A 57,671-nucleotide genomic window follows, 5' to 3' on the forward strand; every position below is an offset into this window, starting at 1 on the left:
TGAGCGGAATTTTCCGCGATGTCTATCTATACGCCACCCCTGTGGCACATATTGCGGACTTTAAAGTGCTGACGGATTTGGATAATACATTTAAAAATGCCGAACTGCGCATTCAAGCGAAAGTTACGAACTATGATGCCCTTGGCACAGGAACGCACCGCGTAGAAGCTGTTTTATATGACAGTGAACAAAAGCCGTTATGGTCATCTCCTCTATCCGCGGCAGTTGAACTAAGCGGCAGCCTGAAACAGGATGTGGAGTTGTCTGTTAAAGTGGAGAATCCGGAACTTTGGAGCGCAGAAAAGCCTAACCTCTATACGCTGGTTTTGAGCTTGAAGGACGAGAAGGGAACCCTGCTGGAGACGGAGAGCTGCAAAGTAGGTTTCCGTAAGTTCGAAATTCACGATGGCTTGATGAAAATCAACGGTGAGCGCATCGTATTCAAAGGCGTCAACCGCCATGAATTTGATACAGATCGCGGCCGCAGTGTCGATAACGACAGTATGATCGCTGATATTTTGCTGATGAAACGATTTAATATCAACGCTGTCCGCACATCCCATTATCCGAACAATGCACGATGGTATGAGCTGTGTGATGAGTTTGGTTTATATGTCATTGATGAAACGAATCTTGAAACGCACGGATCGTGGAGTTATGCCCAAGAGGAAGAGGGAGACACGGTTCCAGGCAGCAAGCCTGAATGGACGGCGGCTGTCCTGGATCGCGCGAATTCCATGATGCAGCGAGATAAAAATCATCCTTCGATTGTGATTTGGTCGCTCGGGAATGAGTCATGGGGCGGGGATAATTTTATTAAAATGCATGACTTCCTGCGTGAAGCCGATCCTTCCAGAATCGTTCACTACGAAGGAATTTTCCACTGCCGGGACTCTGAGGCGGCCTCAGATATCGAAAGTCAAATGTACTCCAAGATTGACAAAATTGAAGAGTACGCGAATAACAAGCCGAAGAAACCGTTTATTTTATGTGAATACAGCCATGCGATGGGGAATTCCTGCGGTAATTTATTTAAATATTGGGAGCTGTTTGAGAAGTATCCGGTTCTCCAAGGCGGCTTCATATGGGATTGGATCGATCAATCCATCCGTACAACAACGCCTGACGGTGTGACTTATCAAGCTTATGGCGGCGATTTCGGGGATACGCCGAATGACGGCAATTTCTGCGGCAATGGTTTAATTTTTGCTGATCGCACACCTTCGCCGAAAATCTATGAAGTTAAAAAGTGCTATCAAAATGTGAAAATTACACCGGTTGATTTGGCAAAAGGCCAAGTAGCTGTGACGAATCAATTCTTGTTCACGGATCTTAATGAGTTCAATTGGACGTGGACGATCGAGCGTAATGGCGTTGCTGTTGGTGAAGCGAAGAGCGGTCAATTTACTGTGACGCCTGGAGAAACGGCCACAATTGAACTCGAATTGGATGCGTACGAAGCAGCCAGTCCGAGTGACGAGTACGTGCTTACGATCAGCCTTCAATTGGAAGCTGATACCTTATGGGCGCCAAAAGGGCATGAGGTCGCGTGGGAGCAATTCCTGCTGCCTGTCCGTCAAGCGTGGGCGCATGTTGATTTCGTTGCGCACGCAGAATCAGCTGCAGCCGTATCTGAACTTGATGCTGTGCAAATTGCCGCAACGAACGATTCGATTATGCTGAAAGGAAGCAATTTCTCGCTTCAATTCCAAGCGGCAACTGGCAATATCACTTCCTATCTCTACGAAGGAACTGAGTTGTTCCTGACAGGACCAGCGCCTAATTTCTGGCGCGCCTACACGGATAACGACCGTGGCAACAAGCATCACATTCGTTGCGCGCCATGGCAAGAAGCAGGCAGCGGAAGAACGCTGCAATCCTTGCAAGCGAAATCTGGCAGGGATGGCCGCGCCGAAGTTCATGTTTATTATGAGCTTGCTACAACGCCGGCTTCAACAGTGAAATTGGTGTACACGGCATCGCCGAATGGGGAGGTCGAGGTGCGCATGGAGCTAGTTCCCGGCGCCAACCTGCCAGAGATTCCGGAGATCGGCATGATGTTCGAGTTGGACTATGCCTTCCAGCAATTAAGCTGGTACGGCCGCGGGCCACACGAAAATCACTGGGATCGCGCGACAGGAGCGAAGCTGGCCCTGCACAGCGGAACCGTCCAGGAGCAATTCGTTCCGTACCTACGTCCGCAAGAATGTGGAAACAAAACGGATGTGCGTTGGGCGACATTAACGGATAACACAAGCCGCGGACTCCGTATTACGGGACTGCCGACTGTGGAATTGAATGCTCTGCCGTATTCGCCTTCGGAATTGGAAGCTCATGACCATCCTTATAAGCTGCCGGTCAGCGAGAAGGTAGTGCTGCGCGTGAATTACAAGCAGATGGGCGTTGGCGGAGATGATAGCTGGGGGGCAAGAACGCATCCGGAGTTTACGTTGTTCGCCAATCGCACGTATGCGTACTCGTTCAGCTTTCAAGGAGTCTAACAGGGCTGCTATTGTGTAAGGAGTTAACAGCAATTAAATAGAGGGTGCACCTCGCCATTTCGATGGCTATGAGGGCACCCTCTTTTTGTAGTTAATGTGATACCGCGCCTTGTTCCTGGGTCGGATCAAGTTTCTCTTTGCTCATGGCAATCGCGCAAATGAAGGCGATCACTGCTGGAACAATTGTCCATGCGAATGTGAGAACGATAGAAGACGATAGAGCACTGGTGATTTTTTCTAAAATAGGACCTGGAATGTCCAAACGTTTAGCCGGATCGAGCAAGGTATGTGGGTCGCTGGTAGCCATACCTGCAGGCATTGCGCCTTGCCCCGCAAAGGCATCCGTCAGCTTTCTAGTGAATGCGTGGCTTTGGATTATTCCAAACACGGTGATTCCCAGCGTCATTCCTAAGGAACGTAGGAAATTTAGTGTGGAAGAGGCCGATCCGCGCTGCCTGGCATCAAAGAGATGAATCGCGGCATTGCTCAATACCGAGAAGGAAGCCCCGATACCTAAACCAACGATAATCATATAGATCGTTACGAGCCAGCGTGGCGACTCAGGAGATAACGTCGTCAGCAGAGCAACACCAACTGCCAAAATAAGAGTGGTAGGAATCATAATGCTGCGGTAGCTCACTTTTGTCATTAAGAAACCGCCGCCAGTTGCAGTGACGACAGAACCTAACATCATGGGCAGTAAAACTAGGCCGGAGTTCGTCGCTGTTCCGCCAAGCACACCTTGAACGAAGATGGGGATATAAACAGAAGCCGTAATAAAAGCGGCACCGCTAAAAATGGCTACGGCATTGCTGGAAGCATACAACCGGCTTTTGAACATGGCAAAAGAGATAATCGGCTCGGCAGCGCGGCGTTCTACGAAAATGAAGATGATCGTTAACACGGCGAACAGTGCCAATAATCCGAGGATAAACGATGAATTCCAAGCATATGTTTTGCCGCCTAATTCAAGCGCGAACATAAGGGAGACGATGGCTCCGACAAGCGTCAGTGCGCCCCACCAATCGATCTTTTGCTTCGAATGCTCAACGGATTCACGGTAAAAGAAAGCGATAAAAATAAACGCGATCAAACCGAGCGGCAGGTTAATGTAGAAAACCCATTTCCAATTCACGTAATCCGTAATATAGGCGCCTAGCAAAGGGCCGAAAATACTGGACATACCGAACACGGCGCCGAACAATCCGCCTAGTTTACCGCGGCTTTCAATCGGAACGGCATCGAACATGATGGTAAAAGCAATAGGTACCAGCGCACCGCCGCCAATCCCTTGAATCGCACGATAAATGCTGAGTTCAATAATGGAATTAGCCGTTCCACATAAGATGGAACCTAGCATAAATACGATAATCCCGAAGATGAAAAACTTCTTTCGTCCATACATATCGGACAATTTTCCGAATATCGGCATGCCGGCCATCTCGGCGACCATATAGGCGGAAGTGACCCACACGAATTTGTCCAAGCCGCCTAATTCCCCTACGATGGTACCCATTGCTGTAGCTACAATGGTGTTATCCATGGATGCCATCAGAATACCAAGCAGAAGCCCGGCGATTACAATGCCTATTCCTTTATTTTTCGTTTGTGTTGACATGAAGGTGGTATTCCCCGCTTTCTTCATTAAATGATGGTAACGTGCGTGAGATTTGCTTTAAAGCCTTTTAAAACGGCATATGTGCCTTTATCCATTTTAGCCCCGTCAAAAATTGTTTTTTTGACATCGGTTTTAAACGAACAGCTTTGAAAAACGGCGTTGCGGAAAGAGGTTTCTTTTAACCCTGTATAATGAAAAATAGTTCCGGTAAAAGTTAGGTTATCCAAACATACGCCCGCTAACTCCGAAGAGCTGAAGTCGGTGTGGTTAAATTGGCAATTCCGGAAAGTAGCTCCCTTGAGGTTGGACTTTTGAATCTTGGCATGGGTCAAATTAGAGCCGTCAAAGTTGCAATTGTCCAAGTTGCTGCATTTAAAAGAAGCATTCGTTAAATCCGAATGGCTAAAATCAGAGCCCTGCAGGTTGCTGTAATTAAACTTCCCGTCGTGAACCTGAACAGCTCTTAAATCCGACTTTTGCAAATTTTGTTTCGAAAAATCAATGCCAACGATTTGCTGCAGCTTCGTCGTACTGGCATGGATGCTTCCGATGAGCTCGGAAATTTCGCCAATAGAGGCGATTGTCCGTTCAAAAGCGGCTTTTTCATCAAGGCCATCCTTTTGCAAGTCGCTGAATCTTTCCTGCAAGTCATGAAAAAGCTCTTCTTTTAACTCCCGAATTGGCTTTAAATCCTCGTAATTGGAGAAAACTTCGTCCAAATAAGCAGAAAGCTTGGTATTCATGGATGATTCCACCTTTCTTATATGAATAAATCGAGAATGCTTTTTGCATGTTCCCAATTCCGCTTGTTCGTATCAAATGTCTCTTGCCCTTTGTCGGTGATCCGGTAATACTTCCTTCTGCCGCCTTGCGTTTCGTCTCCCCAATAAGAAGTAATGTTCTCTTCCTGTTCCAGGCGTTTGAGGCTGGCGTACATGGTAGCTTCCTTGAGTTCGTATTCTCCGCCTGTGGTTACCTGCACAAGCTTGGAGATTTCATAGCCATACTTATCACCTGACATTAAAAGCTTAAGAATGATGCTGTCGGTATGCCCGCGAATAAGCTCAGACGTTATTTTTATGTCAAAGATGATCCTCACCTCCTGTTTTACATTATATTCAAGAGTACTATATCTGTCAATGTAGTCCTGCGGAGGATACACATCTTCCATTGACCGCACAGAACGGGGATGATAAGTTAGAAGAAGTATTGGGAAAAATTACGCAGTATCCGGTTGGCATTGTGTGTTTATTTAGAAAGGTGGTTTTTTTGCGTGGCATTGAATCCAGCACAAACCGTAGTAGGACTTGTAGGTACAGGTGTTATGGGTAAAAGCATGGCAGGTCATTTTATGAAGGCAGGGTATCAAGTTCATCTGTACAATCGGACAAGATCCAAAGCACAGGAACTCGTGGATCAAGGTGCACATTGGCAGGATTCCCCTGGACAATTGGCTCAGCAGTGTGATGTCATTATTACGATGGTAGGTTTCCCTAGTGATGTGGAAGAAATTTATTTAGGCGAAAATGGTATCCTGCAGAACGCCAAGCCAGGAAGTTATGTCATCGATATGACAACGTCCTCGCCCAAGCTTGCCAAACAAATTGAAAATGAAGCGCGTTCCCGCGGGTTATTCTCACTCGATGCACCTGTTTCAGGCGGAGATGTTGGAGCGAAAGAAGCGAGATTATCAATCATGGTTGGCGGATCGCGCGATGCGTTTGATGCGGTTTTGCCGTTATTTGAGAAGATTGGCACGAATATCGTCTATCAAGGGGAAGCGGGAGCAGGCCAGCATACCAAAATGTGCAACCAAATCGCCATTGCCAGCAATATGATGGGCGTGGTCGAGGCGCTTGTATATGCAGAAAAATCAGGCTTAGATCCTGCTACGGTGCTTAAAAGTATTGAATCCGGCGCAGCGGGCAGCTGGTCATTAAGCAATTTGGCGCCGCGGATGATCGCCGGCAATTTTGCACCTGGCTTTTATGTCAAACATTTTATTAAAGATATGAAAATTGCTCTTCAATCGGCTGAAGAAATGAATGCGAAGCTGCCTGGGCTTGCTCTAGCCAAATCGCTGTATGAGCAGCTTGCTGCCAGTGGGGAAGAAGACAGTGGGACACATGCGTTGTATAAGCTAATAAGCAAGCTTTGATCGAAAAAGCTCGGGGGAGAGGGACGACCGTGAAAATTGTCATTGCACCTGATTCTTTTAAGGGCAGTTTAAGCGCGAAAGAGGCTGCTCTAGCTATAGCGAAAGGCATTCAAAAGGCTGCACCGTCATCGGATACGGTGCTTGTTCCGATGGCTGACGGCGGCGAGGGAACCGTGGACAGCCTCATTAGCTCGACACAGGGAACCAAAATCAACGTTTCAGTAAACGGGCCTTTGTTGGATAATGTGATAGCTGAATACGGCGTTCTTGGAGACAATGAAACCTGTGTCATCGAGATGGCTACGGCTTCAGGGCTCTATTTGATCTCAGAGGAACAGCGAAATCCTTGGCTGACGACGACCTACGGAACAGGGCAGCTTATCAAACATGCCTTGGATCATGGGTATCGTAAGTTTATTTTGGCGCTTGGCGGCAGCGCGACCAATGACGGAGGGAGCGGCATGCTTCAAGCGCTTGGGTTGGCGCTCTTGGATGCGGAAGGACAAGCTGTTCCGCATGGTGCGCTCGGTCTTTCGAAGATTCGCAGCATAGATGCTGCGAATTGGGATGCCAGAATAGCGGAGTCGAGTTTTACGATTGCCTCTGATGTGGTTAATCCGTTCATCGGCCCGCAAGGAGCGTCCTATGTGTTTGGCCCTCAGAAGGGGGCGACCCCTGAGATGTTGCCAGAGCTCGATAAGGCGCTCCGCCATTGGGCGGATATCATCGAGGCGCACACGGGCATAGCCGTACACGATCTGCCTAGCGCAGGGGCAGCGGGCGGGCTTGGCGGCGCGTTCCAAGCTTTTTTCCCATCAACCGTTCAGCGCGGCGTTGAGATTGTCATGGACAAAAGCGACCTGAGCCAGCACTTGCAGGAGGCATCTCTCGTGTTTACGGGTGAAGGCCGAACAGACGCGCAGACGGCTTCCGGCAAAGCTCCCATGGGGATTGCTCAAGCGGCGCAGAAACTTGGCGTTCCTGTTTTTGTATTGAGCGGTTCCATCGGACCCGGCGTGGAGTCCCTCTATGACCATGGCATCACGAGCATCCATAGTATCGTCAATGGACCTATGTCGCTGCAAGAAGCGATGGAGAGGACCGAGGAGCTGCTGACGCAAAAAGCGGAGCAGGTCATGCGGACTTATCTGGCTGCTCGGACTATGTAAGCTTGTACTTTTTGAAAAAGTCTGTCTTTCTTCCCGCGGTTGCGCCGGAGGATAGGCAGGCTTTTTTTGTGAGCAAGTATTGTACCCTACCGTCAACCTGTGCGTCATTTAGCTAACTTCACTCACCTGTCAATAACAAATATGAAAATGCCTAGCGAGAATTCTGCTAAGGCCTCACTTGGGGGAACTGGAGTCCCTTATTCCGAGGAAAACGAGCTGTTTCCTCGTTGAGCGGAACTGTGAGGTCTTATTTTGCCGCCACGGCACGTTTATCGCGGGAAAGAGACAATATAGCGCCCTGTACTTCCCATAACAATTGGAAAATGCCTCTTTACAGGGGAATAGAGTCCTGTAGTTCCCGCCCCCTGACAATGCCCGTCAGGTCTAAGCTAGCTACTTTCCCAATCCCACACTATTCCATCAACCTATTCACAACACAGCCAACTTCCACCTCACCCGCCAATAACAAATTTAAATGAACATAGCGAGAATTCTGCTATGGCCCCACTTGAGGGAACTAGAGTCCCTTATTCCGAGGAAAACGAGCTTTTTCCTCGTTGAGCGGAACTGTGGGGGCTTATTTTGCCGCCACGGCACGTTTATCGCGGGAAAGAGACAATATAGCGCCCTGTAGTTCCCATAACAATTGGAAAATGCCTCTTTTCAAGGGAATAGTGTCCTACAGTTCCCCTAAAGCAAGGCCGAAGAACAATCTCTCGTTTCTCGGATGCACACTCCCTCTTCGACCGACTATCACTCACATCTCGAGCTCCTATCGCTCTAGGAAGCGCTCGTTGACTCGCTTTTCGAGCACCCATCGCTCTAGCAACCCCCCCCCGCTCATTCGAGCTCTCACACAGGTCCATTTCCTCCATTTCAGGAATATAACTGTTTCTTGAACAAAAATAACGGTTTTTTATTTGGTAAATAAAAAATACACAATGTATCATTTGAGAGGTAGTGAGAAACATGGACGAAGCAACATGAAGTTACTTAGTTAAGATGAAAGGAGGCTGCGGATAACCAATAAGAGCCACTTTGAGCAGTGTATGTAGGGGAAAAATTGGAGCCGCTTTCAAGGAGTTCTGGCGGAAATGTGCAAGTTTATGAATGTTTGTTCCAATATAATCTTTAATTATTGCGTGTATTGACTTTCGCTCATCGGCCAGTCAAGGAACTGATTCTTAAGCCTCAACTCTCTCTCATCTTTCGACAAATGTCGATAGAAAGAAACAATTTGTATCGCATACATATCATTTTCTGACAAAATACGCGACATATCTCCGATTAGGAAGGTGACGAAAAGCATGGCGAACAAGAAACTCAGCCTAGCAAAGAAAGCGCTTACTATAACAGCCGGCTGCATGGTGATGTTCAGCAGTATGGTCGGAACAGCAGCTGCCAATGAACAATCAGGCAATCAGGGAACGACGTCGGGCGTTCAATTGGAATATTTGGATCGTGGCTTGACAGCGGTTGTCAAAGGCAATGGCGTGTTTCTCAGTTGGAGGCTGCTTGGCAATGAGGTTACGGGCTACTCCAGCACGGGATTAACGGGGACAAACTTTAATTTGTATAAAGACGGCGTGAAGATTGCTACGATCGACGACAGTACGAACTATTTTGACAGCACAGGAACGGTTTCATCGAAATACTACGTAGCTGCGGTCGCTAACGGAAATGAAGTGGATAAAAGCGCATCCGTTACGCCATGGGGCAGCGGTTTCTATGATTTGCCTTTGAAAAAGCCGGCGGATGGCGTTACACCAAAAGGTGAAGCATACACCTACAAAGCGAATGACATGAGCGTTGGCGACGTTGACGGAGACGGTCAATATGAATATTTCGTCAAATGGGATCCGTCCAATTCCAAAGACGTCTCTCAAAAAGGTTATACAGGTAACGTGTATGTAGATTGCTATAAGTTTGACGGGACGTTGTTGTACCGGATTGATCTTGGGGTCAATATTCGAGCGGGTGCGCACTATACGCAATTCATGGTTTATGATTTCGATGGCGATGGAAAATCAGAGATGATGTTCAAAACAGCGCCGGGTACAAAGGTCAGTAAATACGATGCTCAAGGTAATGTGACATCCTCGAAGTACATCACGATGCCGGGTGAAGATCTTGCCAAAGGCTACGCGAATACGGACGATTATCGGTTGAGCGCCGAAGGTTACTACGATCATGTGGTGAACATGTTCATGAATTGGGATAAGCACCCAGAGGTGCTAAACGGTTCTTGGCCTAAAACGTTGGAAGAATGCTTCGGCATCGCCAAGAAATATTCCTATCCGCTGTCTGAAGGGGATGCCAAGCTTTTAGCGGATTATTTTATAGACGTGTATGCGCCAAGTCGAAGCACAAATAACAAATTGCGGGAATTTGAAGGCTTTGTTGTAGACGGTCCTGAGTATTTATCGGTGTTTGAAGGCGCGACAGGCAAGGAACTGGAAACCATCCACTACAAGCCAGGTCGTGAAGATGACGGACTCATGTGGGGGGATTACGCGCTTGCAAGAATTGAACCGGCCAATCGTGTGGACCGATTCTTAGCAGGGGTATCGTATCTGGATGGCCAAAATCCTTATGCAATCATTGCCAGAGGGTACTATACGAGAAGTACGATCGTGTCGTACCGCTGGAATGGTAAACATTTGGAAGAGTATTGGTTCGTAGACAGCGGATGGGTGAAAATGACGAATCCGTTCAATGACACCCCTCACGGCAGAGAGGGATCTAATCCTGCTTATGCAACACTAACGACGCAGGGGGCTCACTCCTTGACAAGCGCTGATGTGGACGGCGACGGCAAGCAAGAAATTGTATACGGCTCCTCAACGATTGACCATGATGGCAAATTGTTGTACAGCTCCGGCGATACGATTCCTTCAGGTCCGAATGCTGGAAACTATGCGTTGCTAGGCCATGGAGATGCTCTGCACGTTACAGACATTAACCCGGATCGTCCTGGTTTGGAGATCTTCATGGTTCATGAAGGCGCGACAAGCGTACCTTACGGCTACTCCTTCCGTGACGCGAAAACAGGTGAGACGATCTATGGCGCCTACACCGGGAAAGACACAGGCCGTGGCATGATCGGCGATGTCGATGCATCCAAAAGAGGTATCGAAACGTGGGCTACTGCTCTGCGCATGGCCGATGGCACCACATTAGGAACATCCATGCCAGGCACAAACATGAGCATCAAATGGGCGGGCAACATGACGACGCAAATCGTGAATGGTGCGGAAGGCTCAACGCCAACGATTGATGTTTGGGGCGGGGCTAGAGCGCTGACGGCTACAGGTACGACGACCAATAACTCCACGAAAGGGAATCCATCGCTTGTTGCCGATATTTTTGGCGACTGGAGAGAGGAATTGCTCGTTCGTAAGTCGGATAGTTCCGCTATTCGGATTTATATGAGTACGGATGTAACGAATCACAAAATTTACACGTTAATGCATGATCCGCAATATCGGGCTGAGATCGCTAGACAGAACACAGCGTACAATCAACCGGCATATACGAGCTTCTATTTTGCTTCTGACACGGATTGGTCCAAGGTGCCGATTCCAAACTTGAAGCCTTTTGCAACAGGGGCATCCTTAAATGGTCCTGACGCCGTCGCTCCCGGGCAATCGTTCAATGTTACATATGGATTGGAGCACGTAAACTCGGAGGTAGTTGCTGAGGATATCACCATTGATGTGGATACGAACAAATTGGATTTGAATAATACGCCTCCTGTTTCGTTGGACGAAAACACATTCAAGATAGTTGATTACAAACAAACACCAGGCAAGCTTCGCATTCTCGGCGTTCACTTCGGCGACAAACAAGCGCGTCCGAACGGCCCGCTATTCACCATCGGAGTGACGGCCAAAGCTTCCGTGCAATCCGGAGTAGGAACGGCAGCCGTCTCAGCGTTAACTGTTGCAAACGGTGCGGGCATCGAGCAGCAGCTGCAGGGCAGTTCGTACGCCGTGCAAATTGGCTCTGGAGACAAAACGCAGTTGAATGCTCTCATTGCTGAAGCACAAGGTGTAATTAGCAGCGCAGTTGAAGGCAGCCATGTTGGTGAGTATCCTTCCGGCTCCAAAGCGATTCTGCAAGCAGCTATTGATAAAGCGATTCTGGCTGCGAATGATCCGACGATCTCTCAAGAGCTTATTAATCAAGCGATTGCTGAGCTTTCCGCCAAACTTCAAACTTTCCGTCAATCTGTGGTTACAAAAGTGGTTGGTGACTATACGAATGATGGCAAAGCAAGTATCGGCGATTTGGCGCTTATGGTTAAGGCGTATGGTAAATCGGTCGACAGTCCAGATTGGAACGATTGGAAACAATTTGACCTCAACAACGATAAGATGATTGATATCGAAGATCTTTCAGCACTTGCTCAGTTGATCATTAACGAAGATTTTTAAGCGGGATTTTCCTTAATTAGCGGGTGGGAAGGCAGGGAATGCTGCTGCTTTCCTCCCCGCACCCATTCACATCACGGAGAGGACGGAGGCTACGTTGAAAAAGAAAGGGCTTTTATTCGCATTATGTTTATTTCTGTGCATCTCATTCAATCCCATACAAGCCATGGCGGCTGAGTCGCCAAGTTACTCCTTATCCCTAACCAGCAATCAAACCCAAGTCGGGAGTCAGGTGCGAGTCGTTGTCAAAGGCACCCAGGTGACAGACCTTTTTGGCTACGAAATTCGATTATCCTATGACACGACCCATTTACGTTTTATAAAAGGAACGAGCCCGATGAACGGATTTTCCGTTCCGGCTATCGTAAAAGAAGGGCAAGTTATTTTTGCCCATACCAAAGTTGGAAAATTACCGGGGGATTCAGGGGATGTGGAGCTTGCCTCCTTTACGTTTGAGAATTTGTCAGAAGGACCAGCGGAGATCAAACTTATACAGGTCAAAGAAGTGACGAGCGCGATGCAAGCAGCAACGGTAACTTCCGATTCCAAGCTTGCGATGGATATTACGCCTAAGCAGGGAGTGGCTATTACTTTTAGTGATATGGCCAATCATTGGGCACAAAAAGCCGTCGAGCGGGCGGCATCACTCGGTATTGTAAACGGTTACGACGATGGAACATTCCAACCGGACGGTAAAGTAACGCGAGCAGAGTTCACGGCTATGCTGGTACGTGCGATCTCGCTTACTAGCAAGGATGCACAAAATATGCAATTCTCCGATATCAACGATATTCCGCAATGGGCTAAAGCTTATATTTTTGAAGCGGCATCCGCAGGTGTAGTAACGGGTTACGAAGATCATTCCTTTGGTGCGGATCGGCTCATTTCGCGCGCGGAGATGGCGGTTATGGTCGCACGGGCAATCGGTCTGGAGTCAAACTCCGATGAGGCGGATTCCTTTGCTGATGAGGATCAGATTCCGGCTTGGGCGCTGCAGGAAATCAAAGCTTCACGTAAAGCCGGATTGATTCAAGGCAGAGACAACAACTATTTTGTTCCAGATGATCAAGCAACACGAGCTGAAGCGGCTGTGTTAATTCTCGCAGCTTACGATAACTTCCAATCAGCAAATGAAAGGTAGATGAACGCGAAAATGAAAATGAGAAAACTTCCGCTCTTTTTAAGCGCAACGATGGCGTTCGCCATATTTTCAGGCTCAGCAGTACTTCCTAAGACAGTTTCTGCTGCTCAGCAAGCCTACCTCTTTGATTTCGGAACAGCGACAAGTCCTGTAGCTCCCGGTTATACACGAGTTTCTGAATCTACGTTGTATAGCAGTGCTATCGGATTTGGTCTCAGCAAAACCATAGCGAGTAGAGATCGTGGAGCTGGTTTCAGCGATATTTTAAGAGATTTTGTCATTGATAAAAGCTTCTCATTTAAAGTGGATATGGAAAATGGGGATTATTTCGTCAAAGTTACCGCAGGTGATGGAACGGCAAGCAATAAGACGGCCGTAACGATTGAGGGGATCAATCGGGGTTCCACGAATACGGCCAGCGGTAGCTTTCAGGATGTCACGGCTGTTGTCACTGTTGCGGACGGACAGATGAACGTGGACATTGGCGGCAATGACGGCCGTGTCAACGTCATCGAAATTACGCCGGCTGTTGTCATGAGCGGTGTCAAGGTTGACAGAGTGAACGTATCTCCATCTCCAAGCGTACAGCTTAGTTGGAATGCTGCACAAGGTGTGAGCGAATACAGCATTTACAGGAAAGGTGAAGGACAAGCCGATTATACCAAGATTGGAACAACGAGCGCAGCAGCGTATTCAGACAGCTCGGTTGAACTTGGTTTAACTTATACGTATGCGGTAACAAACACAGTCGGCGGTTATGAATCACCGAAAAGTGACCCGCTGTCGGTAACCGTTGCAGATGGAACGGGCCAAAAACCAGCGGTCCCCGGCCATTTTCAAATCACAAATGCCACAGAAAGCTCCGTTAGTTTAGACTGGGATACCGTTTCTGGAGCTGTTTACTACTATGTATACAGATCGGCAAGCGAGACGGGAGTTTACAGTAAAATTGCCGGAACATCGGATTCATCCTATGTTGATCAATCCGTGACAACGAATATTCCTTACTTTTACAAAATTGCAGCCGTAAATTCGGCGGGGTTATCCGATCTCGCAGCCTCTGTTGTATCTCCGATCAAAAAAGTGTTCCAACGTCAAATGGAACGTCTGGAACGAGGCACCACGGCGATTAAAGTGAGCAATGGCGTGTATGTCGGCTGGAGATTGCTGGGCACAGAGCCAAGCAGCATTTCATTTAATTTGTATCGGGACGGCCAGAAGATCAACAGCTCCCCGATCACATCAAGCACGAACTTCCTTGATACGGAAGGTACGCTGCAGTCAACATATACGGTTCGTGCCATCGTGAGCGGAATTGAGCAAACAGCTTCGGGCAGCGCATCTGTTATGGAAACGAATCATTTGGATATTCCTTTGAATAAACCAACAGGGGGCACTACTCCAGATGGGGTCGCCTATACATATAGCGCGAACGATGTTAGTGTCGGTGATTTGGATGGCGATGGGCAATACGAATATGTGGTGAAATGGGATCCTTCCAATTCCAAGGACAATTCGCAGTCCGGTTACACTGGCAATGTCTATGTAGATGCTTATGAACTTGACGGCACCCAATTATGGCGTATTGATTTGGGGAAAAATATCCGGGCTGGAGCTCATTACACACAGTTTATGGTGTATGATCTGGACGGGGACGGCAAGGCGGAAGTCGCCATGAAAACGGCGGACGGAACCATCGACGGAGCTGGAACCGTGCTAGGGAACGGGGCGGCGGATTATCGCAATTCATCGGGTTACATTTTAACCGGTCCTGAATATTTGAGCATTTTTGAAGGTACCACAGGTAAAACGCTTAATACGACTTCTTACGAACCTCCAAGAGGAACGGTGGGGAACTGGGGAGATACGTACGGTAACCGTGTCGATCGTTTTCTGGCAGCAATTGCTTATCTGGATGGCGAGCACCCAAGTCTGATTATGGCACGTGGTTACTACACGAGAACAGTTCTTGTCGCGTACAACTGGAAAGACGGACAGTTAACGAAAGTGTGGACCTTTGATTCAAACACGCCCGGAAATGGCAGCTATGCAGGTCAAGGAAATCACAACTTAAGCGTTGCGGACGTTGACGGGGACGGCAAAGATGAAATTGTGTATGGGGCAATGGCGGTTGACGACGATGGTACAGGACTTTATACAACAGGCTTGGGACATGGAGATGCCATGCATTTAAGCGACTTGGACCCGGATCGCCCTGGTTATGAGGTTTTTCAGGTGCATGAGGAAAAGCCGAGCCGTGCAGGCTTGGAATTCCGCGATGCGAAAACAGGCGAGCTCATCTGGGGCAAACCTACAACCTATGATGTAGGCCGTGGTGTATCCGCCGATATCGATCCTCGGTACAAAGGCGCTGAATCTTGGGCCATTGATGCGGGAGGCTGGAACAGTACTTCCGGGGGCTTGTATGATGTGAAGGGCAATGAGATTTCCACGCATATTCCGCCTGCGAACTTCGCGATTTGGTGGGATGGAGATCTCCAGCGTGAGCTGCTCGACCATACCTACAACGATACGACACTGACCGGTGTAGGTAATATTTTGAAATGGGATTATGAGAATTCGCAAGTGAAGACGCTGCTTTCAGCAGAAGGGACGTTCTCCAACAATGGAACAAAAGGGAACCCCGGCCTGCAAGCCGATCTATTCGGTGACTGGCGTGAAGAAGCGATGTGGCGGCTTGAGGACAGCAGTGCGCTGCGCATCTATATGACAACCGATGTAACAGATTACCGCTTTTATACGCTTATGCATGATCCTGTCTATCGTTTAGGTGTGGCTCGTGAAAATACCGGCTACAACCAGCCGCCTCATGTGAGTTATTACCTCGGTGGAGGGATGACACAGCCGCCAATGCCGAATATTACGGTGCCAGCTGGTGAGCCGCAAGAGCCGGGCATTATGTTAGGCGGGGGAAGCACATTAAAACCTGGGGAGACGCTCACGCTGACATACGGTCTAAGCGGTATTACGGAGCCCATCATCGCCCAAAACGTGAGCTTTACCTATAATCCGGATTACTTCGAATATGTATCAACCAAAGAATTGCAAGATGGTGTGAGTGTTGTAGGCAATGTGTACAGTACACCTGGCAAGGTGCGAGTTATCTTAGTTAGTTTGGGAACTGACTACGGCGTGACGGGCAATAGTGAACTGATCTCGCTACAGCTCAGGGCCAAGTCGGTTGGCAGTACGGTTGTCACCAATGTTTACAGCTCGGCTGAGGTGGCGAATGCAGCAGGGGTGGAAACCACTTTCCAAGGCGTAGAGAAACCGATTACGATTCGTTATGCCGACTTGTCCGCGTTGAATACACTTATTAGCACGGCTGAGACGACATACGCACAGGCGGTAGAAGGAATTGGTCAAGGGGAATATCCAGCAGGATCGAAAGCTGATCTTCTGGCTGCCATTACGAAGGCCAAAGCCGTTCAAGCGAATCCGAATGTTACACAGGCTGAAATTACGCAAGCTGTTGCTGAACTGAACGCCGCACTGACAGCGTTCCAAGCTTCCGTGCACACAAGTCATGGATACGATGTGAATAACTCCGGTCAAGTGAGCATCGGCGACTTAGCCTTTATTGCCGCTCATTATGGATTAAGAGATACCGATCCTAACTGGAATAGCAAAGCAGACGTCCATGTGGACGGTATCATTGATATTCTGGATTTAAGTGAAGTGGCCAGCTACATTTTAAAATAGCTATAAGAAAGGCCTGGTGGGGATCTATGATCTTCCTGCCAGGCTTTTTTACCGTATCAGAGCGGGTCTAGGATGATAGGTATCCGAATAAGATAATAAGAGATAATTCGAAGAGGTGATGAAGGTGGGAACTCGTCTATTATCGGAGCAGTTGGTGAAAAAGCGTTTTCCGCATTTGAGATATGTACGAATTCATACGCCGGAAAAGCATAAAGCGACGATCTATGCCTGGAATGAAGATTTGAAGTTGTCGGAAAAGGATGCTGAGAGCCTGCAACGTTATGCAAGCGCTTACTTGTATCCTTATGTTAGCTATCAAGTGAAAGCTTATAACTTGGTGCAAACGGATAAAGTCCCGCTGCCGCAGGACATTCCGGAAGCTGTTGTTCAAACGGCAAAACGCAGGAATTTAAACCAACATGGCATTATTGAGGCCATTAATCGGCTATTTCCGTGCGGTCATTTATCGTTTGTCCACTATGATGCCGCGGAGAGCTTGATTTATTTTGATTTTCATGCCGACCGACATCTTCAGAATCGTGAGAAGGAAGCTATGTACAAGTATTTAAATGAAATTATTCCATTGGGATCTTATTGCGAAGTGACTTTTTATTAATAGCTTCATTGTCAATCTTCTTTAATGCGAAATTCGCTTTCTTCCCGCAGATATGAGATTTCACCGATCTGTACTTCGAATGGCGTGTATTTTCTAATTTTGCCAACAGCGAGAAAAACCGGAATATCATCCGCCGTGCATTGGATCACGGCGACATTCGCTTGTGAGAGTGCCGCCGCAAATAATTGCATGTCCGTTATCAGTGTTTTGTTCAATTCGTTGTTCACCCCTGGCGCGTCCTTATCTCGTGATCCGTTCCTCCGGCTGCAAGACAGGAACCTGGACGTTTACGGTATCCGGATATTTAATGCCAGCCCCCGTGTTAAGCGCAATAACGCACTCATCTTCGGCGATCCAGCCGGATTGTTTCAGCTTTCTTGCGGCTGCGAACGTAGCTGCTCCCTCTGGGCACACGAATGCTCCCTCAAGCTCAGCGATTCGCTGTTGTTCTTTCAGCAGCTCCTCGTCATGAATGGAAATCGCGCATCCGCCGGTCGCATAGATGGCGTCCAAGACTAAGAAATCGCCAAGCGCTTTTGGAACATTAATGCCGAAGGCGACTGTCTTGGATTCCTGCCAAAATTCCGAAGCTTTCGCTTGATTTTCCCAAGCTTTGACGATAGGCGCACAGCCCTCTGCTTGTACAGAGACAAGCCGCGGCAATTTCCCTTGCACCCAACCCAAATCTTGCAGTTCCTGGAGCGCTTTATATATCCCGATCAATCCAACGCCTCCGCCAGTCGGGTACAAAATAACATCAGGAAGCTTCCAGTCCAGCTGCTCGGCGATTTCAAGTCCCATCGTCTTTTTGCCTTCGATGCGGTACGGTTCTTTGAGCGTAGAAGCATCGTAGAGGCTGTAGGATTTGACGAGATCGGCGACAATCCGCCCGGCATCGCTGATGAGACCGTTGACCAGATACAGATTGGACCCGGAAATCGCACATTCATTACGAGTAATGAGCGGAGCATCGACGGGCATGATGATCGTTGATTTCATTTTCGCTCTTGCAGCATATAAAGCCCACGCTGCGCCTGCATTGCCATTGGTCGGCATGGCAAGTTCCTTCACGCCCAGCTCCTTCGCTTTGGAGATGCCGACAGCTGCGCCTCTGGCTTTGAAAGAGCCGGTAGGCAGCAGGCCTTCGTCTTTCATGAGCAGACCGGGGATCTGCATATCAGCGCCGATACTGCGCATCGGAAGCAGCGGGGTAAAGCCTTCGCCAAGTGTAACGACATGCTCCGGCTGCATGACGGGCAGCAGTTCGCGATAACGCCAAAGGCTTGGTTCGCGGTCACGAAGCATGGCAGGAGTCAAGTGCTTGGCAATGCCTTCCATGTCATATGCGACTAAAAGCGGTGAGCCGCAGCTGCACAGCTGATGTTTGTCCTGGGCCGTATAACGCGTGTCACATTTCGGGCAAAAAAGATGAGATACATAACTATGCTTCATGGCTCAAGTCTCCTAAACGTTCAAATGTGGAAGTTGTCAGTTGTCTGAACCAACCTATGGACAATTACTTAGCCATCGTAATAGAAATGAAAGCAGCGTGTCAACGTAACATGAAAAGTTGTTTACCGTATCATCCCGTAGTCACGAATCCTGGTGTCTACTTCCACGCGGATATCCGCATGTGGATAGAGAGTTTCCCAATTCAGCTTCTTCCATTCGTCGTAACTCATACTGTTTCGGACATAAGTGCCAATTCCCAAGTTGTCCGCTCCTATGCGCTGTACTTGGCTAAGAATTGCTTGCATTTGTTCACGGATGGCTTTGGACAAATCTTGATTTAAGGCTTTTTGCTCATCAGCCTTTTTAAAGGTCGAAGCCCCTGTATACTCCAAAATAATACCGCTTAATCGAATTTGCATAACAATTTTTGGAGGAGCGCCTCCAGCTTGTTTCATAATAGACACTTTTCGTTTGGAAACAATGGAGCTAATCATCGCTCTTTCTTTTTGGCCAGACAATTGATCCATAAAACTGATATTGAATTCGGCATTATTAAGGTTATGATGCAGAATAGCGAACATCACCGTGTTCTCTTGACTGATCTTTCCAATGTAACGATCTTTTTTGAACAAGGCGATTCCATCTATTTCCACATTATCATTTTTTATCATGACCAGAGGTGCTGTGGGATCAATTCCATCGTCAAAATAATCGCGTGCGAAGCTGTAGAGTGTGACTTCAGGGACATCATGAATTTTGGCCTCTTGGGTTAGAAGCTGGTCAATGTGACTTCCGACTAAACTGATTTGAGCGTAGGAATGGGCTAACATGTCGACAGCGCTACCGTTTACAACGACGATTTTTAACCGCTCCCCAACCGTATAATCACGGCGGTAGGAGTCTAAAGCTTTCCATATGCCTTGTTTAGCTAGATCCTTCCCGAAAAGCATACTTCTCAATTGACCTGAAACAATGACTTTATCAATTTTGCGGGAGAAGTTACTCCTTCCTTCTTTGGGTGTAGAAGCTTTTGTCTGCAAGATATCTAATTGTGCGGAGTTCGCTTTTCCTGCTCGTGGGACCGATATAGCAATTGATAATTGCGTAGTGGATGGTTTTCCATTTTCATCATAATCAGGATCTAAAGCAACGGCATCGGACATGCCTAATTTCTCAATCCGTTGCTGCTGGGCACAACCTGTGAGACTGAATAGTATGACTAGAATAAACAAACTACGCATAATTTTGTCCTCTTCGATTGTTAATAAGAAGGATAGTAAGTAATGCAATGGGAAGAATGACAGCAACCGCTGCTTCTGCAACTCCAAATCTGAATATCCACGGCTCTGTTTCTTCGAGCGTTGTTGGTATGGCAAAGAAGGTAGCTGCTGCGAAAATAACTAAGACAACGTAGGGGATTGAACGGAATTTCGTTGCTGGAAAAAGCCGTCTGAGCGTTTCAGCGGACGCCCAGGCGAACATGGCATTCGAAACAATAACTCGTAAGAGGGAGAGATTGAATACGAGATCGTCCACTCGTTTCACAAAGGGAAGCTCCACGTAGGATAGCAAATTCAACACAGGAAACTTCATATGTTGAAGCTGATGCAAGCTGAAAAAGCCAAAGGAAATAAAGCTAACTAAAATATAGCTAGCGGTTGTAATGAGATTAGCGATTTGAAAGCTACGCATTAAGTGTGATTTTTCATCTACATAGGGAAATAGAAGAAGACAAAGTTCATAACCTAGAAATGCTGAATAAATTTGGAACCATCCCTTTAGAGTATGATCAACTTCCTTAAACCAAAAAGGAGTCATTCGTGATAAATCAAAGTCTTTGCGAGCATAGAACAAAAGTAGGAAATTGCAAGTTAACAAAAAGTAAGCGATAACAGCCGTATTGGAGATAGAAAAAATTCCTTTGGATAAAAGTAAAAATACAAGCAGCTCAAGCAGCAGATATAAGTAAATCGGGGGGAGTGAACGGAAGGATAAAGAAGTAATAATGAGAATGAATTCTTTAGCAATCAGACTGCCCAGAATAGCCCATAATGCAGCCATTAGACAAAAAAATGGAAGGATAATGAAGTTAGGTAATGCAGACTTCGTGATATCGAAGATGGATTTCCCTTGTCCGAACCGATAGACCAAGGAGATCAAGATAAGATTGCAAGAAGCGACGGCTGAACAGATGAGCAGAGCAGCCCACCCGTTTGTCCCCATATTTTCTGCTAACAGACGGGGGAGACTGAATACGACGACACCGGTCTGGATGAAGTTGGCTAGAATGGTGGTCTGAAAAAAAGGGAGCTTTGCCCGCATGAGTAACTCCTTCATTTACCTGATTTATTGGGGGTGAATTTTTTTAATTTAGCCAAAATTTGCACGGGAGCTCGAATAATCTGATCTAACCAACGACTGGGTTGCGATGGTGCTATAGGTGACAAATAAGATAGATCAAACATATGTAAACTGGAAAGTTGAACGATCAAGAATCCGAGGCCGAAAACTAGACCGAAATTTCCCAATATACCAGCCAACAGAATGATACCAAATCGCATTATCCGAATGGAAGCGCTCATGATATAGCTAGGGATGGCGAAGGAGGCTATGGCCGAAATCGCTACAGAGATAATGAGGATATTGCTTGTTACACCAGCTTGAACAGCTGCTTGACCGATGACGATTCCCCCAACAGTCCCAATCGTAGATCCGATTTTGGTGGGTAAGCGTGCCCCTGCTTCACGAAGAAGCTCAATGGTCATCTCCATGAAAATGGCTTCTACCAGCGGTGAAAAAGGCACTCGATTACGGGATTCCATTAAGTTCAGCAACAGCGATGGCGGAATCATCTCATAATGATAAGTGACAAGCGAGACATAGGATGCGGTGAAGCTAAGCGTAATGAACAAGGCAATAAGTCGTAATATACGAACGGCAGAGGCGACGGGCCACGGTTGATAATAATCGTCAGGTGACATGAAAAATTCAACAAAGGAAGTTGGGGTACTGAAGGCTGCTTGACTCCCCTCAAGCAGCCCAACAATTTTGCCGCTGATCAGTTTATTCGCGATGAGATCAGGCCGCACGCTGGTTAAGATTTGCGGTGCCAAGGAGTACTTGCTAGGGCTTAAATATTGAACAAGGATATTTGTTTCATTGATGATAGGAATATCGAGCTTTTCTATCATCTCGCTTAACTGCTGCACGTGAGACGAATCTGCAAGGCCGTCCAAATAAAGGAGATTTAACGATGTGCCTGTTTTGCTGCCAATTGTGAAGGCAAGCACTTTGAGTGACGGATCCTTGATGCGTCTGCGAATTAAAGACAGATTTGTGCGAAGTGATTCGGTGAAAGAGTCCATTGGACCACTAATGACACTTTCCGTCTCTGAGCTTTGTATCGTTCGTGATTCAGGCGCGTATGCTTCATACAAATAAGCACTATGATTATAAAAAATAGCGATACAACCGTTCAGAATATCATGAACGATTTCGTTCACTTGAAGTTTCTGCTTGAAGGAAGAATTGCTAAGGATCGCAGCCATCGTGACTTCAGGTTGATTGAGCAGATTCAAGACATCATTTCTTAGAGCTTCTGAACGGACAAGATAACTGAAATAAACCAAATCGACCTGATGAAGCGGGAAGTGTTGATTCGTCAAGTCAGAACAATCACAGAGTGTTTGCAAGGTTTGCTCTAGCAGGCTGATCTCCGTTATCTCTTCGCTGCTCATCCGTGTAGATCTCCTTTAGTCATTTCACAATATTTCCATACGTTAGTATGTATCTTCCGCCAATTAGTTATTCGATATTATGGGGGACATCGTCCCTAGGCGTGCGTCATATGTTATCATGTATAAGGGCATGACCCGATGATGGATTTGCAAAGGAGTTTGATCCCGCATGATACGACAATCCCCCTACATACTTTTAGTGCTCGCCACTTGCATATGGGGAGGCAACTTTGTGGCCGGTAAAGCGCTCGTCGAGCATATCCCGCCCATAACGTTAGCAGCATTGCGCTGGGGCATTGCTTTTCTGCTGCTTCTACCTTTCTATGGCAAGCAAACTTGGCGACTTAGGACTGAATTTCTACGGAATTGGAAAATGCTCTTGTTCTTGTCTGCAACGGGCGTTGCTGGATTTAACACATTGACTTATGTCGCGGTTCAATATACAGGTTCCATTAACGCTTCACTCATGAACTCTGCGACACCGATACTTGTGGTAATTCTGACATGGTTGGTAATGCGAGAAAAACTAGCTTGGACAGCGTTGCCTGGCATTCTTATTTCAATGGCCGGGGTGAGTTGGATCATTAGTCGAGGGAGCTTGTCAGCGCTGCTTCATCTGTCTTTTAATAAAGGCGACTTGCTGATGCTAACGGCTGTTCTATGTTGGGCTCTTTATTCTGTAGGCATGAAAAAAGTAGCGGGACGATTTCCCTCCAGCCCCTTGCTGCTGGCGCAGGTCGTCGTCGCTTTGCTCTTGCTAATTCCGCTTTCAATAACGGAATTGGCGGTGAAATCCCCGCAGATTGCTTGGAATTCAGCGCTTATCTCAGGACTCATTTATATCGGATTATTCGCTTCAATCATAGCTTTCCTAAGCTGGAATCGAGCCATCGAAATCCTGGGGCCCCAGCGCTGCGCGGGTTTTCTGAACTTTATCCCGATGTTCAGCGCGATCTTTGCAACGGCTTTTACCGGCGAATCACTGAAAATGTATCATTTCTTGGGGGCGATACTAATCGTGGCCGGGGTCTATATCACGAATTATGCCATGAAAAAGCGGCAAACAAATGCTGCATAAAAAAGAGCTCGCCGATGTTGATGTCGACAAGCTCTTTTTTCATTAATGCATACGCCCTCTCTTGATGGAGGGAACTCTTTGCTTACTCATCTAATTCCTCCAGATGCCCATGGTTCCGGCGAATGATTTCAGCGGCACCTGAATAATCGGCATACGCGACTTTGGCTGTGAGCACATAATGAAGTGCAGTGGTGTCACGGTCGCTCGCATAATCGGAAGAGTTGGCAGCTGCAGTCGGCAGCGTACCAACCATCGCATAACTGTTGTTCATGTTGGCTTCACTTACCAAACCACCACCATCCAAGATGGGAAGCAGCAATCGTCCGCTGCCGTTATATCCGCCCTCCAGTGATCCAACCTCGAGCATTTCCGGATTGTATTTCATCAGCAATACTTTTGCATCCTCCGCTTGATTTTCCGTGTGAAAATACGCTTGAATGATTCGGCTCATGATTCATCCTTCCTTTCAATTGGATTAGGTGTGCTTATGTTAGGCTTACCCCAATTATTCTGAAAGCTGACCTTTATACCAAAATAAATTAAACTTACATTTTTAATCGGGATGATCGGGATTGAAATAAACATCCGTCCTGCATTATAAGGGGGATTTAGAGAGCGGATTAGTAAAAATGATTGGACATTCTTCGTTCTTTAGTTCAAAATAGAATTAAGTGCAGGGGAGGTCAACCAACATGCCAACAAACAACTTTCGTAAATTAATAAGCATCTTCTGGACATTTCTGCGGATCAGCCCACTTACATTTGGCGGCGGTTATGCTATGCTGCCTGCTATTCACCGGGAAGTAGTTGAGACGAACGGGTGGATGTCAGATGATGAGATGACAGAACTTCTTGCCATTTCCGGAGCAGCTCCGGGCGGCGTAGGCGTGAATGTTTCGGCCTTAGTCGGTTATCATTTGGCAGGAATTCGAGGAGCCGTAGCAGCCGTCATCGGCATTACGCTTCCTACGTTTATCATTGTAATGCTCCTTAGTATGGTTTACGCAATTCTCCAGAGTTATCCGAAAATGCAAGCTATCATGGAAGGGATTCATGCTGCAATTGTCGGACTGATCGCAGCAGCTGCCTACAAAATGGCGAAGTCATCGATTATCGATAAAATGACACTTTTTACAGCCATAGCAACCGTACTCGTCCTGCTTTTCATCCCGATATCACCGATCTTAGTGATTGGCTCCGGTTTTGTGGTCGGAATTGCTGTCGTTTTCTTGAAACAAAAATGGGGAATGAAAGATCCATTCGCAAGCAAAGAAACGAAATCGCAAGCGCCAATGACCAACCGGGCCGCAGATTATTTCATTGCTGACGGGATATGAGGGAAGGTGAAAAAGCGTGTTATTCAGTTTATTTCTTACTTTTTTTAAGATTGGATTTATCTCCTTCGGCGGCGGATATGCAATGATGCCGGTCATCCAGCACGAGGTGAGCAAGAACAATTGGCTTTCAGATGAAGCTTTTAACCAAGTGGTGTCTTTGGCGGGGTCAGGCCCAGGACCGATTGCGACGAATTGTGCCACACTAATTGGCTTTCAGACGGCTGGCGTGATGGGGGCTATTGCGGCAACGCTAGGCATGGTGCTTCCGTCTCTTTTATTAATTATTTTATTAGCAGCTTTCTTGTATAAATGGCATCATAATAAGTGGTTTAAATCTTCTTTCTATGGCTTGAAACCTGTCGTCACCGGTTTAATTATTTTTGCGGCGATACACTTCGGCATGGCAGGCTGGGGGGAAGCGAAACTGCCGGTTACCTGGCAGCAGATCGCTACGATTTTAATTTCCATCGGTGCTTTCATGGGGATTGTCAAATATAAGCTGCATCCATTTATTATCATTGTAGGCGCGGGCATTATGGGCATCGTCTTTTTCCAATAGCTGTATAGAAAAGCTCTCTTTTATTCCTCCGGGAAGTAGAAAGGGGGCTTTTTTATATGTTAAAAAATGAACGGAGCGTGTCCAAAAATGATAAGAAATTATTTTATGTGCTATAAAACAATGTTATTTTCCTTTTTTATGCTATATAATATACAATATATAATAAATAGAACACACTATATAGGTGGTTTTGAATTGTTTAGGAGGGAAACATCATCGAGCTGACATCCCGCCAGTTGGAAATTATTGATCTTGTGGGCAAGCATGCCCCGATTACGGGTGAACGCATCGCTGAGCTTTTGGGCATTAGCCGCCCGACGATTCGTTCGGACTTGGCTGTTTTGGTGATGCTTGGGCATATTGATGCCAAACCGAAAGTCGGCTATTTTCTTGGAAAAGCTGCGCTTGAAGTGAATTCGCCATTTAAGCATATTGAAGCGATGAAGGTCAAAGAAGTTATGGGCATTCCCGTTGTGCTCAGGGAAACCGTTACGGTCAGCGATGCTGTCGTGACACTTTTTCTCGAAAACGTAGGAAGTTTAATGATTGTAAATCAACAGGGGGCTTTAGTAGGTATCGTCTCACGAAAGGATCTGCTGAAGGTGACATTAGGGCAGTCCGCCGCTAACACAATGCCTGTTTCGCTCGTTATGACCAGACATCCGAACATTGTTACGGTGCACCCGGAAGATAGCGTATTAGAAGCTGCTAGGAAAATGATTCATCATCAAGTCGACGGATTGCCCGTCGTTAAGCCGGCAACGCCTGATCAGGAATATGAAGAAGTAATTGGCCGAATTACGAAAACGACGATGACCAAACTGCTGCTTGAAGTAGCGCTGGGGATTTAAATCAGGAGGAGTGCAAGTGGGAGAAAAGATGCATACGATTTTCGTTTGTTCGGATTCTGTGGGGGAAACGGCGAATACCGTCGTACAAGCAACAATCCGCCAATTTAATGCAAGCCAAGTGCAGGTCAAACGCTTCGGATCCATCCGAACCGAAGACGAAGTGCGCTCCTTAGTGGAAGAAGCATCGAAAGTAAACGGTTTTATCGCCTACACCCTTGTTCTTCCCGAACTTAGGGAGATGATGCGGCAGGAAGCGATTCGACTTAGCGTCAATGCGATTGACATTATGGGACCTATGATGCAGGCATTCATTGATACGTTCAAAGATTCGCCGAAGCGCAAAGTAGGCTTGCTCTACCAGATGGATGAGCAGTATTACCAGCGGGTTGAAGCGGTTGAGTTCACGGTAAATAGTGACGATGGCAAAGATCCCAGCGCGATGAGACACGCCCATATTGTCCTGCTCGGGCCTTCCCGCACCTCCAAAACACCGCTTAGCATTTATTTGGCGCATAAAGGAAATAAGGTGGCCAATTACCCGCTTGTTCCCGAGGTAAAGCCACCCGCCATTATATATGAATTAGATCCTAAGAAATTAATTGGTTTAACGATGAATCCTGATCATCTGGTACGCATTCGAACAGAACGCTTGAAAGCAGTAGGGCTTCCCTTTGGCGCCAAATATGCGACCGGGGAGCGGGTCAAAGAAGAGTTGGCTTTTGCGATGAAATTGTATCGAGATCTCGGCTGCCGCATCATCGATGTGAGTGAGAAGGCGATCGAAGAGACAGCAGGACTTATTTTAGCCGACAGAACGTAAACGCACAAAACAATTCCAAAGTAGAAAGGGTGAATGGATGTATGCAAAGAGATTTGTCACTGGAAATTGTTCGGGTTACAGAATATGCTGCTTTGGCGTCCGCTCGGTGGACTGGAAAAGGGAATAAACATAGCGCTGACGAAGCGGCAACATCTGCCATGCGTTCTATTTTTAGCTCCATTCCATTTCGGGGAACTGTTGTCATCGGAGAAGGTGAGATGGACGAAGCGCCCATGCTCTATATTGGCGAGCCAGTGGGCAGCGGTGTTGGTCCTGAATATGATGTGGCTGTAGATCCGCTGGAAGGTACGGATATCGTAGCTAGCGGCAGAAACAATGCGCTTTCCGTTGTAGCCATTGCGGAGAAAGGGAATCTGCTGCATGCTCCAGATATGTATATGGAAAAGCTCGCCGTCGGTCCCCGACTGGCCGGTCATCTCCGGTTAGAGGATCCACTCGATGTGACCGTATGCAAAGCTGCGGAGCTGCTGCAAAAGGATGTAACGGAGCTAACCGTCTCGATTTTGGATCGCAAACGGCATGCCGACAAAATTTTAATTCTGCGCACGCTAGGCGTTAAAATTCATTTGCTCAGTGATGGCGATGTGGCGGGAGCGATGGCGACCGCATTTCCCGAAACGGGCATCGACCTGCACGTGGGTTCGGGAGGCGCGCCGGAAGGCGTACTTGCCGCGGCCGCGCTGCGTTGTATGGGCGGCGAGTTCCAGGGTCGGCTTCTTCCGGAGGATGATGCGGAGATCGCTCGCTGCTTGGCTATGGGGATCACGGATCCCTCCAAAGTGTTGAGCATGCGTGATCTCGTCGGAGAATCCGATATTTACTTTGCCGCGACAGGCGTTACCACCGGGGATTTCTTAAGCGGTGTGAAGTATCAATTCGGCGGCCGCGCCGAGACTCACTCGGTCGTTATGAGAGCTGAAACGCAAACCGTGCGTTTCATTCATTGCGTCCATCAGACGCAGGTGTATCTTGGGAGCGCCTAAGGCGTAAGGAAGACCATGTATGTCAACTTGGGTTGAGATGCATGGTCTTTTGTTATTCTTGCCATTAGTATTCATGGGCCAAGTCCACAGTCGCATATACTTTAGCTGAGAATGATGCGAAAAGAGGGATAACCATGAGCATGAACAATATTGATTTCCTTGCCGTCGTCCGGAGCTGCATACCTCAAGAAGCTGAGATCGTGCAGCTGCAGCAGCAGGGGAATCCCGCGGCAATCTTGTATGCGGACGTTGATGGTGACGGCACTCCCGAAATCACGGCTATGTATAGATTCTTAGACAACCAGTACCTGTTCTCGATCAAAGACTATTCCGGAAACTGGTTTCCTATTGCATCTGCAGCTACGGGAGGAGTCAGGGAAGTGACGGATTTTGCGGCAGCGCCTGTTTCACGTAGACAGGGCTGGGATATCCTTATCGGCTGGCGGCAGGAGGGCACAAGCTCAGGTTCAGGCTCTGAGCTTGACATTATTCAATGGACGTCAAGCGGCTTTCAGCGGATGATTCCGCCGGGAACGACTTATGATCATTTGGAGATTGAGGATATGCCGACCCGAGACGGGAAAGACGGCTTATGCGAGCTCGCGCTTTGGGTGAAAGAGCAGAATCAAGCGTACCAAGTGCAGACGTACCGCTGGGATCCATACCGGCTTGTTCCGACGCAGGACGTTCATCCCTATTATTTCCAACGAGTCAGCCGCTACTATGAGGACTTAGTGCGCAATCATCCGGATGAGCCGGCTTACCGGAGCCTTCTGGAGGATGCGAAGAAGAAGGTTGGCGGCGAAGGTGGCGCGTAAGCAGGAAGATGGTGGAAATGTCTGGATCGGGAGTAGTAGGCGATAGGAAACGGCGTATTTCTGTGATGGGCTGCCTCAAAAGTAGAGATATCTACTGGGGCAGCTCTATTTGCGTTTTGTAGCGCAGGCGGAGCTAAAAGGAAGTAATAACACCGCCCCACCAATAATTTAACTAGTTAAAGTGCCCCGAATCCCACCAGTAGTACCTCTCCCGTCGCCTCTCTCTATGCAGCTACTGATCTGTTACGGACCCAGCAGCCCCGAATTCCACCAATAGTACCTCGCCCGCAACCTCTCCCCATGCAACTACTGATCTGTAACGGACCCAGCAGCCGTTATTTGGCCAAATCTGGATGAATTTGAGGGCTAACGGACTGAGGCGTCGTTATTTATGGATTTTGTCGCTGTTTTAGGCAAGTTCACGCCTAATAACGACTCTGGAGTCCGTTAGCTGCAAAATCTCTCTCAAAAGCAGCAAATAGCGTCAACTCAGTCCGTTAGCCGACAACAGGAGGCAAGCGGGACTGAGTAGAAAAGTAAATAGCCAACTAGTTAAAGTGCCACGAATCGCACCAATAGTACCTCGCCCGGCACCTCCCCCTATGCAACTATTGATCTGTAACGACCCAGCATCCCCGAATCCCACCAATAGCACCTCTCCCGCCACCTCTCCCCATGCAACTACTGCACTGTTACGGACCCAGCAGCCGTTATTTGGCCAAATCTGGCTAAATTTACGGGCTAACGGACTGAGGTGCCGTTATTTATGGATTTTGACACTGTTTTAGGCAAGTTCACGCCCAATAACGACTCTGGAGTCCGTTAGCTGCAAAATCTCTCTCAAAAGCAGCAAATAGCGTCAACTCAGTCCGTTAGCCGACAAACAATTCATGCTCGCAGGAGGCAAGCGGGGCTGAGTAGAAAGTAAAATAGCTAACTAGTTAAAGTACCACGAATCCCACCAGTAGTACCTCGCCCGCCACCTCCCCCTATGCAACTACTGATCTGTTACGGACCCAGCAGCCGTTATTTGGCCAAATTCGGCTGGATTTGAGGAATAACGGACTGAGGTGCCGTTATTTCACCCTCAAAATGACGGCTTCAATCCTGATTTGGAAGGGGGAATCCACTCCATGAATGCCCATTCAACGGCATGAAAAAGATAAGCCATTTCTTCGCGCAAATATGCGATGTCGCAATTTCTTATCTTTTTTGTCCTAATGTTAGACTAAAAATCCTATTATTCCTATGCTACATTTATGTAGGATGTCTTAATATTACATGTAGCGATGAGGTAATGAGATGAGCAAAACATTGAAAATCGGCATTATTGGCGGCGGCGGTATTGCTGGCGCGCATGTAAGAGCCTACCGGGAGCTGGCTGATGTAGAGATTGTAGCGGTTGCAGATGCTGTACCTGGCAAAGCGGCGCAATTTATTGATTTCTGGCAGCTTACATCGGCGCAAGCCTTTGACGATTACCGACAGTTGCTGGAGTTAGATCTTGATGGAGTAAGTATTTGCACGCCAAATGTGGCTCACCACCGAACAACGGTAGATGCCTTGCTGGCAGGCAAAAACGTCATGCTGGAAAAGCCGATGTCCGTTACGTTGGATGAAGCGGTAGAAATGGCGCAAACGGCGAAAAAGACAGGCTTCATGCTCAATGTTGGTTTCCAACCGAGGTATGATCCGAACATGAAAACCATTCAAGATGTGGTTCAGTCCGGTCAACTGGGCAAAGTGTACTACGTAGAGACTGGCGGCGGACGTCGTAGAGGGATGCCTGGCGGCACATTTATCTCCAAGGAAATCGCAGGTGCCGGTGCAATGGCCGATATCGGCTGCTACTCGCTTGATATGGCGCTTAATGCGATGGGATATCCGAAACCGCTTACCGTATCCGCTTACAGTTCTAACTATTTTGGTACAAACCCTTTGTATCATAAAGAAGCAGCGCGCTTCGATGTAGAAGACTTCGGTGTTGCGATGATCCGATTTGAAGGGGATCTCGTGCTGAATTTCAAAATCTCATGGGCGATGCACATGGACACATTAGGGCCGACTCTGTTCCTGGGAACCGATGGCGGACTTAAAGTGACGCCTGCCGGAAAAGGCCCATGGAGCGGTGTGTTTGATGGATCTGTTGGATCTATCACGTACTTCCATGATGTTCTTGGACACCATACCGAAAGTCAAATCCCGATCATCGATCATAATAAAAATTTGTTTAACGAAAAAGTTCGCGATTTTGTTGAAGCGGTTCGCGACGGCAAGCCTGCACCAATTCCTGGTGAGCAAATCGTCCGCAATCAAGCGATTATTGATGGTATTATTCGCTCCTCGCTTCTGAAACGTGAAGTCACCATTGAACTTCCTAATTAATTCACAATAAAATTCAACTTACTTTGGAGGTAATCTTATGTCACGTATTTTCCGTATTGGTATCATTGGTTGTGGTGGAATTGCAAACGGTAAGCATTTGCCAAGCTTGAGCAAGCTGAAAAATATTGAAATTGTCGCATTCTGTGATATCGTTAGCGAGCGCGCAGAGAAGGCGGCTGACAAATACGGCGCAGAGGGCGCTACCGTTTATGAAGATTACAAAGAATTACTAGCAGATGCTACGATTGATATCGTGCATGTTCTTACTCCGAATGACTCGCATGCGGAAATTGCTATTGCAGCAATGGAAGCTGGCAAGCATGTCATGTGTGAGAAACCGATGGCGAAAACGGCAGCAGATGCGAAACGTATGGCTGAGACAGCTAAACGTACAGGCAAAAAGCTGACAATTGGCTACAACAACCGTTTCCGTCCGGACAGCCAGCATTTGAAACGCGTTTGTGAGCAAGGCGAGCTTGGGGAAATTTACTTCGCTAAAGCGCATGCGATTCGTCGTCGTGCAGTTCCGACATGGGGCGTATTCCTCGATGAAGAAAAACAAGGCGGAGGCCCGTTGATCGATATCGGAACGCACGCTTTGGACTTGACGCTTTGGATGATGGACAACTACAAACCGAAAGTTGTGCTTGGAACGTCCTACCACGAACTGTCTCAAAAAGAAAATGCCGCTAACGCATGGGGCCCGTGGGATCCAAGCAAGTTTACAGTGGAAGATTCCGCATTCGGGATGATCGTGATGGAAAACGGAGCGACTATTATGCTGGAATCCAGCTGGGCTCTGAACACGCTGGAAGTTGATGAGGCGAAGTGCTCGCTGAGCGGAACAGAAGGCGGCGCAGACATGAAAGGCGGACTTCGTATCAATGGCGAAAAACACAGCCGTTTGTATACAACGGAAGTTGATCTGAAAGCCGGCGGAGTTGCTTTTTATGATGGAGCCAAAGAAAGTGATGCGGATCTGGAAATGCGCACTTGGATCAAAGCGATTGAAACGGATGCAGAGCCTGTCGTGACTCCTGAGCAAGCCTATGTTGTATCGCAAATTTTGGAAGCTATTTATGAATCGGCACGCACAGGTAAAGCTGTATACTTGAATAACTAAAAAGTAGAAGAGAGGGGCTCATGCCTCTCTCTTTTTTTGCCATCATTTGAAAAAATGCTGCCAAAAAGAGTATGCTAGAACTACTCTGGTGTCTAAGAAAGGATGGATGTAAGGATGGATTTGGGCTTGAAGGGGAAAGTTGCCTTAATTACAGGCGGAAGCAAAGGAATTGGTTTGGCGACTGCGATCACGATGTCCCGCGAAGGGGCGAAGGTTGCTATTTGTGCTAGAAATGAGGAGCAGCTGCAAGAAGCTGCCAAACATATTGCCGGCTTGACGGAAAGCCGTGTACTAACGATTCAAGCGGATGTTATGTCAGAAGAAGATTGCAAGCGCGCTGTCGAGCTAACGGTTGAAGCATTTGGAGGCATTGATATTTTGGTTAATAATGCCGGGACTTCTGCGGCGAAACCTTTTGAACAGGTGGGAACGGAGGTTTGGCGGCAGGATTTGGAACTGAAGTTGTTCGGAGCGATTCATTGCTCCCGTTATGCGATTCCCTATATGAAGCAAGCTGGTGGCGGCTCCATTGTGAATCTGACGACGTCTGCGGCCAAGACTCCGCCGGCTTCCTCCCTGCCTACAAGTGTCAGCCGCGCAGCCGGACTGGCTTTGACTAACGCGATGAGCAAGGATCTTGCCGGAGACGGCATTCGCGTGAACACGGTTTGTATCGGAAAGATTCGCAGTGATCAGCTGGAAAAAGCTTGGAAGCGCGAGGCGCCTGAGCTCACTTGGGATGAGTATGCACGTGATGCAAGACACGCTATCCCGCTAGGCCGCATCGGACAAGCAGAGGAAGCAGCGAACGTGATTGCTTTCTTATCCTCGCAAGCAGCTTCGTACGTTACGGGGACTTCGGTCAATATTGATGGCGGCAAAGGCGAAGCTTTGTAAACTTGCATCGGTTCTGATTATGGAGGATACATTGGAATGAAGCTTAGTGTGTTAGATCTTGTTCCTGTCATAGCCCCGGCAGACGCCGGCGCAGCTTACGAGCAGGCTGTTATGCTCGCCAGGCAAGCTGAAAAATGGGGCTACTCGCGCTACTGGGTCGCTGAACACCACGACATGCCTGCGTTGGCTTGTACGGCGCCGGAGGTTTTCTTGGCGCATGTCGGCGCGAGGACGGAACGCATTCGCATCGGTTCAGGCGCGCTGCTGCTGCCGCATTATAAGCCGATGAAAGTGGCTGAAAGCTTTCATATGCTTGCTGCCCTCTACCCGGGCAGAATAGATCTTGGCATCGGGCGAGCGCCCGGTGGTTCAGCCAATGCCGCCATTGCGCTAAGCGGCAACTTCCTGGAAAACGTTCGGCAGCTGCCGGAAACGTTGAAGTCGTTAATGGCCTTGCTGGAAGGCCGATTTGAGTGCGAAGGCCAACCGGTAACGGCAAGGCCGGTGCCACCTGTTGCGCCGGAAGTGTGGATGCTCGGCACAAACATCAAAAGCGCGGCATTGGCGGCTGAACATGGAACTGGCTACGTATTCGGCCAATTTATGAGCGACAGCGATGCTTCTGAAGTAGTGCGTGGCTACAGGGAGAACTTTGTGCCATCCGCACAAGGGCAAGTCCCCCGCGTCATCATCGCGGTAGGTGTGGTCTGCGCCGATTCGGAGGAAGAGGCGCTGGCATTAGCAGCTGGTATGCCTTGGCTGCAAGGTGCAGAGTCCCAGCCCCAGCGCAGAATGCTCATCGGCACAGTAGCTAGCGTGCATGAGCAGTTGGAGCGGATCGCACGCGATTGTGAGGTCGATGAATTTCTTCTGGTCACGCCGATTGCAGATTATGAGCGGCGATTGCGTTCTTATGAGTTAATAAGTTCGATCATTTCATAACGGCAAAAAGGCTGCATCTCTAGTAGATCATCTACTGGAGAGCAGCCTTTATTCGTAGATAAGAAAGTATAAGTGTTATACTTTTGCTTCGCATCTACCTTGACAAACGCGTTCGTCCTAAAAGGACGACGAAGTCGTTTATCCTTGCTTATTTGCGAACCCTATAAGTCATGTTACGCGCGGCGTTTTCTACGTAAATACCAGACTAACATGGAAATGGCGTCCCGGATTGAAGCGGTTTGGTAGTACCTGAGTGTCAATGTCATAAGCAAGAAACCTCCCTAACCCTGAAAGAATGTCATGCATGAACAGTACTACGTAAAAAGTAGCGCGTTGGTTTTATTTTTTTTTAATATTTTTTTAACACTGTTTTTTAAACAAATACCTCTACTTTCTGGATTAAACTTTCCCCTAGAAAGTTGGATAATAAACATGTAAGCGTTATCCAAATTTGATCGGCTCACTTAGGGGAGGAATAGAGATGAAAAAAGTGTTCACTTTAGCTCTGTCGTTATCCATCATGTTTACTGCGGCAGCATGTTCATCAGGCACGAATACGCCAGCAGCACCTGCGGCAAGCGCGGAACCATCCAAAGCAGCAGCGGCTACAACAGCACCTAGCAAAGATCCAGTTAAGCTTCGCGTTGCTTGGTGGGGTGGGCAAGCGCGTCACGATTACACGTTAAAAGTGATCGAGATGTATGAGAAACAGAACCCGAATGTCAAAATTGAAGCGGAATACGCACCATTCGACGACTACTGGAAAAAGCTTGCTCCGCAAGCTTCAGCCAATCAGCTGCCGGATGTTATCCAGATGGATATCTCGTACTTGACCCAATACGGCGGGAAAAATCAGTTGGCTGATATGACGCCTTACACAAAAAATGGCCTGATCGACGTTTCCTCCATCTCCCCGAATAATATTTCCGGCGGTGAAGTAGGCGGTAAGTTAGTCGCGATGAACTTAGGGGTGAACGCGCTGGCGACGACGGTTGATGTGAATACGTTCAAGAGCTTAGGTATTCCAACACCAACTAAAGATTGGACTTGGGAGGATTATGATGCGGTTGCGGCAAAAGCGAAAGCTGGCGGCAAACAAATCGGCGGCTTTGCGCTTCACCATGAAGTCTTCTTCCCGTACTACCTGCGCACTGTCGATCAAAAAATGTATAACGCAGATGGGACGGCGCTTGGTTACACCGACGATAAACCGTTCATTGACTATTTCAAACGTTATCAAAAATGGTACGAAGCCGGCAATATCCTTTCCCTTGATAAAGAGTCACAGAAGAAAGGTGTAGCTGAGGAAGACGAAATTTTGCTGAACAACGCGGTAACCGGCAATGGTTGGTCCAATCAATTCTTGGCTGTTGCCAACTTGGTGAAAGACCGTCCGCTTGAGTTGCTCCCGCTTCCTGGACGCAACGGCAATAAAGGCTTGTTCTTGAAACCAAGTATGTACTTCTCCATTGCGAACAGCTCCAAGCAAAAAGAAGAAGCGGCGAAGTTCATCTCTTTCTTCGTGAACGATATTGAAGCCAACAAATTGATTAAAGGCGACCGTGGTGTACCAGTTTCTTCCAAAGTAAAAGATGCGCTCAAACCGCTGCTGTCCCCGAACGAAGTGAAAATCTTTGATTATGTCGCTTGGGCTGAACAAAACAGCTCCCAAATGGATCCTCCGAACCCGGTTGGTTCCATCGAAGTCGAGAAATTGCTCAAAGCTGCCAGCGAGCAAATCTTGTACAAGAAAACGAGCATAGAAGATGCTGCTGCGAAATTCCGCAAAGATGCTAACGCTGTGTTGGAAAAAAATAAAGCGAAGTAACTCTTCGTCAAAACGAGAGGCCGGAATTCCCTTAAAGTGAGGGAACCGGTCTTTTTTTCTCTTGACAGGTTAAACGTTTCACATTAAGCTATTAGAGTATGTTAAACGTTTAACAAAACGGAGTTGAAACAGGGATGACCAAGCCCAAACAAGTCACCATTGTAGAAGTGGCCGAAGCAGCAGGTGTGTCGATTGCCACCGTCTCCAATGTGTTGAATCGAGGTGGTATTCGCTCATCGAAAGAGACAATTCGCAAAGTCGAATTGGCTGCTGAACAACTGGGATATCGACGCAACACGATGGCAGCAGGTCTAAGCCGTAACAAAACTTATGAAATCGGTCTCATTATTCCAGCGATGGCCGGCTACTATGGACAGCTTGCCGAACATTTACAGATTGAAGCGCATCATGCGGGATACCACTTATCCGTTTTCTCTTCGGGAGGTTTTGACCCGGATATTGAACGAAGGCACTTGGAAGTTTTGCAGCAACGAAGAGTTGACGGGTTAATTTGCCATGGTTTAGCTATGGGCTTTGAAACGACGCGCTCTATCGTCAACAGCGGAACACCTTTGGTGCTGATCAATGGGTGGGGCTGGCCGGAGGACATCGCGACAGGAGCCGTGAATCTTGGATTTGCAGGAGCTTGCTTGCAGTCCGTCAAGGTGCTTGTCGATCATGGCTGCGAAGCGATCTGCTACTTAGGCAGCAAACGCTCGAAAGTGATCGATGAACAGCGTCTCATCGGGTTTAATGCCGGGATGGCGCAATTCGGTGGGGGTGTGTCCCAAGAAATTGTGGATACGATGGGCTTGGATATCGAGGCCTATCTGCGTGATCTTATGCAGCAGCATGCAAAGCCTGTTGGCATTGTCGCTTTCGACGATCATGTGGCATTGAGAGTGTTATCTGCGGCTAATAAGCTGCACATTGATATTCCGGGCCGGCTAAAATTAATTGGAATTAATAACGATTATATTGCGAAAGAAAGCTATCCTGGCATTTCAAGCTGGGACATTCCTTATATCGATCAAGCGCAAATGGCGATAAACAAGCTGATGCACAAGATTGGCAACAAAGCGGAGTCAGGCGAAGACCGCGAAATCGAGGTCCCGCTTACTTTTATAGAACGAGGAACAACCAAACTACAGTAAACGGAGTGAATCATTGTATGTGGAAACAAGCCATTGAAGATGCTTTACAGAAAACGAAAGTGAACATTGAACGTTTTGGGGATTTATTTCCTCATGTCAGCGAAAATGATGTGTATCACTTGAATCCGAATACGGATTGGACGGACGGCTTCTGGTCCGGTATTTTGTGGCTGGGCTACCAATACAGCGGTGACAAAGCTTTTCAAGAGGCTGCACAGAAAACGGTTGCAAGCTTTAAGAAAAGATTGGAAGACAACGTCGCTCTCGATCACCATGATATCGGCTTTTTATATTCCCTTTCTTCCAAAGCGCAATGGATCATTGAAAAAGATGAGAATGCCAAACAGCTTACACTTCAGGCTGCTGACGTATTGATGAAACGCTGGAGACCAAAAGGCCAGTATATTCAAGCTTGGGGCCCAGAAGGAGATGAGCATAACGGTGGCCGCATTATCATTGACTGCATGATGAATCTGCCGCTCTTATACTGGGCTTACGAGCAAACAGGCGACGCGAAATACAAAGAAGTTGCTGTTATTCATGCTGATTTAAGCCGTCGTTATTTGGTGCGTGGCGACGATTCCTCTTTCCACACGTTCTATTTTGACCAAGAAAACGGTGAGCCATTGCATGGTGGAACAGCACAAGGATATAGCGATGGATCAACATGGACTCGCGGCCAAGCATGGGGGATTTATGGGTTTGCGCTTTCTTACCACTATACGAAAAATCCGCTTTACCTGGAAACTGCGAAACGTTTGGCTCGTTACTTCTTTGACCGCTTGCCGCAAGATGACGTTGTGTACTGGGATTTTAATGCGCCTGTGAATGAAGAAACGAAACGCGACAGCTCCGCTTCCGCGATTGCTTCAGCAGGAGCGCTTGAGTTGTTGGAGCATTTGGCTGGGGATGATGCAGACCGTGCTTATTTGGAAAATGCGATTGGGCGCTCCATGGCTGGACTCGTGAAATCGTATGCAACAATCGGCAAGCCGGATGCACAAGGTTTCATTGAGCGCGGCTCCTATAGTGTACGCGGCGGAAACGCGCCGGACGACTTCATGATCTGGGGAGATTACTACTACTTGGAAGCGCTTGTGCGCATGGAGAAAGGAATTAAAGGTTACTGGTATGAATAATCAAGTGGCAGCCAGCAGTACCCGTTCTTACTGGGTACAAACCATGCTTCGCATTGCAGATCCCGTTCTTACGGCATTGGCGGATAAAAAACTGCGGGCAACCATGCCTGTTGAGAATAAAAAAGAAGAGCAGCGCCAATACTCGCATCTGGAGGCTTTTGCCCGTACGCTTGTTGGCATCGCTCCTTGGCTGGAAACACCTGCGCTGGATGCAGAAGAGGAAAAGCTTCGGACACACTACGTCCAGCTCGTGCGTACAGCTCTGGATGCGGCGACTGATCCTGAATCGCCTGATTTCATGAATTTTAGCCACGGATTTCAGCCGATTGTGGACACTGCTTTTCTGTCGCATGCGATTCTGCGAGCTCCTAACACACTTTGGCATGGACTGGAGAGCCGTGTTCAGAGCAATCTGGTGCAAGCCTTGAAAGCGACGAGAACTCGCAAGCCCGGTTTCAACAACTGGCTGTTGTTCGCCGCGATGACGGAAACCGCGCTCAGATTTATGGGCGAGGATTGGGACCAGATGCGTGTGGACTTTGCCCTCAAGCAGCATGAGCAGTGGTACCTCGGAGACGGCATGTACGGCGATGGCCCTCACTATCATGCGGATTACTACAACAGCTTCGTGATTCAGCCTATGCTGGTTGATATCATTGAGCATGTGGATACGCATTATGAAGATTGGGCTGTTATGCGCAAGGATATTTTGGCGCGTGCGCAGCGTTATGCCGCTGTTCAGGAGCGTTCCATCTCTCCTGAGGGCACGTTCCCTGTCATCGGCAGGTCGCTTGCTTACCGGTTCGGCGCATTTCAGGCCCTAGCTCAAACAGCACTGCGCCGCGAACTGCCGATCGGTGTTTCTCCTTCGCAAGTTAGATGCGCATTAAGCGCCATTATCAAGCGTCTGATTGAAGCACCGGGCACCTTCGACGAAGAGGGGTGGCTGACGATCGGTTTATGCGGTCACCAGCCTGAACTTGGCGAGCCTTACATCTCTACAGGCAGCCTATACCTGTGCTCCGCTGTCTTCCTGCCGCTTGGCTTGCCGGCAGATGATGCGTTCTGGAGCGATGCGGATGCGCCTTGGACCTCGCAGAAGGTTTGGTCCGGGCAAACCGTTGCCATTGATAAAGCCATATAAGTTGGGATATCCAAAAAGCGCCTTGTTTCCTAGTGAAACAGGCGCTTTTTTGATAAATTAATAATCAAACTTTAGAGCAAAAGTATTTAAGTGTAGAATTTAATAAAATGTAAAAATGGTATTAAAGGCCTATTGAATTTAAAACTAGTGTAGTAATTTTAATATGATTTATAAATTTGGGAAATTGTTCCAAGGGAGTTTGCTCTTAAATTAAAACTTAATTTTTTGAGTCAAAAGTGAGCAATTATTTGTAAAAGTGAGAGTTAGAATGATCATAAAGTAGTCCATATATTCTATATTTTAAATAAATTTGACTATAAATATCTGGTTCCAAAATTAATGGTATATATTGTAAAATGGATTCTATAGAACTATATCAAATATTTATATAAAAATGATAATATATGGAAATGAAAGCGGCCGCTTTTAAGACTTAAAAAAGGAGTAGTGCCATGTCAGCTCAAAAATACTTACGTTTTTCAGCAATTTCACTTGCAGTTTTTACTGTCCTTTTTATTTCTCATTCAGTAAATGCCTATAATCTCCAGGGCCATAAGTTTACAAGTCATACATTTCACTATTATGATGGTACTCTAAGTGACTTTTATGATGAATCTTCAGATGTGGCTATGGATAACTGGTGGGATACCCCCACTCAAATTGGATTTACCCCGACTTCAGATGTTAACTCAGCTGATATCAATATTACTGGTGCATACTATGGTAATAATGGTACAACCGCGTCTACATTGATTTGGAAGCAGAATGGAATTGCAAGTAAAGCAGAAATTCGAGCCAATTATTCTGAGATGGATGGAATTGAAGATTTCAAAAAGGCAGCAACTTTTACCCATGAGCTTGGTCATGTTTTCGGTATTGATCATGTATCTTCTAAAAGCCAAATTATGTATGGGTATCTCACAGGAAGAACTGTATATACACCGCAGAGCGATGATATCAATGGCGTGAATTTCCTATATCCATAGAAAGTAGAGGTACATCTAATGAGCAATGTTTGGAGAAGCAAATATACTTATATGATCTGTTTATTACTAATTATTATCGCAGTGACTGGTCTTTTTCTTGCTGAAAAGAAGAATGCATCTGAATCCGTTGTAAACATACAGGGTGAATTATCTAAAGAATATGATTCGGTAGATGCACTTAAACAAGACTCTGATTTAATCGTAGAAATTATAGCTACCAATGTTAACTCATTGAAGTACGAAGGGCTTATATTTTCAATAACCGACTCTACTGTTAATAAGGTATATAAAGGCGCCATCCAAGGATCATCCATTAAAATTCTTGAAAATGGCGGTTCGTATGAAGGTAAAGAATATATTTTTGAAGAGAGTCCAGTGTTAAAATCTAGTGAATCAGCCATTGTTTTCCTAAAAAAATATAATGGGCCGATTACAGATCATGCGTACGTTGTGACAGGGGCTATTCAAGGGAAGTTTAAGAAAAATGGAAGCAAACTGCATCCACCTCACTACGCCCCAGGTGAATTAGCTGGTGTTAAGGATATCGCGAATCTTAGACTTAACTAAGTAGCTGCCAAACAGTGATACAAAGAAACTGCCACTTAATCAAGTGGCAGTTTCTTTGCATTTTTTCTCACCGATTATGACGCCATTCCTTTTTTCATGTATACTAAACTTCGTTAATTCTTTTATCCCCAAACAGCCTGAATAGTCAATTGTGGATAACTTTGATGAGTCAGAAGAAAGTAGCGTGACAGTCTTGAATCAAGATTATCAATTAACGGTTGAAGAAGTGCTGGGTAGACCTTTCTTTCAGCAAGCCTATATCGCTGCAGGACAAGAAGGGTTGCAGCGACTAGTGCGCTGGGTGCATATCATTGAAGTGATTCAGTTTGAAGAGCTCCTGCAGGGCGGAGAGATGATCCTGACTACGGGGGCCGCTTTTAAGAGCGATACGAAGCTGTTTATGCACTATTTGGAGCAGCTTATTAATAATAACGTATCCTGTCTTTGCATAGAAATGGGCCATTATTTAAGTGCTATCCCGCAGACGTGGATTGACGCGGCGGAAGCCTGCGGGCTCCCTCTCATTATTTTCCCTCAAGCGGTGCGCTTTATCGACATTACGCAAGATATTCATGCGCACATCATTAACCAACATCATAAAGCACTCCAAGATCTGGAGAAAATTTCACGAGAATTCCATCGCATGACATTATCTTCGCAGGGCGTTTCCCACGTGCTGGGGCTGCTCCAGAGCAGTACAAAAGCCCAAGTCATCTATATGCCTCAAGATGGCCAACCCAAATTTGTTCCACAGCTGGGGAGCCGGGAGACGACGCAATGGCTGGAAATTTTGAGTAACCAAATAGAGCGGGAAACAACGGCCAGAAGTACAGGCTCTCCGGTTGTTTTCGAATTAGAAGGACAGACGGTAATCGTGCAGCCTGTTGGCGCGATGGGGAAAACATGGGCCCATATTATTCTCGTTCTAGGTCGTAAACCACAGGAGTATGAGTACTTGATTCTGGACTCCGCCTCTTTGTCGATCGCGCAGGACTTATTGCGCAAACGCTATATGGAAGAGCGCAAATTGTACTCGCAAACCTTATGGGTAGACGATCTGCTCCATCTTCGCATTCGAGACGAGGAGCAGGTCAAAGTTTTGATTGGCCATGGATTTAAACAGCTGAATGAACTGCCTTATCATGTTATTTTAATCGAATTTGAACATAGACAGACTGAATACAAATCCGTACTTGAAGACGGTGATGGCATAGAATCTGCGGGTATTCATCTTTCATTAGCCGCACGTTCCATTTTTGAACAGCACACGTTTCATCCCTTATTAACTTTGAAAAATAACCGGCTTGTCGTCGTAGCTTTTGACAAAACGTCCAAACGGCCGGCCAAAGAGCGGCTTCAGCAGGTGTTTCAGTCGCTTCAACTCTTGAAAGCGGAGGAGGAGATGGAGCTGACCATCGGAGTTGGCCAAAGCAACCGCAGCTTTTTGCAAGCCCACCGAAGCTATCAAGAAGCGCTTCAAGCGATCTCGCTTGCTCCGACACTGCGGGGCAAAGTGCAGTTTTATGACGAGCTGGGCGTTTTCCAACTGCTTTTTCATATTGCCGACAAGCAAATTCTGCAGTCTTTTGTCCGTACGTATTTAGGGCCGATTATCGATTATGATCACATGAAAGGCAGCGAGCTGCTGCGCACGCTTAAGGTTTATCTGGACAGCGACGGGTCTAAGCAAATTGCGGCCCAGCAGCTTTTTATCGTTCGACAGTCCCTTTATTACCGTCTGGAGAAAATAGAGGAGCTGCTAGGCGCAGATTACATGCTTCCTGAGAAACGGTTAGCGCTGCAGGTCGGAATCCGGGCGTATCAGCTGCTTTATCCGGAAGTAAAATTGTGAAAAAAAACCGGACAGATTTTTGACAATTTGTCTAATGGAACAAGATCGGATCCCTCTTATACTTGGAACTATCAAGTGAAGACGGATCCTTTTTCGTGGGTCCCTAGGAGAGGTAGATGCAGAATGATTATTGGGGTTCCTAAGGAAATAAAAAATAACGAGTTTCGCGTAGGGATGACGCCTAGTTCCGTGCTTTCTTATACAAGAGCGGGGCATGAAGTGTTGGTAGAAACCATGGCAGGTCACAGTATCGGGTTCACGAATGAAGATTACGTACAAGCAGGAGCGACGATTGTCGCTGCAGCATCGGACGTTTGGGCAGCTGAAATGGTGGTCAAAGTCAAAGAACCGCTTCCAGAGGAGTATGGCTACTTCCATGAAGGTTTGATTTTATACACGTATCTTCACCTTGCACCTGAGGCTGAATTGACACATGCACTAGCTCGCAATAAGGTAACCGCAATTGCATACGAAACCATTCAGTTGGACAATGGCAGTCTGCCACTTTTGACACCAATGAGCGAAGTAGCGGGCCGCATGTCCGTCCAGATCGGCGCGCATTTCTTGGAGAAAGCGCACGGCGGCAAAGGGATTTTGTTAGGCGGCGTACCTGGTGTTGAGCCTGGAAAAGTAGCCGTCATTGGCGGTGGAATCGTAGGAGCCAACGCAGCGAAAATGGCGATTGGATTAGGCGCCGATGTTACGATTGTGGATCTGAATCCGGATCGTTTGCGTCAATTGGATGATCTCTTCCAGGGACGTGTGAAAACGATTATGTCCAGTCCATATAACATCGCCGAAGTCGTACGACAAGCTGATTTGGTGGTCGGTGCCGTACTTATTCCTGGCGCTCGCGCACCACGTCTCGTGACCGAAGAGATGGTCAAAACGATGAGTCCCGGCAGCGTGATTGTAGACGTTGCGATCGACCAAGGCGGCTCCATTGAGACGATAGATCGCATCACAACGCATGACCAGCCGACTTACGAGAAGCATGGCGTCATTCACTATGCAGTGGCGAATATGCCAGGTGCCGTAGCTCGCACGTCTACATTGGCTCTAACAAACGTGACTACGCCTTATGGCTTGCAAATCGCCGGCAAAGGGTATGTGCAGGCTGCTCTCGACAATAAAGCCATTGCCAAAGGGATTAACGTTGTAGCCGGGCATGTTACTTACAAGGCTGTCGCTGAGGCGCATGGCTACGCATATACGGATATTCAATCTCTTTTACAATAAGTATAAAAAAAACCGTCAGGAAGATTTTCCTGACGGTTTTTCTATGTTAGAACGCTGGAACGATAGCGCCTTTGTATTTATCTTCGATGAATTTTTTCGTGTCAGCGGAGTTCAATTCTTTCGCCAGCTTTTGCATAGCTTCGGAATCTTTGTTGTCCGGACGAGCGACGAGAATGTTCACGTAAGGGGAGTTTTTGTCCTCGATGAACAGCGCATCTTTCGTAGGGTTCAAATTCGCTTGAAGCGCGTAGTTCGTGTTAATCAGAGCCAGATCGAACTCACCGATCGTACGTGGCAGCATAGCCGGGTCAAGCTCTTTAATTTGAAGTTTTTTGCTGTTTTCGACGATGTCTTTCACAGTTCCTTTAATGCCAACGCCATCTTTCAGCTTGATCAAACCGTTTTTCTCCATCAAAGCTAGCGCACGGCCGGCATTGGACGGGTCATTCGGAATAGCGACAGTTGCGCCATCTTTCAACTCAGCAGCGGATTTCACTTTTTGAGAGTAAGCACCGAACGGCTCAATGTGCACGCCTACGACTTTTACAAGATCTTGCTTTTTATCGGCATTGTATTGGTCCAGGTAAGGCTGGTGTTGGAAAAAGTTTGCGTCTAGTTGTTTTTCAAACACTTGCACATTCGGTTGTACATAATCGTTGAACTCGATGACTTCCAGGTTAACGCCTTGTGTCTTCATTTTTGCTTTGATGCCGTTCAAAATTTCAGCGTGAGGAACGGAAGACGCGCCAACCTTCAAAGTAACTTCTTTGGCAGGCGTCGTTGCTGCCGGCGCTCCAGAAGCAGCTGGCGCTGTGCTGGCTTGGTTCTCAGCCGGTTTTTGTCCACATGCGGCAAGCGCCAACACGAAGAATAGAGCAACAAGTGAAACAGAAAGTTTTTTCATGATAAAATGACCTCCAATAATCGTGATGTCTTATTTGCGGTTGTATTTGGCGACCATGCGATCACCAAGCATTTGTAGAAGCTGAACGAAAAGGACTAGGATAACGACGGTGACGATCATAATATCCGTACGGAACCGCATATAGCCGTAGCGGAGAGCAAGATCGCCGAGCCCGCCTCCGCCTACGACGCCTGACATGGCGGAGTAGGAGAGCAGGGCCACAGCCGTCACGGTAACGGCTGAGATCAAGCCCGAGCGTGCTTCCGGCAGCAGTACGCGCCAGACGATTTGCCATGGCGTTGCGCCCATCGACTGAGCGGCTTCAATGACGCCGCTCTCGATCTCGCGCAGCGCGGATTCAACCAGCCGCGCCAGGAAGGGCGCGGCGGCGATCACGAGAGGCGGGATCGCGCCTTTCACGCCGATCGTGGTGTGCACGAGCGCCTTCGTGATCGGGAACACCGAGATCATGAGAATAACGAAGGGCACGGAGCGCAGGATGTTCACGATCAATGAGAGCACACCGTATAGCGGCATATTTTGCAGCAACTGCCCTTTGGAAGTAAGGAATAAAATAATGCCAAGGGCTAAGCCAATGATGATGGTGAACAGGAGTGACCACCCCAGCATGACAAGCGTATCGCCGGTTGCTTTGGCAATCTCAGCCCAGTTAATCTCCCAGGTCATATTCATGGGGCCATCACCTCCACATCCATTCCTTCTTGCTTTAATTTAGCAATAACGGCCTCGATTTCCTCTTGATGTGCACCGGATAATTGCACGACCAGCTGGCCATACGGCACCCCTTTCATGGAAGAAATGGTGCCTTGCAAAATAGCGAAGGTCACATTCGTCGATTTGACAGTCTCGAAGAGAATCGGTTCATACGTCTTCGCGCCGATATACGTAATCCGAATGACCGTACCTTGCGTATTTCCACTATTCAGGTTCATGCCGCCGTCTTCTGTTACATTGCTCGCGAAATCTGCAACCTGACCGACAAAATCCTTCGTTACCGGATGCTGCGGTTGAAGGAACACATCGAGCACTTTCCCGGTTTCAACGATCAAACCTTTCTCCATAACAGCAACGCGGTCACAAATCGCGCGAATGACCTGCATTTCATGCGTAATCAACAGAATTGTAATGCCAAGTTTCCGGTTAATATCGAGCAGCAGAGCGAGAATGGCATTCGTAGTCTGCGGATCAAGGGCAGAAGTAGCTTCGTCGCAGAGCAAAATGTCCGGATGGTTAGCTAATGCTCTGGCAATACCAACACGCTGCTTCTGTCCACCGGAGAGCTGGTTGGGATATTTGCCGGCATGGTCCTGCAGTCCCACCAATTCAAGCAGCTCTTTAATCCGTGCATTCATTTCAGCTTGTCCCATTCCTGCCAGCTTCAGCGGGAAAGCGATATTATCGGCAACCGTCGAGGAGGAGAGCAGATTGAAATGCTGAAAGATCATGCCGATCTTGCGGCGCTTTACTTGCAGCTGTTTGGCATTTAAACTTGTCATGTCTTCACCGTCGATGGTAATGGTTCCCGAGGACGGACGTTCAAGTAAATTTACGCATCGCAGCAAGGTGCTTTTCCCGGCGCCGGAGTGTCCAATGATGCCGAAGATTTCTCCACGATCGATATGTAAATGGATCTGCTGGATGGCCGGTACACGTCCCGGTACATCCTCGTACACTTTTTGTAAGTTCTCGATATGAATCAGGATGAATACCTCCTATCCCAAGCAAATAATGGTGACTATATATTTTGACCAACGGTAGATTATTTTATAAGAAAATGTAAAGGGAAGCAACAGCCAAAATATGAAAAAATGAATGTTCCGTCAGTCATTGACGATGCATATGATTGCATATAAACTTAAGTTAAACGTTTCAACTAAGAAAGACAGCGCTTTATTATACAAATAAACCGTTATCTTTGATGAAGGACGCAAGGGGATGACAAATTTGACGAATTTGCAACAAAGACAAAACGAAATCAAATCAAAGGTAGCCGCGGCGGCCTATCAACTGCCAATACTAGAAAGCGGCTTTTTATTTCACCAAGATGTTCGAGATAATTTCTATTATGCTTCCTATTTATTTGCCGCTTCTCAAGAGCATGAAATGGAATTTGCCGGTGACCGCCAATTGGCGAAAAGTAAAGCAGAAACGATTCTTCAACGTTTACTTGAACTACAGGATCAGGATGCGCACAGCCCAACTTACGGACATTGGCCGTTAAATTTAAAACCGACACCGCAGGAAGCTTCTAAAAACACACTTCCCGTGGAACTGATGGGAAGTTTGATGGTTTATTTTTATGATCGATACTCAACCGTTCTTAGCGAGCCCTTACGCAGCTCATTTGAAGAAGCGCTTCAACATATCTATAAGAGCAATTTTTATCGTAAAAGGGTTGAGCATTACAACCATCACGAAGCCAAATACACGGCTGCCAAGCTCATTTTTGGGCAGCGCTTTGCAGATAAAGAATTGTTGGAGGATGGCATTTCGAGCTTACGCCTTACATTGGATCGGATTACATCAATCGGTATGTCCGAGTACGGAGGGCTGCCGTGGTTCTGGCATTGGGTTCAGGCGTTTACATGCGCGTGGGAGCTAATGAAGGATCAAGAGCTGAAAGAGGAGCTCGCACAAATGCTGGATTATTTATGGCGTATCCGCTCGACGTATTATTTGAGAGGGGCCTGGGTGGGACCCCATTCCAGAATTTGGCCGCATGATATGCCTAGGGATACGAATGTCCTGCATGATTACGTGCAGTATGGGGATTTTACGCTCCCTGAGGAAATGCCTCGAACCGAATTTGCAGGTTTTCTTGCGTATGAAGCTCCAACGGATGCTCTGGAACTCGCCTTGCATCGTAAATCCCCAACTGAAGTGAAATTCCGAATTCCCAAACAGGTGGGAACGGCGGCTAATGATGAGGATGTGCTGCATAGCTATGCATATATCACAGAAAGTTTCGCGGTAGGCGGTATCTACGAGCGCATGCTTGAATTTGACAATGAGCAGCATCGCTGGGATGTGTCGCTTCCCCTGGATGCTGTGACAGGCGTCAATCATGCTTATTTTTTTCATCCAGCTGCTGGAAATAAAGAAGGAGATTTGCGGCATCAGAGCGAATTTTCAGAAGTGTTTTTTCACCGGAACACCGTCATTGCTGATTATCAAATCCCCGAAAGCCAGCAAGATCAAATTATCGGCTGTTTGCCGGCAGGGGAATGGGTGGAAGATGAGCATGCGTTGTTCGGCATTTGTGGACAAGCGTACATGGCTGTCTATATTCAGCAGTCGTATCAAAGGGAAGTGCTCGACGACCGTTCCATCCTTACGAGCAGCGGCCGCAATAATGCCGTTGTGATTGAATGTATCGACAAGCATGACGCGCTGCAAAAGGGGATTGTGGGCGTACGTCAATTCGCAAGCACGATGAAAAACAGGCATCCGGAGCACGCTCAGTCAGATGAGGGCGGAGCCGTATTGACTTACACGACGCTGAATGATGAGATACTTGTTTTCAAAAGCGGTCCTGACCGCGAATTGGGCAGATGGGTTAATGGTCAAGCTGTTCATTTCGCTGCATTCAAGGCCCCTTTAAAATAAAAGAAAAGAGGAGTTATCATGCCATTAGTGGATATGCCTTTAGAGAAGTTGCTCGCTTATGAGGGCCGCAATCCCCGACCTGCTGATTTTGATGCGTATTGGGAGCGGGCCATTGCCGAAATGAAAGCCGTTGATCCGCAAATCGAGCTGCGTCCTAGCGAGTTTCAAGTGCCTTTCGCTGAATGCTTCGATCTTTATTTCACAGGCGTGAAGGGCGCACGGATCTATGCCAAATATATTCGCCCTAAGCACTCATCCGCTCCTCATCCAGCTATCGTACAATTTCATGGTTATTCAGGTAATTCCGGCGATTGGTCGGATAAAGTTCAGTATGCCGCTTTAGGGTACTCGTTTTTCTCTATGGATTGCCGTGGGCAAGGCGGCTTGTCTGAAGATGTAGGAGGCATGAAAGGAACTACGCTCAGAGGTCATATCGTGCGTGGATTGGACGATCATCCTGATCAATTATTGTTCAGGGATATTTTCCTTGATACAGCGCAGCTGGCTGGCATCGCGATGAGCATGCCGGAAGTGGATGCAGCGCGTGTAGGCGCTATGGGAGGCTCTCAAGGCGGAGCTCTGACGATTGCTTGCGCTGCGCTCGAGCCGCGTATTAAGCGATTGGCGCCGGTGTACCCGTTCCTTAGCGACTATAAGCGCGTATGGGAAATGGATTTGGCGAAGGATGCCTATCAGGAGCTGAAGGACTTTTTCCGCCGCCATGACCCGCAGCATAAACGGGAAGAGGAAGTTTTCACCAAATTAGGGTACATCGATATTCAAAATCTAGCCGGGCGAATTCAAGGTGAAGTCATGATGGCAGTCGGTTTAGCCGACACGGTATGTCCGCCTTCAACGCAATTTGCCGCCTACAACAAAATCAAATCGCCTAAAAGCTACGAGCTGTATCCGGATTTCGGACATGAAGGCCTTCCCGGCTTTAATGATAAGACGCTCCAGTTCATGCTGGGCTTATAATGCAAAAAATGACTCTCTCATCGATTCGGATGGGAAGTCATTTTTTCATGTCGATTACGATTTGAAGTGGACAACCGCACTGTAGAGCATTTTACCGGCATTCGGGTCGAATGTGGTGTGATGCTGAACGGCGTAAACACTTAATAACAGGGCTTTATTATTATCTACTTGTTCGTTAATTTGCTTCTCCAGCGTTCGCAAGTCATAGGCTTGAAAAAACTCAATTTTATTGTCAATTCGGTCTAATATAAAATCCATTTCCGTAATCCTCCTAGGTAACATATGTGAAAATTAGATGACTTCTCTATTATAACGTCAATATCTGATATAGGAAGTGGCTTTGAATAGGCGTATACTGTAGGGGGACGCCTAGCAAGATACAAATGTTCCTTCGGAATACTTATTATTCCAGACAACAAGTATTAGGAAGTGATGTCGTTTTGAAGTCAACTAGGTTATTAATTGATTTCCTGAAACTGAAATGGCCGTTGTACATCGTAGCCGCATTGTCAATCTCCGTAGGCAACATTGTATATTCGTATTACCCTAAGCAGCTAGGCGCATTTACGGATCACCTTAAGGTTGGGGGCTTGAGTAGAGATTTAATTGTGACCTACAGCGTGCAGCTCCTGATTATTGGTATTACATTCGGTGTTTTAACAGCAATTGGACAGTATTTGATTATGCGAAACGGAAGACGATTCGAGTTCGTCGCCAGAAATCGATTGTTTGATCATTTTACACAGCTGGGGGCTACTTTTTACTCCAAAAATGGTGTCGGCAAGCTGCTGAGTTATGTGATGAACGATGTGACCGTCATCCGGGAATCGATTTCGATGGGAATTAACCAGATTGTGAACTCGGCGATTTTAATTATTGCGGTTGTCGTGACCATGCTTTTCAGTTCAGTTCCGTTGTATTTAATTCTTGTAAGTGTTTTGCCACTATTGCTTATCCCGATTCTGAGCGTGAAATTTCAACCTATTATTAAAAATCGTTCCTTACAGGTTCAAGAGGCTTTAGGTAAAATGACCGAATCAGCTGAGGAGCAGTTTGGCGGCATCCGTGTCACGAAAAAGTTCGCGGTTGAACCAATCATGATTAACAGGTTCAGTACAACGGTGGACCGGATTCGCGACAACCAACTAAGACTGGTTCGTCTGTCTTCCCTATTTGAAGCATTAATTCCGTTTCTGGGCGCAATATCGCTTATTATCGCGATTGCATTTGGGGGCTATTTGACGATTCATGGTCGGATTACGATTGGGAATTTCGTTGAACTAACGCTCTACATACGCATGATGGTCAACCCGCTTCAGCAGATCGGACGTGTTATTAATGCCATGCAGCGGTCCAAAGCATCGCTTGAGCGGATCAATGAGCTGCTTGATTTGAAATCGGAAGTTGCAGAGTCAGAGCTGGCGCAACCTTCACACCTCGATCAAGAGGGAATTCGGATTGAGCATTTGTCCTTCGCTTACCCTGATGACGAGGATGAAGTGCTCCATGATATTTCGCTAACGATTGAGCCGGGTAAATCGATTGGCATTATCGGTAAAACAGGAAGCGGCAAATCCACGCTGGTGAAGCTGATGCTGCGGATTTATGATCCTCCTGAGGGAACCGTTTACATCGGGGATACTGACATTCGGGATGTGACCTTGGAAAGCCTGCGCAATCAAATCGCCTATGTGCCTCAAGAGGGCTTTCTGTTTAGCACAACCATCCGGGACAACATTGCGTTTTATAAACGGGAATTACCGCTTGAGCAGGTAGAACGCGCCGCCAAAAATGCGCAAATCCTGAACAGCATTATCTCCTTTCCCGAGAAGTTTGAGACGAAGCTGGGAGAACGCGGGGTGACTTTGTCAGGTGGCCAACGCCAACGTACGAGCCTTGCCAGAGGCATCATCAAGGATTCACCGCTCATGATTCTGGATGATAGCGTTAGCGCGGTGGATTCTGTAACAGAGAAGCATATCATCGATACGATTCGTAAAGAACGTTCCAACAAAACGACGATATGGATTGCCCACCGGATATCGGCATTAAAGCATACGGATGAAATTATTGTGCTCCACGAAGGTCGAATTGTTCAACGCGGCACACATCAAGAACTTATTGCGCAGGAAGGCTTGTACGCCGAGCTTCATGCGATACAGGAAGGAGGCAGCCACGATGTCGCGGAGTAAAGAGAGCAGCACCGCTGAGCCGAAAGCGGTGAAAACGTCCTTCCGGGCTTTATCCGTTTATGCCAAGCCGCATTGGTTGACATTTGCAGCCGTTCTGGTGTGCGCCTTGATGGGGATCGCTGCTGACTTGTTTCAGCCCTATCTCGTAAAGATCGCGATCGATGATAACTTGATGATCGGGAAAAATGATTATCACGGACTGCTGATGATTTGCCTATTTTATGTAGGACTTTCGGTAAGCTCATTATTTTTCAGTTACCTGCAGAACAACTTGCTGCAATTCGCCGGCCAAAGCATTGTAGCTAAAATCCGTAAGGATTTGTTTCAGCACATTTTCAAGCAGTCAATGTCGTATTATGACAAGACGCCTAGCGGCAGTCTCATTACCCATGTATCCAGCGATACTGAGACTCTAAACCAGTTCTTTACGCAAGTTTTGTTAAGTCTGGTGCGCGACGGCATGACCTTGATTTTCATCATCGTGTTAATGTATCATCTGGATCCAACGCTAACGTTATACAGTATGATCGTCATTCCAATCATAGCGATTATTGCTATTAGCTTTCGTAGATACATGCGCAAAACGTATCAGCTTTCCAGGACGCGATTGTCTCAAATGGTAGCTTATGTGGCTGAAAATTTATCAGGCATGCATCTGATTCAAGCCTTTCACCAAGAGAATGAACAGATGAAACGTTTCGTAGATCGCAATTCAAGCTACTTTCAGGCAAACTTGCGGGAAATCCGTACGAACGTGTTGTTTAACCGCTCTTTTGATATTTTGGGGAATCTTTCGGTAGCTTTTATCACTTGGGTCGGTGGAATGGCCGTATTTGATAAAACGATTGAGTTTGGTGTGCTTTATGCGTTCATTACGTATATTCGTCAGTTTTTTCAACCCATTAACAATATCACGCAGCAATGGAATACGCTTCAGTCTACAACGGTTTCCATGAACCGGATCTGGAACATTTTTGCTACACAGCCGGAAGTCAATGACAAGCAGAATGCGAAAACGATCCCGCTGGCCAAGGTCAAGGGCGAGATTCATTTTAACCATGTGAAGTTTGGTTACTTGAAGGATATCTCTGTTCTTGAAGATCTAGAGCTTCGAATTGAACCCGGTGAAATGATCGGGATTGTCGGCACGACGGGAGCGGGTAAAAGTTCGCTTATTTCCTTGCTTTGCCGCTTTTACGATGTGCAGGAAGGAAGCATCCGGATTGATGGTACGGACATTCGGGATATTGCGCAGGCTAATTTGCATCGCATGGTCGGGCTGGTCCAGCAGGAGCCTTATTTATATGCGGGCAGCATTCTCGATAATGTGCGGATGTTTGATGAATCCGTTGCGCGTGAGGATGTCATCAAAGCCTGTCAATTGGTGGGCGCTGACAGTTTGATTACGAGGTTGAAGGATGGGTACGAGACGCGGATCTCGGAAAGAGGAAGCGGTTTGTCTGCGGGGGAGAGACAACTGATTTCTTTCGCGCGGATCATTGTTTTCCAACCGAAAATATTGATTCTCGATGAGGCTACGGCGAATTTGGACTCTCAGACGGAGCAGCTGATCCAGACGGCCCTGCAGATTGTTGCTGAGGGAAGAACAACACTTGTGATCGCCCATCGGATCTCAACGATTATTCATGCGAATCGTATTCTGGTTATGAGCCAAGGTCAAATTGTAGAGGAAGGCAATCATTCTGAATTGCTTGCTCTGCATGGCTATTATGAGCAATTGTACTTGCATTCTCACGGGAGTATGGACGCGGCGCAATCCATTTCCTAGCCTTAGTCGACAAAATGATAGTAACCATAAAAAGCTTTATCACGTTCCTTTTGGGAATGCTGATAAAGCTTTTTTTATCTTTCTTATTCTACCAATGGTTATTAAATGGAAACGGTTCAACTATATAACAAAAGTACTATATAAGTATAATATTTGGTAAATTGTGTTGTTATATTCAAAGTGCTGTACTATACTATTGTATAAAAATGTAAGGTTTTTGTCGGCTATTGTCGAAAGAAAGGGGTTTTGCCTCAGTTGGACGTTTTTCTGCCTATTTTCTTTAAACGATTCTATCGATAGGAGAGGAAATTATGAGAGAGAAAAGATTGCCAGACGTACAGAGATTGTTTCCTAGTGAGAATGGTAACCAGCAATCACGCCAAATGATGATGCGATTCTTTGAACAAATTTTGACCGGGGTCGATGGGCTGAAAAATCCGGATGGCGTCAACCTTAGAGGTGAAAAAGACCGCACAGACCGCTTTTACAACAACCTTATCCAACAAAGCGCGATCCCCTCTGAAAGCATGCCGATGGAGGAAGTTAACTCGGAGTTATTGACCCTGCTGCACAACCATCCTTACCATACCAAATATTTTCTAACCAATATTTTGCCAATGGCTAGTATACCGGGTATTGTGGGCATGCTTGCAGCGTTCATGGTGAACGGCAACAATCTATGGGATGTGTACGGTCCAGCGGGTGCCGAAGCGGAAGTAAAAGTTATCAGCATGATGTCGAAATTAATCGGTTATGATGCCATGAAAAGCGGTGGGTACACAACCTGGGGTGGTCAGGGAGCCGTATTCTCAGGACTGCGTATAGCAATTGCCAAATTCGCTCCGGAAGCCTTGCAGAAAGGTGTTCCCGACAACTTGTACGCATTTTGTTCCGATGCCGCCCATTACAGCTTATTCAAATCTGTTGAGGCCACGGGAATCGGAACCGATAAATTAATACGTGTTCGTACGAAGGCTGACAGTTCCATGGACGTGAATGACCTGAAGCTTAAGATGGAGGAGGTCATCGCCCGAGGCGGGATCCCGATTTATATTGTCGCTACAACAGGTACGACGGATGCCATGGGGATTGACGATTTGGAGATGATCCAGACTACAGCCGGCAAGGTTGCTGCTCAGTTTGGGCTGTTAAGACCTCATATCCATGCGGACTCGGCGTTAGGCGGATTTTTTGCTTTCTTCCAAGACTATGATTTCACAGCTAATCCACTAGAGTTTAAAACTGAAGTATTGCAAGCCTTACAAGCTATACATAGCCGGATGAAACATCTGCATTTGGCGGATTCGCTTTGCTTTGATTTTCAAAAGCTGGGGCAGACCCCTTATTTAACAAGTCTCTTTCTTGTCAAAGAAGCAGCTGATCTAATGTTGATGGACCTACATCCGGACGAAACGCCATATGTCGGGCATCGTGGTTATGGCCAGTATCATACCGGATATACACTGGAATGCTCTCGCATGGCTAGCTCAATCAGTATTTACAGCGCTCTTCTTGCATTTGGCATTCAAGGGTATCAGCAGCTGTTAGCTCAATTCGTTGAAGTTAATCTTGCCTTCCGTGAGGCAATGCGTGTAGAAATCCCGGAGGCTGTTATTGTGAATGCGGATAATCCCGGTATTATCACGTTGTTCCGGCTTTATCCAGAGGGCGGCTCCCGTTTTGAGGAAGAGGTTTCGGGTGCATGTCCGCTAAGTGAAATTGATCGTAACAACAAGTTTAATGAAATTTTGTTTGAAGTTCTTGGGAAGCAGCGCGACCGCATATTTTTCGGAGACACCAAAAAGCACTTGCTAGTGCCAACGAAAGAGGGGAGTTTTACAGCTTTATATGCGACCAAAATTTTCGTAATTTCCCCTTATACGGAGGTTAAGCATGTACCGGAAATCGTGCAGTATTTGAAAACATTTGTCTCACAAGTTTTTGAGAAATATGCCGAAGCATCTACGATACACGGGAGGTAACAGAAGTGGTTACGCAAAAGCAATCTCTGACAAATAAAGGGAAACTTTTCAATACGAAAACAGTGAACTGGGTTCGAGAACATATTGCCGTAAAAATGACGCTCAGCATTGTTGTGCTCTTGTTAGTTGTCAGCTCGGTATTCTCATTGTCCGGATACTGGGTGAGTAAAGGATTAGCGACGAAACTTGAGGATCAATTTGTTCTGCGGTTAACGTCAAATATTCAAAACGTATCCAACTATTTAGCCGTCATTCCTGAACGTCCTGAAGATATAACGGACACCAAACATCCTGGCTACCTGCGAATAAAAAAACAATTCGAGGAGTTCAAGAAGCATGACACGTTGGAGAACGTGTATGTATTGATCAAAACTCCCACGAAAGAACAGATCGTAATTCTAACGGGTGTTGCCGATGATTACGGAACCGAATACCCGTTTACACCGGAAATGAATGAGGCAATAGCGCAAGATAAACCCATGATCAGCAATATTTATAAAGATGAATATGGCATTCATAAATCGATCTTTGTACCGCTCAGAAACAAAAATGGTGAAAACGTCGGCATCATTGGCATTGATTTGGATGCGAGCGTTATATCCAAAACCTATCAAGAAATGTTCTGGACGATGCTGAGCATAACGCTTATTGTTTTGGCCATTGGAAGTTTGATTGCCTACTATATTAGTCGTAGCGTAACCAAACCGGTCGTTCATCTCATGCATATCACAGAGAAAGTCGCTGCGGGTTACTTAACTGAACAAGTCTCCATTGAACGCACCGATGAGATTGGTAAACTGGCTGCTTCCTTTAATGTGATGCGCAGGAACTTGGAATCGCTTATTCGCCAGATGTATGATTCTTCCCATATCATTACTCATACGAGTGAGCAATTGTATCAATCCGCGGATGAGTCAAGCTCCAGTGCAGGACTGGTTGCAGTTTCTATGAACAGCATGTATGACGGTGTGGCGGAAGTTGTAAATTCCATATCAGAGAGCACGTCATCGATCGTTGAGATCAACTCTGAACTGACGGAAGTCACGACGGAAGTCAAAGAGATGCAGGAGATGGCGCATAAAGTTGGGGCACATTCGGTTGATGGCCAGCAGCTCGTCGAGAAGACGCTGCATCAGATGAATGTGATTCAGCAAGAGATGAAATCGTCGCATGAAGCCGCTCTTCAATTAGGCAATCGTTCGAAGGAAATCGGAGCGATTATCAACATTATTACGGAGATTGCGCAGCAGACGAATTTGTTGGCCTTGAATGCTTCGATTGAAGCGGCTCGCGTTGGCGAGCAAGGCAAAGGTTTTGCCGTTGTTGCCGGTGAGGTGAAGAAGCTGGCAGAGCAGTCATCGAAAGCTGCAAGTTCGATTACGGAGCTTGTGTCCGGCACTCAAAAAGACAGCCGTCTGGTCATGGAAAGCATCGTCCAGGGTAATCATGCTGTCGAGCAGGGGCAGACCTGGATTAATGATACATATGAAAATTTCAAAGTCATTTTCAATGGGATTTCCGTGTTTTCCGAGCGGACTGATAACTTGTTGAATACATTGGAGAGAGCAGTGCGATCATTCGAGATCATTTCCCGCGTGATGCACAAAATTTCGGGCATTACCGAGGATCAGTCTGCCGGGTATGAGGAAGTTGCGGCTGCTGCGCAAGAGCAAAGCGCTTCGATCGAAGAGATTACAACGGCAATTCGCCAATTAGCGGAGATGGCGGTGGAGCTGCAAAAGTCAGTGAAAAGCTTTAAGCTCACTGAGCCACAGCACAAATGAAAAATTGACTAACCAGCCTTAGGGCTGGTTTTTTTATGTGCGTTCTGATCAAATAGAGAGCTGGCAGCCTCTTAAGCGTAAGATCCCTGAAGTTAAGAAAATCTTAAGAATTGTCTCCATAATCTGTTAAGATTCAGTGTCTAT

44 protein-coding genes and 1 pseudogene (1 of these 45 running past the window's edge) are annotated in these 57,671 nt (G+C 47.1%); 32 read left to right on the forward strand and 13 right to left on the reverse strand.

Annotation, left to right across the window (positions count from 1 at the left end; translation table 11 throughout):
- Positions 1-2,501, forward strand: partial view of a glycoside hydrolase family 2 TIM barrel-domain containing protein gene (locus tag ACKTT9_RS13590; protein ID WP_407872011.1) — the 3' portion only. The gene continues 643 nt to the left of window position 1, outside the view; the window shows 2,501 of its 3,144 coding nt (coding positions 644-3,144); the start codon falls outside the window, past its left edge; its stop codon occupies positions 2,499-2,501.
- Between the two features lie 91 nt (positions 2,502-2,592).
- Here the strand turns inward: ACKTT9_RS13590 and ACKTT9_RS13595 are convergent, their stop codons facing one another.
- The 3 genes from ACKTT9_RS13595 to ACKTT9_RS13605 are packed head-to-tail and all read right to left on the reverse strand — an operon-like array spanning position 2,593 to position 5,209.
- Positions 2,593-4,119: an MDR family MFS transporter gene (locus tag ACKTT9_RS13595; RefSeq protein ID WP_407872012.1), complete on the reverse strand. Its 1,527-nt coding sequence runs from the start codon at positions 4,117-4,119 to the stop codon at positions 2,593-2,595.
- 26 nt (positions 4,120-4,145) lie between these two features.
- Positions 4,146-4,862, reverse strand: coding sequence for a pentapeptide repeat-containing protein (locus ACKTT9_RS13600; protein WP_407872013.1), 717 nt, complete (start codon positions 4,860-4,862; stop codon positions 4,146-4,148).
- A gap of 17 nt (positions 4,863-4,879) precedes the next feature.
- Entirely contained in the window at positions 4,880-5,209 is a 330-nt protein-coding gene (locus ACKTT9_RS13605; protein ID WP_407873034.1) for a PadR family transcriptional regulator, read from the reverse strand.
- Between the two features lie 189 nt (positions 5,210-5,398).
- Here ACKTT9_RS13605 and ACKTT9_RS13610 point away from each other — a divergent pair, with 189 nt between their 5' ends.
- The 6 genes and pseudogenes from ACKTT9_RS13610 (at position 5,399) to ACKTT9_RS13635 (ending at position 17,359) form a co-directional block, all read left to right on the forward strand.
- The gene (locus ACKTT9_RS13610) at positions 5,399-6,277 is read left to right on the forward strand and encodes an NAD(P)-dependent oxidoreductase (RefSeq protein ID WP_407873035.1); all 879 of its coding nucleotides are present in this window, start codon (positions 5,399-5,401) and stop codon (positions 6,275-6,277) included.
- Positions 6,278-6,306: 29 nt separating this feature from the next.
- Positions 6,307-7,446 carry a glycerate kinase gene (locus tag ACKTT9_RS13615; RefSeq protein ID WP_407872014.1) on the forward strand — a complete coding sequence of 380 codons (1,140 nt, stop codon included), beginning with the start codon at positions 6,307-6,309 and terminating at the stop codon, positions 7,444-7,446.
- A gap of 1,307 nt (positions 7,447-8,753) precedes the next feature.
- Positions 8,754-11,036, forward strand: a pseudogene (locus tag ACKTT9_RS13620) (rhamnogalacturonan lyase); the annotation flags it as partial.
- A gap of 940 nt (positions 11,037-11,976) precedes the next feature.
- Complete coding sequence (locus ACKTT9_RS13625; protein WP_407872015.1) at positions 11,977-13,020, forward strand: S-layer homology domain-containing protein; 1,044 nt, start codon at positions 11,977-11,979, stop codon at positions 13,018-13,020.
- Between the two features lie 12 nt (positions 13,021-13,032).
- Positions 13,033-16,743: a dockerin type I domain-containing protein gene (locus ACKTT9_RS13630; protein ID WP_407872016.1), complete on the forward strand. Its 3,711-nt coding sequence runs from the start codon at positions 13,033-13,035 to the stop codon at positions 16,741-16,743.
- 124 nt (positions 16,744-16,867) lie between these two features.
- Positions 16,868-17,359: a hypothetical protein gene (locus ACKTT9_RS13635; protein WP_407872017.1), complete on the forward strand. Its 492-nt coding sequence runs from the start codon at positions 16,868-16,870 to the stop codon at positions 17,357-17,359.
- Between the two features lie 11 nt (positions 17,360-17,370).
- Here the strand turns inward: ACKTT9_RS13635 and ACKTT9_RS13640 are convergent, their stop codons facing one another.
- The 5 genes from ACKTT9_RS13640 to ACKTT9_RS13660 form a co-directional block, all read right to left on the reverse strand.
- A complete protein-coding gene (locus tag ACKTT9_RS13640) occupies positions 17,371-17,586 on the reverse strand; it encodes a hypothetical protein (RefSeq protein WP_157319815.1) in 216 nt (71 codons plus the stop codon).
- 13 nt (positions 17,587-17,599) lie between these two features.
- On the reverse strand, positions 17,600-18,811 hold the full coding sequence (locus tag ACKTT9_RS13645; protein WP_407872018.1) for a threonine synthase: 1,212 nt from the start codon (positions 18,809-18,811) through the stop codon (positions 17,600-17,602).
- Positions 18,812-18,933: 122 nt separating this feature from the next.
- A complete protein-coding gene (locus ACKTT9_RS13650) occupies positions 18,934-20,052 on the reverse strand; it encodes a Ger(x)C family spore germination protein (protein WP_407872019.1) in 1,119 nt (372 codons plus the stop codon).
- Positions 20,045-21,133, reverse strand: coding sequence for a GerAB/ArcD/ProY family transporter (locus ACKTT9_RS13655; RefSeq protein WP_407872020.1), 1,089 nt, complete (start codon positions 21,131-21,133; stop codon positions 20,045-20,047). Before ACKTT9_RS13655 ends, ACKTT9_RS13650 begins: the two co-directional genes overlap by 8 nt.
- Before the next feature lie 11 nt (positions 21,134-21,144).
- Positions 21,145-22,548, reverse strand: a complete 1,404-nt coding sequence (locus tag ACKTT9_RS13660) for a spore germination protein (RefSeq protein WP_407872021.1) — start codon at positions 22,546-22,548, stop codon at positions 21,145-21,147.
- Between the two features lie 169 nt (positions 22,549-22,717).
- On the opposite strand from ACKTT9_RS13660, the gene ACKTT9_RS13665 reads away from it, so the two are divergent.
- A complete protein-coding gene (locus tag ACKTT9_RS13665; RefSeq protein ID WP_407872022.1) occupies positions 22,718-23,626 on the forward strand; it encodes a DMT family transporter in 909 nt (302 codons plus the stop codon).
- Between the two features lie 82 nt (positions 23,627-23,708).
- Here ACKTT9_RS13665 and ACKTT9_RS13670 read toward each other — a convergent pair whose 3' ends face one another.
- Positions 23,709-24,077, reverse strand: coding sequence for a hypothetical protein (locus ACKTT9_RS13670; RefSeq protein WP_407872023.1), 369 nt, complete (start codon positions 24,075-24,077; stop codon positions 23,709-23,711).
- A 241-nt stretch (positions 24,078-24,318) separates the two neighbouring features.
- Here ACKTT9_RS13670 and ACKTT9_RS13675 point away from each other — a divergent pair, with 241 nt between their 5' ends.
- From ACKTT9_RS13675 to ald, 18 genes are all read left to right on the forward strand, one after another.
- Positions 24,319-24,963 carry a chromate transporter gene (locus ACKTT9_RS13675; protein ID WP_127449484.1) on the forward strand — a complete coding sequence of 215 codons (645 nt, stop codon included), beginning with the start codon at positions 24,319-24,321 and terminating at the stop codon, positions 24,961-24,963.
- Between the two features lie 16 nt (positions 24,964-24,979).
- Positions 24,980-25,522 (forward strand): chromate transporter, encoded by a 543-nt coding sequence (locus tag ACKTT9_RS13680; protein WP_127449486.1) that lies wholly within the window; start codon positions 24,980-24,982, stop codon positions 25,520-25,522.
- A gap of 236 nt (positions 25,523-25,758) precedes the next feature.
- Positions 25,759-26,373 carry a helix-turn-helix transcriptional regulator gene (locus tag ACKTT9_RS13685; RefSeq protein ID WP_407872024.1) on the forward strand — a complete coding sequence of 205 codons (615 nt, stop codon included), beginning with the start codon at positions 25,759-25,761 and terminating at the stop codon, positions 26,371-26,373.
- Positions 26,374-26,401: 28 nt separating this feature from the next.
- Complete coding sequence (locus ACKTT9_RS13690) at positions 26,402-27,193, forward strand: pyruvate, water dikinase regulatory protein (protein ID WP_157320040.1); 792 nt, start codon at positions 26,402-26,404, stop codon at positions 27,191-27,193.
- Between the two features lie 41 nt (positions 27,194-27,234).
- The gene (glpX, locus tag ACKTT9_RS13695; protein ID WP_407872025.1) at positions 27,235-28,197 is read left to right on the forward strand and encodes a class II fructose-bisphosphatase; all 963 of its coding nucleotides are present in this window, start codon (positions 27,235-27,237) and stop codon (positions 28,195-28,197) included.
- A gap of 134 nt (positions 28,198-28,331) precedes the next feature.
- On the forward strand, positions 28,332-29,015 hold the full coding sequence (locus ACKTT9_RS13700; RefSeq protein ID WP_407872026.1) for a hypothetical protein: 684 nt from the start codon (positions 28,332-28,334) through the stop codon (positions 29,013-29,015).
- 1,302 nt (positions 29,016-30,317) lie between these two features.
- Positions 30,318-31,400 carry a Gfo/Idh/MocA family protein gene (locus ACKTT9_RS13705; RefSeq protein WP_407872027.1) on the forward strand — a complete coding sequence of 361 codons (1,083 nt, stop codon included), beginning with the start codon at positions 30,318-30,320 and terminating at the stop codon, positions 31,398-31,400.
- A 37-nt stretch (positions 31,401-31,437) separates the two neighbouring features.
- Positions 31,438-32,523 (forward strand): Gfo/Idh/MocA family protein, encoded by a 1,086-nt coding sequence (locus tag ACKTT9_RS13710; RefSeq protein ID WP_407872028.1) that lies wholly within the window; start codon positions 31,438-31,440, stop codon positions 32,521-32,523.
- Between the two features lie 114 nt (positions 32,524-32,637).
- A complete protein-coding gene (locus ACKTT9_RS13715) occupies positions 32,638-33,420 on the forward strand; it encodes an SDR family NAD(P)-dependent oxidoreductase (protein WP_407872029.1) in 783 nt (260 codons plus the stop codon).
- 36 nt (positions 33,421-33,456) lie between these two features.
- Positions 33,457-34,362: an LLM class flavin-dependent oxidoreductase gene (locus tag ACKTT9_RS13720; RefSeq protein ID WP_407872030.1), complete on the forward strand. Its 906-nt coding sequence runs from the start codon at positions 33,457-33,459 to the stop codon at positions 34,360-34,362.
- Between the two features lie 481 nt (positions 34,363-34,843).
- Positions 34,844-36,190, forward strand: a complete 1,347-nt coding sequence (locus ACKTT9_RS13725; RefSeq protein WP_157319831.1) for an ABC transporter substrate-binding protein — start codon at positions 34,844-34,846, stop codon at positions 36,188-36,190.
- 134 nt (positions 36,191-36,324) lie between these two features.
- On the forward strand, positions 36,325-37,344 hold the full coding sequence (locus ACKTT9_RS13730) for a LacI family DNA-binding transcriptional regulator (RefSeq protein WP_407872031.1): 1,020 nt from the start codon (positions 36,325-36,327) through the stop codon (positions 37,342-37,344).
- A 17-nt stretch (positions 37,345-37,361) separates the two neighbouring features.
- On the forward strand, positions 37,362-38,483 hold the full coding sequence (locus ACKTT9_RS13735; RefSeq protein ID WP_407872032.1) for a glycoside hydrolase family 88 protein: 1,122 nt from the start codon (positions 37,362-37,364) through the stop codon (positions 38,481-38,483).
- Positions 38,476-39,627 carry a DUF2264 domain-containing protein gene (locus ACKTT9_RS13740; protein WP_407872033.1) on the forward strand — a complete coding sequence of 384 codons (1,152 nt, stop codon included), beginning with the start codon at positions 38,476-38,478 and terminating at the stop codon, positions 39,625-39,627. The genes ACKTT9_RS13735 and ACKTT9_RS13740 overlap by 8 nt, the downstream gene beginning before the upstream one ends.
- A 452-nt stretch (positions 39,628-40,079) precedes the next feature.
- Positions 40,080-40,613, forward strand: coding sequence for a matrixin family metalloprotease (locus ACKTT9_RS13745; RefSeq protein ID WP_407872034.1), 534 nt, complete (start codon positions 40,080-40,082; stop codon positions 40,611-40,613).
- 18 nt (positions 40,614-40,631) lie between these two features.
- Complete coding sequence (locus ACKTT9_RS13750) at positions 40,632-41,180, forward strand: hypothetical protein (protein ID WP_407872035.1); 549 nt, start codon at positions 40,632-40,634, stop codon at positions 41,178-41,180.
- A gap of 184 nt (positions 41,181-41,364) precedes the next feature.
- Entirely contained in the window at positions 41,365-43,032 is a 1,668-nt protein-coding gene (locus ACKTT9_RS13755; protein ID WP_407872036.1) for a PucR family transcriptional regulator, read from the forward strand.
- Positions 43,033-43,155: 123 nt separating this feature from the next.
- The gene (gene ald / locus ACKTT9_RS13760; protein ID WP_407872037.1) at positions 43,156-44,271 is read left to right on the forward strand and encodes an alanine dehydrogenase; all 1,116 of its coding nucleotides are present in this window, start codon (positions 43,156-43,158) and stop codon (positions 44,269-44,271) included.
- A gap of 46 nt (positions 44,272-44,317) precedes the next feature.
- Here ald and ACKTT9_RS13765 read toward each other — a convergent pair whose 3' ends face one another.
- Genes ACKTT9_RS13765 through ACKTT9_RS13775 form a run of 3 tightly spaced genes read right to left on the reverse strand, consistent with a single transcriptional unit; the run spans position 44,318 to position 46,896 of the window.
- A complete protein-coding gene (locus tag ACKTT9_RS13765; protein WP_407872038.1) occupies positions 44,318-45,175 on the reverse strand; it encodes a MetQ/NlpA family ABC transporter substrate-binding protein in 858 nt (285 codons plus the stop codon).
- A gap of 30 nt (positions 45,176-45,205) precedes the next feature.
- On the reverse strand, positions 45,206-45,868 hold the full coding sequence (locus ACKTT9_RS13770; RefSeq protein ID WP_157319838.1) for a methionine ABC transporter permease: 663 nt from the start codon (positions 45,866-45,868) through the stop codon (positions 45,206-45,208).
- A complete protein-coding gene (locus ACKTT9_RS13775) occupies positions 45,865-46,896 on the reverse strand; it encodes a methionine ABC transporter ATP-binding protein (protein ID WP_407873036.1) in 1,032 nt (343 codons plus the stop codon). Before ACKTT9_RS13775 ends, ACKTT9_RS13770 begins: the two co-directional genes overlap by 4 nt.
- A gap of 235 nt (positions 46,897-47,131) precedes the next feature.
- Here ACKTT9_RS13775 and ACKTT9_RS13780 point away from each other — a divergent pair, with 235 nt between their 5' ends.
- Entirely contained in the window at positions 47,132-48,802 is a 1,671-nt protein-coding gene (locus ACKTT9_RS13780; RefSeq protein WP_407872039.1) for a hypothetical protein, read from the forward strand.
- Positions 48,803-48,820: 18 nt separating this feature from the next.
- Complete coding sequence (locus ACKTT9_RS13785) at positions 48,821-49,780, forward strand: acetylxylan esterase (protein ID WP_407872040.1); 960 nt, start codon at positions 48,821-48,823, stop codon at positions 49,778-49,780.
- Between the two features lie 54 nt (positions 49,781-49,834).
- Here the strand turns inward: ACKTT9_RS13785 and ACKTT9_RS13790 are convergent, their stop codons facing one another.
- On the reverse strand, positions 49,835-50,038 hold the full coding sequence (locus ACKTT9_RS13790) for a YrzA family protein (RefSeq protein ID WP_127449519.1): 204 nt from the start codon (positions 50,036-50,038) through the stop codon (positions 49,835-49,837).
- Positions 50,039-50,220: 182 nt separating this feature from the next.
- On the opposite strand from ACKTT9_RS13790, the gene ACKTT9_RS13795 reads away from it, so the two are divergent.
- The 4 genes from ACKTT9_RS13795 to ACKTT9_RS13810 all read left to right on the forward strand — a co-directional run bounded on the left by ACKTT9_RS13795 (position 50,221) and on the right by ACKTT9_RS13810 (position 57,527).
- A complete protein-coding gene (locus ACKTT9_RS13795; protein ID WP_157319842.1) occupies positions 50,221-51,972 on the forward strand; it encodes an ABC transporter ATP-binding protein in 1,752 nt (583 codons plus the stop codon).
- Positions 51,959-53,761, forward strand: coding sequence for an ABC transporter ATP-binding protein (locus ACKTT9_RS13800; RefSeq protein ID WP_407872041.1), 1,803 nt, complete (start codon positions 51,959-51,961; stop codon positions 53,759-53,761). The genes ACKTT9_RS13795 and ACKTT9_RS13800 overlap by 14 nt, the downstream gene beginning before the upstream one ends.
- A gap of 311 nt (positions 53,762-54,072) precedes the next feature.
- A complete protein-coding gene (locus ACKTT9_RS13805; RefSeq protein ID WP_407872042.1) occupies positions 54,073-55,743 on the forward strand; it encodes a pyridoxal phosphate-dependent decarboxylase family protein in 1,671 nt (556 codons plus the stop codon).
- 5 nt (positions 55,744-55,748) lie between these two features.
- A complete protein-coding gene (locus tag ACKTT9_RS13810) occupies positions 55,749-57,527 on the forward strand; it encodes a methyl-accepting chemotaxis protein (RefSeq protein WP_407872043.1) in 1,779 nt (592 codons plus the stop codon).
- The last annotated feature ends 144 nt before the right edge of the window (positions 57,528-57,671 follow it).

This window comes from Paenibacillus sp. P36 (assembly GCF_045866505.1).
GTDB lineage: Bacteria > Bacillota > Bacilli > Paenibacillales > NBRC-103111 > Paenibacillus_E > Paenibacillus_E chondroitinus.

What these genes read in the sequence shown, in the direction of transcription:
- ACKTT9_RS13595 (WP_407872012.1), bottom strand. Translation starts at nt 4,119, where the DNA reads ATGTCAACACAAACGAAAAATAAAGGAATAGGCATTGTAATCGCCGGG.
- ACKTT9_RS13600 (WP_407872013.1), bottom strand. Translation starts at nt 4,862, where the DNA reads ATGAATACCAAGCTTTCTGCTTATTTGGACGAAGTTTTCTCCAATTAC.
- ACKTT9_RS13630 (WP_407872016.1), top strand. Translation starts at nt 13,033, where the DNA reads ATGAAAATGAGAAAACTTCCGCTCTTTTTAAGCGCAACGATGGCGTTC.
- ACKTT9_RS13645 (WP_407872018.1), bottom strand. Translation starts at nt 18,811, where the DNA reads ATGAAGCATAGTTATGTATCTCATCTTTTTTGCCCGAAATGTGACACG.
- ACKTT9_RS13650 (WP_407872019.1), bottom strand. Translation starts at nt 20,052, where the DNA reads ATGCGTAGTTTGTTTATTCTAGTCATACTATTCAGTCTCACAGGTTGT.
- ACKTT9_RS13655 (WP_407872020.1), bottom strand. Translation starts at nt 21,133, where the DNA reads ATGCGGGCAAAGCTCCCTTTTTTTCAGACCACCATTCTAGCCAACTTC.
- ACKTT9_RS13660 (WP_407872021.1), bottom strand. Translation starts at nt 22,548, where the DNA reads ATGAGCAGCGAAGAGATAACGGAGATCAGCCTGCTAGAGCAAACCTTG.
- ACKTT9_RS13665 (WP_407872022.1), top strand. Translation starts at nt 22,718, where the DNA reads ATGATACGACAATCCCCCTACATACTTTTAGTGCTCGCCACTTGCATA.
- ACKTT9_RS13670 (WP_407872023.1), bottom strand. Translation starts at nt 24,077, where the DNA reads ATGAGCCGAATCATTCAAGCGTATTTTCACACGGAAAATCAAGCGGAG.
- ACKTT9_RS13675 (WP_127449484.1), top strand. Translation starts at nt 24,319, where the DNA reads ATGCCAACAAACAACTTTCGTAAATTAATAAGCATCTTCTGGACATTT.
- ACKTT9_RS13690 (WP_157320040.1), top strand. Translation starts at nt 26,402, where the DNA reads ATGCATACGATTTTCGTTTGTTCGGATTCTGTGGGGGAAACGGCGAAT.
- glpX (WP_407872025.1), top strand. Translation starts at nt 27,235, where the DNA reads ATGCAAAGAGATTTGTCACTGGAAATTGTTCGGGTTACAGAATATGCT.
- ACKTT9_RS13700 (WP_407872026.1), top strand. Translation starts at nt 28,332, where the DNA reads ATGAGCATGAACAATATTGATTTCCTTGCCGTCGTCCGGAGCTGCATA.
- ACKTT9_RS13705 (WP_407872027.1), top strand. Translation starts at nt 30,318, where the DNA reads ATGAGCAAAACATTGAAAATCGGCATTATTGGCGGCGGCGGTATTGCT.
- ACKTT9_RS13710 (WP_407872028.1), top strand. Translation starts at nt 31,438, where the DNA reads ATGTCACGTATTTTCCGTATTGGTATCATTGGTTGTGGTGGAATTGCA.
- ACKTT9_RS13715 (WP_407872029.1), top strand. Translation starts at nt 32,638, where the DNA reads ATGGATTTGGGCTTGAAGGGGAAAGTTGCCTTAATTACAGGCGGAAGC.
- ACKTT9_RS13720 (WP_407872030.1), top strand. Translation starts at nt 33,457, where the DNA reads ATGAAGCTTAGTGTGTTAGATCTTGTTCCTGTCATAGCCCCGGCAGAC.
- ACKTT9_RS13725 (WP_157319831.1), top strand. Translation starts at nt 34,844, where the DNA reads ATGAAAAAAGTGTTCACTTTAGCTCTGTCGTTATCCATCATGTTTACT.
- ACKTT9_RS13730 (WP_407872031.1), top strand. Translation starts at nt 36,325, where the DNA reads ATGACCAAGCCCAAACAAGTCACCATTGTAGAAGTGGCCGAAGCAGCA.
- ACKTT9_RS13735 (WP_407872032.1), top strand. Translation starts at nt 37,362, where the DNA reads ATGTGGAAACAAGCCATTGAAGATGCTTTACAGAAAACGAAAGTGAAC.
- ACKTT9_RS13740 (WP_407872033.1), top strand. Translation starts at nt 38,476, where the DNA reads ATGAATAATCAAGTGGCAGCCAGCAGTACCCGTTCTTACTGGGTACAA.
- ACKTT9_RS13745 (WP_407872034.1), top strand. Translation starts at nt 40,080, where the DNA reads ATGTCAGCTCAAAAATACTTACGTTTTTCAGCAATTTCACTTGCAGTT.
- ACKTT9_RS13750 (WP_407872035.1), top strand. Translation starts at nt 40,632, where the DNA reads ATGAGCAATGTTTGGAGAAGCAAATATACTTATATGATCTGTTTATTA.
- ald (WP_407872037.1), top strand. Translation starts at nt 43,156, where the DNA reads ATGATTATTGGGGTTCCTAAGGAAATAAAAAATAACGAGTTTCGCGTA.
- ACKTT9_RS13765 (WP_407872038.1), bottom strand. Translation starts at nt 45,175, where the DNA reads ATGAAAAAACTTTCTGTTTCACTTGTTGCTCTATTCTTCGTGTTGGCG.
- ACKTT9_RS13770 (WP_157319838.1), bottom strand. Translation starts at nt 45,868, where the DNA reads ATGAATATGACCTGGGAGATTAACTGGGCTGAGATTGCCAAAGCAACC.
- ACKTT9_RS13780 (WP_407872039.1), top strand. Translation starts at nt 47,132, where the DNA reads ATGACAAATTTGACGAATTTGCAACAAAGACAAAACGAAATCAAATCA.
- ACKTT9_RS13785 (WP_407872040.1), top strand. Translation starts at nt 48,821, where the DNA reads ATGCCATTAGTGGATATGCCTTTAGAGAAGTTGCTCGCTTATGAGGGC.
- ACKTT9_RS13790 (WP_127449519.1), bottom strand. Translation starts at nt 50,038, where the DNA reads ATGGATTTTATATTAGACCGAATTGACAATAAAATTGAGTTTTTTCAA.
- ACKTT9_RS13800 (WP_407872041.1), top strand. Translation starts at nt 51,959, where the DNA reads ATGTCGCGGAGTAAAGAGAGCAGCACCGCTGAGCCGAAAGCGGTGAAA.
- ACKTT9_RS13805 (WP_407872042.1), top strand. Translation starts at nt 54,073, where the DNA reads ATGAGAGAGAAAAGATTGCCAGACGTACAGAGATTGTTTCCTAGTGAG.